This is a genomic window from Pseudomonas sp. NPDC086112 (assembly GCF_044746425.1).
Lineage (GTDB): Bacteria > Pseudomonadota > Gammaproteobacteria > Pseudomonadales > Pseudomonadaceae > Aquipseudomonas.
Window position 1 is genome coordinate 1 of the sequence record NZ_JBIVCD010000028.1, and the last position, 54,701, is coordinate 54,701.

A 54,701-nucleotide genomic window follows, 5' to 3' on the forward strand; every position below is an offset into this window, starting at 1 on the left:
CCCTAGGTGCCGGAGCCCGTGAAGTGTTCCTGATCGAAGAGCCGATGGCCGCTGCGATCGGTGCCGGCCTGCCGGTTGAAGAAGCTCGCGGTTCGATGGTTGTCGATATCGGTGGCGGTACCACTGAAATCGCGCTGATCTCCCTCAACGGTGTGGTCTATGCCGAATCCGTACGGGTTGGCGGCGACCGCTTCGACGAAGCGATCATCACCTACGTGCGTCGCAACTACGGCAGCCTGATCGGCGAATCCACCGCCGAGCGCATCAAACAGGAAATCGGTACGGCTTACCCGGGCGGCGAAGTTCGCGAAGTCGACGTTCGTGGCCGTAACCTGGCCGAAGGCGTTCCACGCGCATTCACCCTGAACTCCAATGAAGTGCTGGAAGCTCTGCAAGAGTCCCTGGCCACCATCGTTCAGGCCGTGAAAAGTGCACTGGAGCAATCGCCTCCGGAGCTGGCGTCCGATATCGCCGAACGTGGTCTGGTACTGACCGGTGGTGGCGCCTTGCTGCGCGACCTCGACAAGTTGCTGGCCCAGGAAACCGGTCTGCCGGTGATCGTCGCCGAAGACCCGTTGACCTGCGTTGCACGCGGCGGTGGCCGCGCATTGGAAATGATGGATAAACACACCATGGATCTGCTTTCCAGCGAATAAGTCGCCGGATCGCCTCTATGCTGTTGAGCGCGCAGGCAGCACTTTGCAGTGCTGCCTGTTGCGTTTATCTTCTGTCAGTCTGCATCCAGGCCGGTTTGATGCCGTATGAATAAAGAGAACATTTGCCTGGGAGGAGCGGCTTATTAAACCGCTTTTCACCAAAGGCCCCTCACTGGGCGTGCGCTTGTTGGTGCTGGCCGTGCTATCGGTCGCGCTGATGGTGGTCGATGCCCGCTTCACACTGCTCAAGCCAGTGCGTAGCCAAATGTCGCTGGTGCTGATGCAGTCTTACTGGATCACCGACCTGCCGCAGCGGCTATGGCAAGGTGTGGCCAGCCAATTTGGCAGCCGGACCGAACTGGTCGCCGAAAACGAAAAACTCAAAACCGAAAACCTGCTGTTGCAGGGGCGCATGCAAAAGCTGGCCGCCCTGACCGAGCAGAACGTTCGGCTGCGCGAGTTGCTCAACTCTTCCGCGCTGGTCAACGAAAAGGTCGAAGTGGCCGAGTTGATCGGCATGGACCCCAACCCCTTTACCCATCGCATCATCATCAATAAAGGTGAGCGCGACGGTGTGATCCTCGGTCAGCCGGTGCTCGATGCCCGCGGTCTGATGGGGCAAGTGGTCGAGTTGATGCCGTATACCTCCCGCGTACTGTTGCTGACTGACACCACTCACAGCATTCCGGTGCAGGTGAACCGTAACGGTCTGCGGGCGATTGCCAGCGGCACCGGTAACCCGGAACGTCTGGAGTTGCGTCATGTGGCCGATACCGCCGACATCAAAGAAGGCGATTTGCTGGTCAGCTCCGGCCTCGGTCAGCGTTTCCCGGCGGGTTACCCGGTGGCGACGGTCAAGGAAGTGATTCACGATTCCGGTCAACCATTCGCCATCGTCCGTGCGGTGCCGACCGCTGCGTTGAACCGCAGTCGTTATCTGTTGTTGGTGTTCAGTGATGGACGCACCCCAGAGGAACGCGCCAACGACGCCGCCCAGGCTCAGGAAGCGCTGGACCAGCATGGCGGTGGGCCGATCATTCCCGCAACCGTGCCCAAACCGGCCGTGTCGGTGATACCGGCTGCCGTTGCTGCTCCGGCTGCTCCGGCGGTTGCACCTGCTGCCGCAACCCCGGCAACCGCTGCTCATGCCGCCAGCAAGCCACCCGCGTCGGCACCGGCCGCCGTCAAACCACCGGCGGCCCAACCTGCTGCCGTGAAGCCAGCTGCCAGACCGCCTGTCTCCGCGCCGGCTACCACTGGGGGAAGAGAATAATGGGCGGTACTACTTCCTCCCGAAACGGCTGGATGGTCTGGCTGACCTTTGCCATTGGCATGCTGCTCAGCGTTTCGCCGCTGCCGCAGTTCATGGAAATCCTGCGTCCTCTATGGCTGGCCTTGCTGTTGGCCTTCTGGGCGCTGGCCCTGCCGCAGAAAGTCGGCATGGTGACCGCCTGGTGCCTGGGGCTGGCCGAAGATGTGCTGTATGGCACGTTGCTGGGCCAGAATGCATTGATCCTCACACTCATCACCTTCCTGGTGCTATCGCTGCAACAGCGCCTGCGCATGTTCCCGATGTGGCAACAGAGCCTGGTGATCCTGGTGATCTTCGGCCTCGCCCAACTGGTTCAGTTGTGGCTGAGCGCCCTGACCGGCAATCGCCAGCCGACCCTGGCCCTGGTGTTACCGGCACTGGTCAGCGCGTTGCTCTGGCCCTGGATCAGCTACGGTTTGCGCGGTTTGCGTCGACGCTACAAAATCAATTAATTCGGTCAGGCATTTGCCCATAACCTCGACAGGGAGATGTCTTGATGAAACAGCTGTACCTCGCCTCAGGCTCGCCGCGTCGGCGTGAATTGCTCACGCAGATCGGCGTGCCGTTTTCCGTCATCAGCGCGGACATCGATGAAACCCCTTTACCTGAAGAATGCCCATCGGCCTATGTCGAGCGTCTGGCGCGCAGCAAGGCCGAGGCCGGGCATGGCACGGTCGTGTCCGACGCCGATTTCTGCGTGCTGGGTGCCGACACCGCCGTGGTGCTGGACGGGAAAATTCTCGGCAAGCCGGTGGACGAAGCCGACGCATGCGCCATGCTTATGCTGTTGTCCGGGCGCGAACATGAAGTGCTGACTGCGATTGCGGTGCGCAATGGCGAGCGTTGCGAGTCTTCGGTGGTGCGCAGCCTGGTGCGTTTTCGCACCATCGACCGTGCCGAAGCCGCGGCCTATTGGGCCAGCGGCGAACCCCGGGACAAGGCGGGCGGTTACGGGATTCAAGGACTGGGCGCGGTGTTCGTCGCCGAGCTTAATGGCAGCTACTCGGCGGTGGTCGGATTGCCGTTGTGCGAAACCTGCGAGCTGCTCGGCCATTTCGGCATACCCTGTTGGCAAACCTTTAACGCGCGTTGAGCGTCGTACTGACAAGATGCGGCCATTATCGTGAACATGCCTGAACGAGACCCTGCCATGAGTGAAGAGATCCTGATCAACATCACGCCGATGGAATCGCGCGTGGCGGTGGTTGAAAACGGTGTCCTGCAAGAGGTCCATGTCGAGCGCACGCAAAAGCGCGGGATCGTCGGCAACATCTATAAAGGCAAAGTCGTGCGGGTATTGCCAGGCATGCAGGCCGCCTTCGTCGATATCGGTCTGGATCGCGCCGCGTTCATTCATGCCTCGGAGATTTCTCTTCGCGAAGGCCCGACGGTGGAAAGCATCAGCGCGCTGGTTCATGAAGGTCAAAGCCTGGTGGTGCAAGTCACCAAGGACCCGATCGGCTCCAAAGGCGCACGCCTGACCACGCAATTGTCGATTCCGTCGCGCTATCTGGTGTACATGCCGCGCACCGCCCACGTCGGCATTTCCCTGAAGATCGAGGACGAAGCCGAGCGCGAACGTCTCAAGCAGGTGGTTACCGACTGCGTGGCCAAAGAAGGCATCAAGGAGGCCGGCGGTTTCATTTTGCGTACCGCTGCCGAAGGGGCCGGGGCCGATGAAATTCTCATGGACATCCGCTATCTGCGCAGGCTCTGGGACCAGATCAACGAACAGATCAAGACCATCAGCGCGCCGAGTGTGATTTACGAAGACCTCGGCCTTGCGCTACGCACCTTGCGTGACCTGGTGAGCCCGAAGATCGAGAAGATCCGCATCGATTCCCGGGAAACCTTCCAGAAAACCACGCAATTCGTCGCCGAATTGATGCCGGAGATTGCCGACCGTCTGGAGCATTACCCTGGCGAACGGCCGATCTTCGACCTGTACGGTGTCGAAGACGAGATCCAGAAAGCCCTGGAGCGCAAGGTACCGCTCAAATCCGGCGGCTATCTGGTGGTCGATCCAGCGGAAGCCATGAGCACCATCGACGTCAATACCGGGGCCTTTGTCGGTCATCGCAACCTCGAAGAAACCATCTTCAAGACCAACCTCGAAGCCGCCACCGCCATTGCCCGTCAGCTGCGCCTGCGTAATCTGGGCGGGATTATCATCATCGACTTCATCGACATGGAAGATGAAGAGCATCAGCGTCAGGTGTTGCGAACCCTCGAGAAGCAACTGGAACGCGATCACGCCAAGACCAACATCATCGGCATTACCGAGTTGGGCCTGGTGCAGATGACCCGCAAGCGCACCCGTGAAAGTCTTGAGCAAGTGCTGTGCGAACCGTGCAGCAGCTGCCAGGGTCGCGGCAAACTCAAGACCCCGGAAACCGTGTGCTACGAGATCTTCCGCGAAATCCTGCGTGAGGCCCGGGCCTATCAGGCTGAAGGCTATCGGGTGCTGGCGAATCAGAAAGTGGTCGACCGTTTGCTCGACGAAGAGTCGGGCAATGTCGCCGAGCTCGAAGGCTTTATCGGGCGCACCATTCGGTTCCAGGTGGAAACCATGTACTCCCAGGAACAATACGACGTGGTGTTGCTCTGAATCGTTGTGTTTTTACCTCCACTAGAACGGCTGGCCTCAGCTTTTTGCAGTATTTTTGCCACGGGAGCCAACTGACATGGACCGTCTGACACGCATTTTGGCCGCACTGACCCGCTGGGGTCTGGGCCTGTGTGCGTTGGTTTTAGTGCTGATGGCGTTGTTCGTCAGCCTCGGCCGAGAGCTGACGCCGCTGGTGGCCGAGTACCGTGCCGACGTCGAAGACAAAGCCAGCGATGCCTTGGGCATGCCCCTGCAGATCGGCAAGCTGGAAGGCAACTGGAGCGGTTTCGCCCCAGTTCTTTTGGCCCATGACGTGATGGTTGGCGCGGGTTCCAATGCCTTGCGCCTGGATCAGGTGCGCGCGGTGCCGGATCTCTGGGCCAGCCTGCTGGCGCGCGAAGTGCGCATCGCACACCTGGAACTCAACGGCCTGAAGATCAGCCTCAAGGAAGGTGAGGACGGTCATTGGGCGCTGGAAGGTTTGCCGGTGCAGCAGGACCAGCCGCTGAACCCGGAGCAACTGCTCAATCGCATGCAGAGGGTCCAGCAGCTGTCGGTACTCGACAGCCAGATCACCTTGCAGCCGTTGGGGGAGTCGCCGCTGACCCTGACGTATGTCGGCCTGAATCTGAAAACCGGTCCATCTCGTCAGCGGCTTGATGCCCGTTTGACCCTGCCCGACGGCCAGCCGGTGGCGATGAGCCTGCGCACCCGTTTGCGCGCTGACCAATGGAAGGACGGCGAAGCGGACGCTTACCTGAGCCTGCCGCAAAGCGATTGGTCGAAATGGTTGCCCGAGCGCCTGACCCAGCAATGGAATTTTTCCGAGATCAAGGCCGGTGGCGAGTTCTGGATGAACTGGAGCAAGGGCACCGTGCAACGCGCCGCGATTCGCTTGAACGCGCCGCAACTCAAGGGCGCCTATGCCGAGCGCAAGCCGATCCAGATCAATAATCTGGCGCTGAACGGGTATTTCCAGCGCAGTTCCACAGGCGTTCTGGTGACCCTGGATTCTCTGGCCATGAGCCTGGGTGACAGCCGCTGGGAATCGAAACTGCAATTTCAACAAACGGCGGCGACAGACAAGGCGCCAGAGCTCTTGCATCTGCAAGCCGACCGTCTCGATCTCACACCGCTCACTCCGCTGCTGAACGCATTGGGCCCGCTGCCCGAAGGGATCGCCACGGCGGTCGAGCGGCTCAAGGTCACCGGAGTCTTGCGCAATGTGCTGATCGACTTCCGCCCAGCCGCTACCGATGACACTAAATTCAGCTTTGCCGCCAACCTGGACAAAGTCGGGTTCGACGCTTATCGCGGTGCGCCAGCGGTGCGAAATGTCAGTGGCAGCATCAGCGGCGACCTCGGGCAGGGCGAACTGCGCATGGACAGCAAGGATTTCTCCCTGCATCTGGACCCGATTTTCGCCAAGCCATGGCAATACATTCAGGCCAACGCCCGGTTGACCTGGAAACTCGACAAAGAAGCTTTCACCCTGATCGCACCGTACCTGAAGGTGCTGGGTGAAGAGGGCAAGATTGCCGGCGATTTCCTGATCCGCCTGCATTTCGATCGCGCCCAGGAAGACTACATGGACCTGCGGGTCGGCCTGGTCGACGGCGACGGTCGCTACACTGCCAAGTACCTGCCGACGGTTCTCAGCCCGGGGCTCGACGAATGGCTGCGCACCGCGATTCTCAAAGGCGCCGTGGATGAAGGCTTCTTCCAGTACCAGGGTTCGCTGAACCACGGCGCCGCCGAAACGGCTCGCAGCATCAGCCTGTTTTTCAAGGTCCACGATGCCGAGCTGGCGTTTCAGCCGGGCTGGCCGCATGTCAGCAAGGTCAGCGGCGATGTGTTCATCGAAGACAGCGGCGTGCGGATCCTCGCGAGCGAGGGCCAATTGCTCGACACCCAGGTCAGCGACGTCTACGTCAATATTCCCCGTGTGCCTGCCGGGCAGAGCACTCATCTGTTCCTCGATGGCGCGTTCGCTGGCGGGTTGGGCGATGGCCTGAAGATTCTGCAAGAAGCGCCAATCGGCACCGCCGACACGTTCGCTGGCTGGGAAGGCGAGGGCGATCTGCAAGGCAAGCTCAAACTCGATATCCCGCTGGTCAAAGGCGAGCAGCCGAAAATCCTCGTCGACTTCAAAACCGCCAAGGCCCGTTTGAAGCTCAGTGAGCCCACCCTCGAACTGACGCAACTCAAGGGTGATTTCCGTTTCGACAGCACCAAGGGGCTGAGCGGGCAAAAGATCACGGCGCGAGCCTTCGACAAGCCGGTGACCGCACAGATATTTGCTGAAGGCAGCCCGGGAAAGCTCAACACTCGGGTCGCGGCGACGAGTGAGGTCGAGGTCAAAAAACTGACTGAATGGCTGAATGTCACTCAGCCATTGCCGGTGACGGGGACGATCCCTTATCAGCTGCAACTGAACCTTGATGGCGCCGACAGCCAATTGATGGTCAGCTCCAACCTCAAAGGCGTGGCGGTGGATTTGCCGGCGCCGTTCGGCATGGCGGCCGATGTCGGGCGCGATACCGTGTTCCGCATGACCCTGCAGGGGCCGGAGCGACGTTACTGGGCCACCTATGGTGAACTGGCGAATTTCACGTTTGCGGCACCGACCGGCAATTTCGCCGACGGTCGCGGCGAGTTGTTTCTCGGTGGCGGCAGTGCCGTGTTGCCCGGCGCCAAAGGCTTGCGCGTGCGTGGGGTACTGTCCGAGCTGGATGTCGCCCCCTGGCAGGATCTGGTGACCAAATATGCTGGTCAGGATCCTGGCGGCAGTGCCAAACAGTTGCTTAGTGGCGCGGATTTGAAGGTTGGAAAACTCACGGGTTTCGGCACCACCCTCGATCAGGCGTCGGTGCAGTTGGCGCGCAAACCGGCCGCGTGGGCCCTGCAACTCGACAGTCAGCAGGCCAAGGGCAGCGTGGGAATTCCCGATGCGAAAGCCGCACCGATTGCGGTCAATCTGCAGTACGTACGTTTGCCGGCACGAGACCCTACCGCGCTGGCTGACGAGAATTCGCCGGATCCGCTGGCCACGGTGGACCCGACGAAGATCCCGGCGCTGGATGTCACTATTAATCAGCTGTTCCAGGGGCCGGATCTGGTGGGCGGGTGGCACCTGAAGGTTCGGCCGACCGACAAGGGCGTCGCCTTCAATGCCCTTGATCTGGGCCTCAAGGGCATTCTCTTGCGGGGCAGCGGTGGCTGGGAAGGCGTGCCGGGTAACTCCAGCAGTTGGTACAAGGGCCGAGTCAGTGGCAAGAACCTTGCCGACGTGCTCAAGGGCTGGGGTTTTGCACCGAGCGTCACCAGCGAAGAGTTTCATATGGACGTCGATGGTCGCTGGCCTGGGTCACCCGCGTGGCTGGCCACCAAACGCTTCTCCGGCAGCCTTGATGCGTCGCTGAATAAAGGTCAGTTCATTGAAGTCGAGGGCGGGGCTCAGGCGCTGCGGGTATTTGGCCTGCTCAACTTCAACTCCATTGGCCGCCGCTTGCGCCTGGACTTTTCCGACCTGTTCGGCAAAGGCTTGAGCTATGACCGGGTCAAAGGCTTGCTGGTTGCCAGTAACGGCGTTTACGTGACCCGTGAACCCATTCTGCTGACCGGGCCGTCGAGCAATGTGGAGCTCAACGGCACGCTGGACCTGGTGGGTGATCAGATCGATGCCAAGTTGTTGGTGACTTTACCGGTGACCAACAATCTGCCGATTGCCGCGCTGATCGTCGGTGCGCCGGCCGTCGGCGGGGCGCTGTTCCTGATCGACAAGCTGATCGGTGACCGCGTGGCGCGCTATGCCAGCGTCAAATACACCGTCAAAGGCCCATGGAAAGATCCGAAAATCACCTTCGACAAGCCTTTTTGAATTCTTTTGAAAAAGCACTCTTTGGGCCTATGGAGTAGCATGTCCGTACGTTCGAATGCGCCGACGCTAATCCCTGTAGGAGCGAGCGGTCATGTGTTGTTTTGAGTAAGGAAATGGCCATGTCTGTAGCGGTGATTCAAATGGTCAGCCAGAGCGACGTGCTGGTCAATCTGGCCCAGGCCCGTCGTCTGCTTGAGCAGGCGGCGAGCGGTGGCGCGCGGCTTGCCGTGCTGCCGGAAAACTTCGCTGCCATGGGCCGTCGCGACATTGCCGACATCGGCCGCGCCGAAGCCTTGGGCGAAGGCCCGATCCTGCCGTGGTTGAAACAGACCGCCCGCGACCTCAAGTTATGGATAGTGGCCGGCACATTGCCGTTGCCGCCGGAGGACCAACCGACGGCCAAAGTGCACGCATGCTCGTTGCTGGTGGATGACCGCGGCGAAACCGTTGCACGGTATGACAAGCTGCACCTGTTCGACGTAGACGTGGCGGATAATCGCGGGCGTTATCGCGAATCCGATGACTATGCTTATGGCAGTGGTGTGGTTATTGCCGACACTCCGGTCGGTCGAGTCGGCCTGACGGTGTGTTATGACCTGCGTTTCCCGGAGCTGTACAGCGAATTGCGTGCGGCCGGCGCGGAATTGATTACCGCACCGTCGGCCTTTACCGCGGTGACCGGCGCGGCCCATTGGGAGGTGCTGATTCGCGCGCGGGCCATCGAGACCCAGTGTTACATGCTCGCGGCCGCCCAGGGTGGAACGCATCCGGGGCCACGAGAAACCTTTGGTCACGCCGCCATCGTCGACCCATGGGGGCGTGTGCTGGCGCAACAGGATCAAGGCGAGGCCGTGCTGCTGGCCCAACGCGACAGCAGCGAACAGGCGTCTATCAGGGCGCGGATGCCGGTGTCCACTCACCGGCGCTTTTTCTCGCAGGGCGCCCAGCGACCTGCATCAGAACGACGAATTTAAGGCGTAAAGCATATGAGCGAGTTGTTGTCCTCCGTCAGTGAACACCTCCTGGCGCCCGGCGGCGTAACGATCGAGAGCCTGCAAGGTGTGCTCGGCGATCTGGCCGGCCCGGGCATCGATGCCGCCGACCTGTATTTCCAGGGGCAGATTTCCGAGTCCTGGGCGCTGGAAGACGGGATCGTCAAGGAAGGCAGCTTCAATCTTGACCAGGGTGTCGGTGTGCGTGCGCAATCGGGTGAAAAAACCGGTTTCGCCTACAGCAATGCGATCACCCTCGAAGCACTGGGCGCGGCTGCCCGTGCGGCCCGTTCGATCTCCCGGGCCGGGCAGAACGGCACTGTGCAGGCATTCACCACCCAGGATGTCGCCCAATTGTACGGGCAGGATAATCCGCTGGAAGTGATGACCCGTGCCGAGAAAGTCGAGCTGCTCAAGCGTATCGACGTGGCAACCCGTGCCCTCGACCCGCGTATCCAGCAAGTGACTGTGAGCATGGCCGGGGTCTGGGAGCGGATTTTGATTGCTTCCACCGATGGCGGCCTGGCGGCAGATGTGCGACCGCTGGTGCGTTTCAATGTCAGCGTGATCGTCGAGCAGAATGGCCGTCGTGAACGCGGCGGTCATGGCGGTGGTGGTCGTACCGATTACCGCTATTTCCTCAGCGACGACCGCGCCATGGGCTATGCCCGCGAAGCGTTGCGTCAGGCGCTGGTGAATCTGGAAGCGATCCCGGCCCCGGCCGGTACATTGCCGGTGGTATTGGGTTCGGGTTGGTCCGGCGTGTTGTTGCACGAAGCCGTCGGCCATGGTCTGGAAGGCGATTTCAACCGCAAGGGCAGTTCGGCCTACAGCGGGCGCATGGGCGAGATGGTTGCCTCGAAGCTCTGCACCATCGTCGATGACGGCACCCTCGCCGGGCGCCGTGGTTCGCTGAGCGTCGACGACGAAGGCACCCCGACCGAGTGCACCACGCTGATCGAAAACGGCGTGCTCAAAGGTTATATGCAGGACAAGCTTAATGCGCGCCTGATGGGCGTGGCCCGCACCGGCAACGGTCGTCGGGAATCCTATGCGCACCTGCCGATGCCGCGCATGACCAACACTTACATGCTGGCAGGCGAAAGCGACCCGGCAGAAATCATCGCCTCGGTAAAGAAAGGCATCTACTGCGCCAACCTCGGCGGTGGTCAGGTGGACATCACCAGCGGCAAGTTCGTGTTCTCCACCAGCGAGGCGTACCTGATCGAAGACGGCAAGATTACTGCCCCGGTCAAAGGCGCGACGTTGATCGGCAACGGGCCGGAAGCCATGAGCAAGGTGTCGATGGTCGGTAACGATCTGGCGCTGGACAGCGGTGTGGGCACGTGTGGCAAGGATGGGCAGTCGGTGCCGGTGGGTGTCGGCCAACCAACGCTGAAGATTGATGCGATTACTGTGGGTGGCACAGGATCGTAAGAAGGGATGGAGCTTCGGGTGAGCCGCTTGGCAACTCACCCGATTCGGGACTTAACGCAGACCGCGTTGAGTCTCGTCCAGCTCACGGATGTACTTGAAGATTTTACGGCTCGAAGCCGGTGGCTTGTTGGTCGCCAGTTCGTGCTGGGCCTGACGGATCAGGGAGCGCAATTGCTGACGATCAGCTTCCGGGTAGTCGAGCACGAACTTCTCCAGGACTGCATCGTCGCCCGCGATCAAGCGATCGCGCCAGCGTTCCAGGCCATGGAAGCGTTCGTTGTACTGCCGAGTGGAGGCATCCAGTTGATCGAGCAGAGTCAGAATGGCGTCAGTGTCCTGATCGCGCATCAGTTTGCCGATGAACATAAGGTGCCGTTTACGCGCGATATTCGCGGTGTGCTTGGGCGCATCGGCCAAGGCCCGGCGCATAGCGTCGGTCAACGGCAGTTTTGCCAGCAAGTCAGGCTTGAGTGTTGTAAGGCGCTCGCCAAGGTCAACCAGAGCATGAAGCTCGCGTTTAACCTGGGATTTGCTTTTTTCTCCCGTATCGAGGGAGTCGTCGTAAGAATCAACCATGGTGGCCGTCCGCAAAGAAACGCCGCCATGATAACCAGTCGGGGGCCGCTTGTCCGGCCCGGTCGCTCGAAGGCCCCAGCCGAAAGCAGAATTTGAGTGGAGAACAGCATGAGTGCAGTTGAAAGCGTCGGCCCACAAGCGTTGCCGGCACTGCAAGAACAAGTCGAGCAGATCATCGCTGAAGCCAAGCGCCAGGGCGCCAGTGCCTGTGAAGTGGCCGTGTCGCTGGAGCAGGGCTTGTCGACCACGGTGCGTCAGCGGGAAGTCGAAACCGTTGAGTTCAATCGCGATCAGGGCTTCGGCATCACCTTGTACGTAGGCCAGCGCAAAGGCTCGGCCAGCACCTCGGCCAGCGGTTCGGAAGCGATTCGCGAAACCGTCGCCGCGGCACTCGCTATTGCCAAGCACACGTCTGAAGACGAAGCCTCGGGCCTGGCGGATGCCGCGCTGATGGCCAAGGATTTGCAGGATTTTGACCTGTTCCATCAATGGGACATTACCCCGGAGCAAGCCATCGAGCAGGCCCTGGCCTGTGAAGCGGCGGCGTTTGCCGCCGACAGCCGGATCAAGAATGCCGATGGCACCACCCTCAGCACTCACCAGGGCTGCCGGGTTTACGGTAACAGCCACGGTTTTATCGGTGCTTACGCGTCCACTCGTCACAGCCTCAGTTGCGTAATGATCGCCGAAGCCGATGGCCAGATGCAGCGCGATTACTGGTATGACGTGAACCGTCAGGGCAATTTGCTGGCCTCTCCAGAGAGCATCGGCCAGCGTGCCGCGCAACGGGCGGCGAGCCGTCTGGGCGCGCGTCCCGTGCCGACCTGTGAAGTGCCGGTGCTGTTTTCCGCGGAACTGGCCGGTGGCTTGTTCGGCAGTTTCCTGTCGGCGATCTCCGGTGGCAGTCTGTACCGCAAATCGTCGTTCCTCGAAGGCACGCTGGGGCAGAAGCTGTTCCCGGAATGGCTGACCATCGATGAGCGTCCGCACCTGATGCGCGCTCTGGGCAGTTCGGCGTTCGATGGCGATGGCCTGGCGACCTACGCCAAGCCGTTCGTGGAGAAGGGCGAGTTGGTGTCCTACGTACTCGGCACCTACTCCGGCCGCAAGCTAGGCATGCCGAGCACTGCCAACGCCGGCGGCGTGCACAACCTGTTCGTCACCCATGGTGACGAAGATCAGGCCGCCTTGCTGCGCCGCATGGGGCGAGGCTTGCTGGTCACCGAGCTGATGGGGCAGGGCCTGAACATGGTCACTGGCGATTACTCCCGTGGAGCGGCGGGTTTCTGGGTCGAGAACGGGGAAATCCAGTTCGCGGTGCAGGAGGTGACTATCGCCGGCAACATGCGTGACATGTTCAAGCAGATCATTGCGGTCGGTAATGACCTGGAATTGCGCAGCAATATTCGCACCGGGTCGGTGTTGATCGAGCGGATGACAGTGGCGGGTAGCTAAGCCTCCGATCTCTGCACAAAAAGGCGCGCCACCCCATTGGGTGGCGCGCCTTTTTTTATGCGTTGGAAAAGATCCCTGTGGGAGCGGGCTTGCTCGCGAAGAGGCCATCACATTCGACATCAGCGTCGGCTGGTACACCGCTTTCGCGAGCAAGCCCGCTCCCACAAAGTACTCAGTGCTTTGCCGTGCTTGTTTTGGTTCTCATTATCATCTAATAATAAATCTCATTACCGAATGAGCCCGGATCATGAGTTCTGCCTTGCACGAGCAGCCTTACCTCGAAAGCTGGCGCTGGATGAGTCGCCAGATCCGTTGCGCCATGGACCCTGACGAACCGCGCCTGATCGAACATTACCTGGCCGAAGGCCGGTATCTGGCGTGTTGCACGGCCACCTCTCCCTGGACCATCGCCGAAACCTCTTTCCGTTTGCTGCTCGACACCGCCGTCGATGTCGCGCTGCCCTGGCACTGGCGCAGCCTGTGTCTCGACCAGGCCTGGCGGCCGTTGCGCGATCTCGAACGGCAATCACTCTGCAAATGCCGCCTCAAGCGCTGGCAAAGCTATGCCTGGCAACTGGCGACCTGCGAGTTGCAACCCTCCATCCCTCTCATAGAACTGGTGCAAGGATCTCCTGATGAGTAACACACGTATCGAACGCGACAGCATGGGCGAACTTCAGGTCCCGGTGGACGCTCTCTATGGCGCGCAAACCCAGCGCGCGGTGGATAACTTCCCGATCAGCGGCCAACCGATGCCCGTGCAGTTCATCCGGGCGCTGATTCTGGCCAAGGCCGCTGCCGCCCGAGCCAACGTCGAGCTCAAACAGATCAGCGAATCCCAGGGCAAGGCGATCGTCGACGCCGCTCAAGGCTTGCTCGAAGGCGATTTCATGCAGCACTTCCCGGTGGATATCTTCCAGACCGGTTCCGGCACCAGTTCCAACATGAACGCCAACGAAGTGATCGCCACCCTGGCCAGCCGCTTGTTGGGCGAGCCGGTGAATCCCAACGATCACGTCAATTGCGGCCAAAGCAGCAACGACATCATCCCGACCACCATCCATGTCAGCGCCGCATTGAGCTTGCATGAGCAGTTGCTGCCGGCGTTGGTGCATCTGGTGCAGGTGATCGAGCACAAGGCCGAGCAGGTTCATCCATTTGTCAAAACCGGGCGTACCCATTTGATGGACGCCATGCCGGTGCGCATGAGTCAGGTGCTCAATGGTTGGGCGCAACAGCTCAAGGCCAATATCGGTCATTTGCAGGATTTGCTGCCGAGTCTGCAATCGCTGGCCCAGGGCGGCACGGCGGTGGGTACCGGGATCAATGCTCATCCGCAATTTGCGGCGCATTTCAGCCAGCAACTCAGCCAACTGACGCAGGTTCAGTTCACGCCGGGCAAGGACTTGTTTGCGCTGATCGGCTCGCAGGACACGGCGGTCAGCGTTTCAGGGCAGCTCAAGGCTACAGCGGTTTCTTTGATGAAAATCGCCAACGACCTGCGCTGGATGAATTCCGGGCCGTTGGCCGGGCTCGGTGAAATCGAACTCGAAGCCTTGCAGCCCGGCTCGTCGATCATGCCCGGTAAAGTCAATCCGGTGATCCCGGAAGCTACCGCGATGGTCGCCGCTCAGGTGATTGGCAACGACACGGTGATCACCGTCGCCGGTCAGTCGGGCAATTTCGAGCTGAACGTCATGCTGCCGATCATCGCCCATAACCTGCTGAGCAGTATCCAATTGCTGGCCAACGCCAGCCGTCTGCTGGGTGACAAGGCTATCGCCAGCTTCAAGGTCAACGAGGCCCGGCTCAAGGAAGCGCTGTCGCGCAATCCGATTCTGGTCACTGCACTCAACCCGATCATTGGTTACCAAAAAGCCGCTGAGATTGCCAAGAAGGCTTATCAGCAGGGCCGGCCGGTGATCGATGTCGCCCTGGAACACACCGACCTGACGCGCAGCCAACTGGAAGAATTGCTCAACCCAGAGAAGCTCACCGCAGGCGGCGTGTAATCACCGCTACCGCTTTGGAGGCTCACCATGGAGCACTGGAAACGCACGATCGAAAGAGCAAATCGCTGTTTCATGCTGGGCGAGCTGGTCGATGCTCGCGAGGCTTATTTGCAGGCATTGGCCTTGGCCCAGGTGTTGTTCGAGCGCTGGGCCGATGCCGACGAAGCGGTGGCGGCTTGCGTGATTTCCCACCATAACCTGGCGGACCTGCACCTGCGTCTGAACCAGCCGGAGGAGAGCGCCGAGTACCTGTGTGCGATCCATCAACGACTGTTGCAGACCATGCAGGACCCGCGACTGGCGCCAGCCTTGCGTGAAGCCGCGCTACGCCAGAGCAGCAAAACCTATGTCGAGCTGCTGAATTTCATCAGCGAACACGGCGAGTATCCGCGCACCCAGCGTTTGCTACACCGCGAGACGCCGCCCGCGCATCAGCCTGCGCCCTTACAACATGGAGTTCATTGAAATGGCTTTTACCTTGCCTGCCTTGCCGTACGCCTATGACGCCCTGGAACCGCATATCGATGCGCAGACCATGGAAATCCACTACACCAAACACCACCAGACCTACATCAACAACCTCAACGCTGCAGTCGAAGGCACTGAATTTGCTGAATGGCCGGTGGAAAAACTGGTGGCGGCGGTCCAGCAATTGCCGGAAAGGCTCCGTGCGGCGGTGATCAATCAGGGCGGGGGGCATGCCAACCATTCGTTGTTCTGGGAAGTGATGGCACCCAACGGCGGAGGCCAACCTGAAGGCGCGCTGGCCAAGGCGATCGACGAACAGCTGGGTGGTCTCGACAACTTCAAGGAAGCCTTCACCAAAGCTGCGCTGACCCGTTTCGGCAGCGGTTGGGCCTGGTTGAGCGTGACGCCGCAAAAGACCTTGATTGTTGAAAGCAGCGGCAACCAGGACAGCCCGTTGATGAATGGCAATACGCCGATCCTCGGCCTGGATGTCTGGGAGCACGCTTACTACCTGCGGTATCAGAACCGCCGCCCGGAATACATCAATGCGTTCTACAACGTGATCAATTGGCCCGAAGTCGCTGCGCGTTATCAGGCTGCGCTGGTTTAGGGGGAACTAGTTGAGAACGCCCCCTAAGTCTCTATAAAACAATCCAGGGCTGACTATGGGCACTGAAACACTGGCGGTCGGAAGTGGACGAATGTTTCGTTACGCACTGGGATCGCTGTTACTGCTGGCGGGCATGACATTATTGGCTGCCCAAGGGCTGAGCTGGCTGGACCTCGAACCGAGACTGCAGCGTGCCCTGCAAGGCGGGGCGATTTGCGCCTTGGGTACGGCTTTGGGCGCGGTGCCGGTGCTGGTGATTCGGCAGATGCCTCAGGCAGTCAGCGACATATTGCTCGGTTTCGGAGCCGGGGTGATGCTCGCCGCGACGGCGTTTTCGCTGATCGTGCCGGGCATTGCCGCGGCAGAAAACCTCGGGCTGACGCCTTGGGCGGCCAGCGGCCTGATTAGCTTCGGCATCCTTCTGGGCGCATTCGGGTTGTTTCTGGTGGATCGCAGGGTGTCTGGCGCTACGCCCGAAATGCTCGTGGGGACACTGAAGCGATCGGTGATTCCACCGCGGATCTGGTTGTTTGTGTTTGCCATCATCGCCCACAACATCCCCGAAGGCATGGCTGTCGGCGTCTCGGCCGGTGGTGGCATGCCTGACGCCGACAGCCTGGCCATGGGCATCGCATTGCAGGATGTGCCGGAAGGACTGGTCATTGCGTTGGTGTTGGCCGGGGCAGGGATGTCGCGGGTCAAGGCGTTCCTGATCGGTGCTGCATCAGGGTTGGTCGAGCCGGTCTTTGCATTGTTATGCGCCTGGCTGGTGAGCCTTGCCGAACTGCTGTTGCCGTTGGGGCTGGCACTGGCGGCCGGTGCGATGTTGCTGGTGGTGACTCACGAAGTCATCCCCGAATCGCGCCGCCATGGTCACGACAAACTGGCCAGCCTTGGGCTGCTGATCGGGTTTTGTCTGATGATGGTGATGGATACAGCGTTGGCTTGAAAAACAGGATCAGAAGATCGCAGCCTCGTTTCACTCGACAGCTCCTACTGTATGCAGATCCTTGTAGGAGCTGTCGAGTGAAACGAGGCTGCGATCTTTTGATGTTTATTCGCCTTCGTCGAAGTAGTTGTTGATCAGCTTCACTAATGCATCCAGCGCTTCCTGCTCCTGTTCGCCTTCGGTAATCAGGTGGATTTTGGTGCCCTTGCCAGCGGCCAGCATCATCATGGCCATGATGCTTTTGCCATCGACCACGGATTCTGGCGTGCGTCCTACCCTGATCGTGCAATCCTTGAACTGACCGGCGACTCCGACAAATTTTGCAGACGCGCGGGCATGCAGACCCAGCTTGTTGATAATTTCGATTTCCAGAGCAGGCATCGCGATGTGAATCCTTTAGCTGAGGTCGCGGTGGCGGACCTGGACGTTCTTCAGGGTTTTTTGCAGGACCTGACCCAGACGTTCGGTCAGGTAGACAGAGCGGTGATGCCCGCCAGTGCAGCCAATGGCAATGGTGACATAGGCGCGATTGCTGGCGGCAAAGCGGGGTAGCCACTTGAGCAAGTATGAGGAAATGTCCTGGAACATCTCTTCGACGTCCGGCTGTGCCGCCAGGTACTCGGCCACCGGTTGATCAAGCCCGGACTGTGCCCGTAGCTCCGGCTTCCAGTAGGGGTTAGGCAGGCAGCGCACGTCGAACACCAGATCGGCGTCCACCGGCATGCCCCGCTTGAACCCGAAAGATTCCACCAGGAACGCAGTGCCGGGCTCCGGCTGATTCAGCAGGCGCAGTTTGATGGTATCGCGTAGCTGATACAGGTTCAGATTGGTGGTATTGACTTTTAGGTCAGCCAGATCGGCGATAGGCCCCAGCAGATTGGTTTCATCCTGGATCGCCTCCGCCAGCGAACGATTGGCGCTGCTCAGCGGGTGACGACGGCGAGTTTCCGAAAAGCGTTTGAGCAAGGTTTCTTCGTCGGCGTCCAGATACAGCACATCGCACTGGATATGCCGGCTGCGGACCTCTTCCAGCAATTCGGGAAACCGTGACAGGTGGCTCGGCAGGTTGCGCGCATCGATGGACACGGCCACCAGCGGTTGTGCCAGTTCGGTGTGAATCAGCGCGCGTTCGGCCAGTTCCGGCAGCAAGCCGGCCGGCAGGTTGTCGATGCAGTAGTAGCCGTTGTCCTCGAGCACATCGAGGGCGGTACTTTTACCTGAGCCGGAGCGGCCACTGACGATGATCAGGCGCATGATTAGTGACCGTTCTGCTCGTCCAGGACAACCTGATACAAGGCTTCGTTGCTCGGGGCGCTGCGCAATTTTTCACGCACTTCCTTGCGATCCAGCATGCTGGCAATCTGGCGCAGCAATTCCAGGTGTGCATCGGTGGCGGCTTCCGGGACCAGCAGCACAAACAGCAGGTCAACCGGGGCACCGTCGATGGCATCGAAATCGATAGGGGCTTCCAGGTGCAGCAGCGCACTGATTGGCGAGGTGCAGCCTTTGAGCCGGCAGTGGGGGATGGCGATGCCGTTGCCGAAACCGGTAGAACCGAGTTTCTCACGGGCAATCAGGGCCTCGAAGACGTCCTGCATTTCCAGATCCGGTACTTCGCGGTGGATAAGGTTGGCAATTTGCTCGAGGGCTTTCTTTTTACTGCCACCCGGCGCGTTCACTTGGGAACGGCCGGGGGTCAGGATGGTTTCTAGTCGGATCATGGATTGGGGGTGTTAACGACCGGTCGCGCCCTGGAGGAGGCTCTGGGTCTTTTCCTTATGCTTTTTAAGTTGGCGATCCAGCTTGTCGGTCAGCAGGTCGATGGCGGCATACATGTCCGTATGCTCGGCATTGGCGACCACTTCTCCGCCGGGAATATGCAGCGTGGCTTCGATCTTCTGCAGCAGTTTTTCGACGTTCATCGTGACTTGCACATTGGTGATCTTGTCGAAATGCCTCTCTAATCGGTCGAGTTTTTCGCCGATGTAGGTGCGCAGGGGTTCGGTCACTTCCAGTTGGTGTCCACTGATGTTGACTTGCATACAGCTTCTCCTTCGTTGCCAGTGCATAAAGCGGCAGGCAGAAATGCCTGCCACTGGAACGCTGTGGCCAGCCCGGCGGCTACATCAACCGCTTCCGTTCGCTGGAAGGCGCGATCCCCAGGGATTCGCGGTACTTGGCGACGGTGCGACGGGCTACCTGAATGCCTTGTGCCTCCAGTAAACCAGCGATCTTGCTGTCACTCAACGGCTTTTTCTGATTTTCCGCGGCAACCAGTTTTTTGATGATCGCGCGGATCGCCGTGGACGAGCATTCACCGCCTTCAGAGGTACTGACGTGGCTGGAAAAAAAGTATTTCAGTTCATAGATGCCCCGTGGGGTATGCATGAATTTTTGCGTGGTCACCCGTGAAATGGTCGATTCATGCATGCCGACTGCTTCGGCAATGTCATGCAGCACCAACGGCTTCATGGCTTCGTCACCGTACTCAAGAAAGCCGCGTTGATGCTCGACGATCTGGGTGGCGACTTTCATCAGGGTTTCATTGCGGCTTTGCAGGCTCTTGATGAACCAGCGAGCCTCCTGCAGCTGATTACGCATGAAGGTGTTGTCAGCGCTGGTATCGGCGCGGCGCACGAAACCGGCATATTGGGCGTTGACCCGCAGGCGTGGCACCGATTCCTGGTTCAGCTCCACCAGCCAGCGCTCGTTGTCCTTGCGCACGATCACGTCGGGAACGACGTATTCGGCTTCGGTGGACTCGATCTGTGAGCCCGGGCGCGGGTTGAGGCTCTGGACCAATTCGATGACCTGGCGCAGCTCATCTTCCTTGAGCTTCATGCGGCGCATCAGCTGGCTGTAGTCGCGGCTGCCGAGCAGGTCGATGTAATCGGTGACCAGGCGCTTGGCTTCGGCCAGCCAAGGGGTCTTGGCGGACAACTGGCGCAGTTGCAGCAGCAGGCATTCACCCAGGTTGCGGGCGCCGATGCCAGCGGGTTCGAATTGCTGGATGCGGTGCAGGACGGCTTCGATTTCGTCGAGTTCGATGTCCAGTTCCGGGTCGAACGCTTCGAGGATTTCCTCGAGGGTTTCGTCCAGGTAGCCCTGATTGTTGATGCAGTCGATCAGGGTCACGGCGATCAGGCGATCAGTGTCGGACATCGGTGCCAGGTTCAGTTGCCAGAGCAAATGGCTTTGCAGGCTTTCACCGACCGATGTGCGGGTGGTGAAGTCCCACTCGTCGTCATCGTTGCTCGGCAGGCTGCTGGCGCTGGTCTGGTAGACATCCTCCCAGGCTGTGTCGACGGGCAATTCGTTGGGGATGCGCTCGTTCCAGTCGCCTTCCTCAAGGTTGTCCACCGTCGGGGCGGTTTCCTGGTAGGAGGGTTCCTGAATGTCGGCGTTGGGTTTCTGTTCGGCGCTATCGGCCAAGGGGTCGGCGTTATCGAAGTCGTCGCCTTCTTCCTGGCGTTCGAGCATCGGATTGGACTCCAGAGCCTCCTGGATTTCCTGTTGCAGGTCCAGGGTCGACAATTGGAGCAGGCGGATGGCCTGTTGCAGCTGCGGGGCCACCGTCAGCTGCTGCCCCATTCTCAAGACTAGCGATGGTTTCATGGCAGGGGCTTAACACCTTATTCGCCGGCGCACATGCGCCATCCACTACAGGGCGCCGAAGCGCCAAACATAAGCAAATTATATGCCCGAAACTGAAGTGTTTGCCTAGAGCGCTGTAACAATAAAAAGTTATTGATTTTTTATTGAAGTAAGCGCTCCCTCGGCGACCCGGGCACCTCAGGTGCTTACAGGCGGAACTCGTGGCCCAGATACACTTCCTTGACCAGTTCATTGGCGAGGATGGTGGCGGAGTCACCTTCAGCAATCAGTTGGCCGTCGTTGACGATGTAGGCGGTTTCGCAGATATCCAGGGTCTCACGAACGTTGTGGTCCGTGATCAGCACGCCAATGCCTTTAGCCTTGAGGTGATGGATGATCTGCTTGATGTCGCCCACCGAAATCGGGTCCACGCCGGCGAAGGGTTCGTCGAGGAGGATGAATTTCGGGTTGGTAGCCAGTGCCCGGGCGATTTCCACACGGCGGCGTTCACCACCGGACAGGCTCATGCCGAGATTGTCACGGATGTGATGGATGTGAAATTCCTGCAGCAGGCTTTCCAGCTCTTGGCGACGACCGGCCTTATCGAGCTCCTTGCGGGTCTCGAGGATGGCCATGATGTTGTCGGCCACCGACAGTTTGCGAAAGATCGACGCTTCTTGCGGAAGATAGCCGATGCCGGCCTTCGCACGACCGTGCATCGGCTGGTGGCTGACGTCCAGGTCGTCGATCAGTACGCGGCCTTGATCGGCCTGTACCAGGCCGACAATCATATAGAAACAGGTGGTTTTACCGGCGCCGTTAGGGCCAAGCAGGCCGACGATCTGACCGCTGTCGATGGACAGGCTGACGTCGCGCACGACCTGACGGCTCTTGTAGCTCTTGGCCAGATGCTGAGCTTTCAGAGTTGCCATTACTGGGCCTTTTGCTCGTCGGTTTTCTTCTTCGGCTGGATCACCATGTCGATGCGAGGGCGTGCCTCGGTGACCTTGTTACCCGTGGCGCGACCGGCGCTCGCAAGCTTTTTGACCGTGTCGTAGACGATTTTCTCGCCTTGGGTGACGTTGTTGTCCTTATCGATGACTTTGGCGCGATCGATCAGCACGACGCGGTTTTGCGAGGCGTGGTACTGGATAGTTACGCCATAGCCCTGGACCGGCTTGGTATCGCCCGCCGTTTGCAGTTGCTCGAAGTAGGCAAGGTTGCCCACCGAAGTCACCACGTCGATGTCGCCGGTCGGGGTGCGGGTGATGGTCACGGTATTGCCGGTGACCTTCATCGAGCCCTGGGTGATGATCACATCGCCCTTATAGGTGGCAACGCCGTTCTTGTCGTCCAGTTGGGCATCGTCGGCCTGAATGCGGATAGGCTGCTCTTGATCGTTCGGCAGAGCCCAGGCGCTCACGCTTCCCAGTGCTGCGCCCAGACTGAGCAAAATAGGGAGAGTTTTAACGAGCCTCATACTGTCCTCTTACGTTCGATAGCAGGTGTATCCTGCTTTCTTTCAAGTACGCTTTCATTCCGTTGCCTGTCGATACACCGCCGGCGCCGTCGATTCTAACGGGTTGATCGGTCTGCGCATATTGCTGCTGCGGGAACACGGTCATACGGGTGGTGGTAATCAGGGTTTTACGGTTTTTTTCGTCGAAACGCGTGATACGTACCGAGTCAATCAGCTCGACCTGAGTGCCGTCCGGGTTGACTTCGCCGCGCTCGCTCTGGACGTGCCAGGGGAATTCGGTGCCACGGAACATGTTCAGGTCCGGATTGCTCAGCAACGTCACCTCGCTCGCTTTCACGTGTTCGACCTTGTCCGACGTCATCTCGTATTGCAGTTTGCCGTCGGGCAGGTACTGCACGCTGTGGGCGTTGATGGCGTAATAGTCGATCGCGGTTTCATCGACCTTCACCACCGGCTTGTCGAGGAAACGCTCCGGGCTGATGTTCCAGTAGCCGACCGCTGCAAAAATCGCGGCGATGCAACCGAACACCAGGATGTTACGAATTTTCTTGCTCAGCATGATGGGCTCACAGGTACGCGGCGTTGGCCGCATCGAGGCGGCCCTGGGCGCGCAGGATCAATTCGCAGAATTCGCGAGCGGCCCCCTCGCCACCGCGGGCCTGGGTGATGCCGTGGGCGTGTTCGCGCACGAAACTGGCAGCGCTGGCCACCGCCATGCCAAGGCCTACGCGGCGAATCACCGGCAGGTCCGGCAGGTCGTCGCCCAGATAGGCCACTTGTTCATAGCTCAGGTTGAGCTGGCCAAGAAGTTCGTCGAGCACCACCAGTTTGTCTTCGCGACCCTGATAAAGGTGCGGAATACCGAGGTTCTTCGCGCGCCGTTCAACCACCGGGGTCTTGCGGCCACTGATAATAGCGGTCTGCACGCCCGCGGCCATCAACATCTTGATGCCCTGGCCGTCGAGGGTGTTGAACGTCTTGAATTCGCTACCGTCTTCGAGGAAGTACAGGCGCCCGTCGGTCAGCACGCCATCGACGTCGAACACCGCCAGTTTGATCTGTTTGCCGCGTTGCAGCAGGTCCGTGCTCATTACATTACTCCCGCACGCAGCAAATCGTGCATGTTCAAGGCGCCGACCGGACGGTCTTCGCTGTCGACCACTACCAGTGCGTTGATCTTGTGGTCTTCCATGATTTTCAGGGCCTCGGCGGCGAGCATCTCGGCGCGGGCGGTCTTGCCGTGGGCGGTCATCACTTCATCAATGGTCGTGCTGTGGATATCGATGGTACGGTCCAGCGTGCGACGCAGGTCGCCGTCGGTGAAGATCCCGGCGAGTTTGCCATCCGTGCTCAGTACAACGGTCATGCCCAATCCCTTACGGGTCATTTCCATCAAGGCATCCTTGAGCAGCGTACCGCACATCACTTGCGGCAATTCGGTGCCGGCATGCATGACGTTTTCCACTTTCAGCAACAAGCGGCGGCCAAGGGCGCCGCCCGGGTGGGAAAAGGCGAAATCTTCGGCGGTAAAGCCGCGAGCTTCAAGCAAGGCAACGGCGAGAGCATCACCCATGACCAGTGCCGCGGTGGTCGACGAGGTAGGTGCCAGATTCAGCGGGCAGGCTTCGTGTTCGACGCTTACATTGAGGTTGACTTCCGCTGCCTTGGCCAGCGGCGACTCGGGGTTGCCGGTCAGGCTGATCATTTGAATGCCCTGGCGTTTGATCAGCGGCAGCAAGGTGACGATCTCGTTGGTGGAGCCGGAATTCGACAGCGCCAGAATGATGTCATCGCGGGTGATCATGCCCATGTCGCCATGGCTGGCTTCGGCCGGATGCACGAAGAAGGCTGTGGTGCCGGTGCTGGCCAGGGTGGCGGCAATCTTGTTGCCGATGTGCCCCGATTTGCCCATGCCGACCACGACCACGCGGCCTTTGCTGGCCAGAATCATCTCGCACGCACGTACGAAATCCGCATTGATATTGGGTAGCAAGCCTTGTACGGCTTCCAGTTCGAGGCGGATGGTACGTTGTGCGGATTGAATCAGGTCGCTGGATTGGTTCATGTCGGAAATCGAATAGCCTGATGAAAAGGCGGCGATTATAGCGGTAATGATCAAAACCCTCACGCTAGTTCGTCGCGGTTTGTCATTCCTTGTTACCTAATCCTCTCTAAATAGATGATTTCGGGTGGTCATGTTGCTGAACATGCCCGGCTTGGGCCTTGGGCGCTTGAGCTTTGCAGTGATATAGTTCGCCGCCAGTTCGGCCTGCCCGGGGAGGTATGTGCTTTCGCCAGAAAGCCAGGCGTCCGAGTGAGAGGCTGCATCGCAAGGAGTTTAGATGAGTGCCGATAACGCCTACGCGGTCGAGCTGAAGGGACTGACCTTCAAGCGCGGTACGCGCAGCATTTTCAATAACATCGATATCCGCATCCCGCGCGGCAAGGTTACCGGCATCATGGGACCTTCCGGGTGTGGCAAGACCACGCTGTTGCGGCTGATCGGCGCACAATTGCGCCCCACCAGCGGCGAAGTCTGGGTCAATGGCCAGAACCTGCCAACACTGTCGCGCAACGATCTGTTCGATGCGCGCAAGCACATGGGTGTGCTGTTTCAGAGCGGTGCATTGTTTACCGACCTTGATGTGTTCGAGAACGTCGCCTTTCCGCTGCGTGTTCATACAGCGCTGCCGGAAGAAATGATCCGCGACATTGTCCTGCTCAAATTGCAGGCTGTTGGCTTGCGTGGCGCCATCGACCTGATGCCTGACGAATTGTCCGGCGGCATGAAACGTCGCGTCGCGCTGGCTCGGGCAATTGCTCTCGATCCGCGAATCCTGATGTACGACGAGCCTTTCGTCGGCCAGGACCCGATCGCCATGGGCGTGCTGGTGCGCCTGATCCGCCTGCTCAACGATGCGCTGGGCATCACCAGCATTGTGGTTTCCCACGACCTGGCCGAGACCGCGAGCATCGCCGACCACCTCATCGTGGTGGGCGATGGGCAAGTGTTGGGGCAAGGCACGCCCAAGGATCTGATGAAATCGGATGAGCCACGTATTCGTCAATTCCTGACTGGCGAACCCGACGGCCCGGTCGCATACCACTTTCCAGCGCCGGATTACCGCGCAGATCTTCTGGGGAAGCGTTGATGCGCAAGATCACACTAATAGAAAGGGTGCGCCGTTTCGGTCATGCCGGCATCGATGTGATGGCGGTGTTCGGGCGTTCGGCGTTGTTCCTGTTTCATGCCTTGCTCGGTCGTGGCGGCATCGGCGGCGGTTTTGGCTTGCTGGTCAAGCAACTGCATTCGGTGGGCGTGATGTCCCTGGTGATCATCGTGGTTTCCGGGGTGTTCATCGGCATGGTGCTGGCCCTGCAGGGGTTCAATATTCTGTCCAGCTACGGTTCGGAACAGGCCGTCGGGCAGATGGTTGCGTTGACGTTGCTGCGTGAGCTGGGGCCGGTGGTCACGGCCTTGCTGTTCGCCGGCCGCGCAGGGTCGGCGCTGACCGCTGAAATCGGCAACATGAAGTCCACCGAGCAATTGTCCAGCCTGGAAATGATCGGGGTCGACCCGCTCAAGTACATCATTGCCCCGCGCCTGTGGGCCGGCTTCATTTCCTTGCCGGTGCTGACGACGATTTTCAGCGTGGTGGGTATCTGGGGCGGTTCATGGGTGGCCGTCGACTGGCTGGGTGTCTATGAAGGCTCCTACTGGTCGAACATGCAAAACAGCGTGACGTTTGTCGACGATGTGCTCAACGGCATTATCAAAAGCATGGTTTTTGCCTTCGTCGTGACCTGGATCGCCGTATTCCAAGGCTATGACTGCGAGCCCACTTCCGAGGGGATCAGTCGTGCCACTACCAAGACCGTGGTGTATGCCTCTTTGGCTGTACTTGGCCTGGACTTTATCTTGACCGCCTTGATGTTTGGAGATTTCTGATGCAAAACCGCACCCTGGAAATCGGTGTCGGCCTTTTCTTGCTGGCTGGCATCCTGGCTTTGCTGTTGCTTGCGCTGCGGGTCAGTGGCCTGGCTCCGACGGCGAGCACCGATACTTATAAACTTTATGCGTATTTCGACAATATCGCCGGTTTGACGGTCAGAGCTAAAGTGACCATGGCCGGTGTCACCATCGGCAAAGTCACCGCAATCGATCTGGATCGCGACAGCTTCACCGGTCGGGTGACCATGCAACTGGAAAAGCGCGTAGATAATCTGCCGACCGACTCCACTGCATCTATCCTGACCGCTGGCCTGTTGGGTGAGAAATACATCGGTATCAGCGTGGGTGGGGAAGAAACCCTGCTCAAGGAGGGGGGAACCATCCACGACACGCAGTCGTCGCTGGTGCTCGAGGACCTGATCGGTAAATTCCTGCTCAATACCGTTAGCAAAGACGCCAAATGAGGAGCTTTTGAATGATCTCTATCTTGCGACGTGGCCTGTTGGTGATACTCGCGGCCTTGCCGTTGATGGCTAACGCCGTGGCGGCGCCGTCGGCGCACGAACTGGTGCAGGACACCACCAACCGGTTGTTGGCGGATCTTTCTGCCAACAAAGAGAAATACAAGCAGGATCCGCAGGACTTCTATGCGGCGCTGAACAGCATTGTCGGGCCTGTCGTGGATGCCGAGGGTATTTCCAAGAGCATCATGACAGTCAAATACTCGCGCAAAGCCACGCCTGAGCAGATGAAGACGTTTCAGGAAAACTTCAAAAAGGGTCTGTTCCAGTTCTATGGCAATGCCCTGCTGGAGTATGACAACCAGGGTATCGTCGTCGATCCTGCCAAGGATGAGTCGGGAGACCGTACCAGCGTTGGCATGACGGTCAAAGGCAGCAGTGGCGCGATTTATCCTGTGTCTTACACACTGGAAAAGATCAATGGCGAGTGGAAACTGCGCAACGTGATCATCAACGGCATCAACATTGGCAAGCTGTTCCGCGATCAGTTCGCTGATGCGATGCAGCGCAATGGCAACGATCTGGACAAGACCATCAACGGTTGGGCCGGGGAAGTCGCCAAAGCCAAGGAAGCCACCGAAAAATCTACCGAGAACCAAACCCAATGAGTGAGTCGGCCATTCGCATGAGCGAATCCGGCGAGCTGCTGCTCAGTGGCGTGCTGGATTACCGCACAGGCCCGAACCTGCGCAAGCAGGGGCAGGCGCTGATCAAGTCCAGCAACGCGGCTGCGCTGGTGGTTGATTGCTCAGCGGTGGAGAAGTCCAGCAGCGTCGGCTTGTCGCTGTTGCTGTGCTTCATGCGCGATGCCCAGGCGGCCGGCAAGGCCCTGAGCATTCGCGCGATGCCCGACGATATGCGCGAAATCGCTCAGGTCAGCGAATTGACCGAGCTGTTGGCGCACCCCTGAACCGCATCTATAAAGAAGCCCCCCGTCAGAGTCCTGTGAATGCGGGGTTCGCAGGCGCGGGGCTTTTTTGTATGATGTCCGACCCGCGCGCACAGGGCGCCGATTGAGGTTGAGCATGCAGGCCGTAGAAGTGAAGAGCTTCCTTGAAGGAAAGCTGCCAGGAACCCTAGTAGAAGTCGAGGGCGAAGGCTGCAACTTTCAGCTGAACGTGATTAGCGATGAACTGGCGGCGTTGAGCCCGGTGAAGCGTCAGCAGCAGATCTATGCCCATTTGAACCCATGGATCACCGATGGCAGCATCCATGCGGTCACTATGAAATTTTTCAGCAGCGCGGCCTGGGCCGAGCGCACCTGAGCCCAAGGGCGTCGAGATTCTTATGGATAAATTGATTATTACTGGCGGTGCTCGTCTTGACGGCGAAATCCGCATCTCCGGGGCAAAGAACTCTGCCCTGCCGATCCTGGCTGCAACCCTGCTGTGCGATGGCCCGGTGACCGTTGCCAACCTGCCGCACCTGCACGACATCACCACGATGATCGAGCTGTTCGGCCGCATGGGCATCGAGCCGGTGATCGACGAGAAGCTCAGCGTCGAAATCGACCCGCGTACCATCAAGACCCTGATCGCGCCGTACGAACTGGTGAAAACCATGCGTGCCTCGATCCTGGTGCTGGGCCCGATGGTTGCCCGTTTCGGTGAAGCCGAAGTCGCACTGCCTGGCGGTTGCGCCATCGGTTCGCGTCCGGTCGACCTGCACATCCGTGGCCTCGAAGCCATGGGCGCGGTCATCGACGTCGAAGGCGGCTACATCAAGGCCAAGGCCCCTGAAGGCGGCCTGCGCGGTGCGCACTTCTTCTTCGACACCGTCAGCGTGACCGGTACCGAGAACATCATGATGGCGGCCGCTCTGGCCAAGGGCCGTAGCGTGCTGGCGAACGCCGCTCGCGAGCCTGAGGTCATCGACCTGGCGAACTTCCTGAACGCCATGGGCGCCAAGATCACTGGCGCCGGCACCGACACTATCACCATCGATGGCGTCGAGCGTCTGCACCCGACCACTTACAAGGTGATGCCTGACCGTATCGAGACCGGCACCTACCTGGTGGCGGCGGCGGTGACCGGCGGTCGTGTGAAGGTCAAGGACACTGATCCGACCATCCTCGAAGCCGTTCTGGAAAAGCTCCGCGAATCGGGTGCCGAAATCACCTGCGGCGAAGACTGGATCGAGCTGAACATGCATGGCAAGCGGCCAAAAGCCGTCAACGTGCGGACCGCTCCATACCCGGCGTTCCCGACCGACATGCAGGCGCAGTTCATCTCCCTCAACGCCATTGCCGAAGGCACTGGTGCGGTGATCGAGACGATCTTCGAAAACCGCTTCATGCACGTTTACGAGCTGCACCGCATGGGCGCTCACATCCAGGTCGAAGGCAACACGGCCATCGTCACCGGCATCGAGAAGCTCAAGGGCGCGCCAGTAATGGCCACCGACCTGCGTGCTTCGGCCAGCCTGGTGATCTCGGCGCTGATCGCCGAAGGCGATACCCTGATCGACCGCATCTACCACATCGACCGTGGTTACGAGTGCATCGAAGAGAAACTGCAGATGCTCGGCGCGAAGATCCGCCGCGTACCGGGCTAGTTTCTGCTGCATGGGCGCAAGGACGCGCCCGTTGATTTTGTTCAAGTCGGGGCTGGTAACGGCCTCGATGTATGTCCGGCGCCGTTTGCGACCGGGCATGAGTACCTTGATAAGGACTGACGTTTCCCATGTTGACCATCGCACTGTCCAAGGGCCGCATCCTTGACGACACCCTGCCGCTTCTGGCTGAAGCGGGCATCGTGCCGACCGAGAATCCGGACAAGAGCCGCAAGCTGATCATCCCCACAACCCAGGCCGATGTGCGCTTGCTGATCGTGCGCGCCACCGATGTGCCGACTTATGTCGAGCATGGTGCCGCGGACCTCGGCGTCGCCGGTAAAGATGTGCTGATGGAATATGGCGGTCAGGGTCTGTACGAGCCTCTGGACCTGCGAATTGCCCTCTGCAAGCTGATGACCGCCGGCCGTGTCGGCGATGTCGAGCCCAAGGGCCGTCTACGGGTGGCGACCAAATTCGTCAACGTCGCCAAGCGTTACTATGCCGAGCAGGGGCGTCAGGTCGACATCATCAAGCTCTACGGCTCGATGGAGCTGGCGCCGCTGATCGGTCTGGCGGACAAGATCATCGACGTAGTCGACACCGGTAACACCCTGCGTGCCAATGGCCTGGAGCCCCAGGATTTCATTGCCGACATCAGCTCCCGGCTGATCGTCAACAAAGCTTCGATGAAAATGCAGCACGCCCGAATCCAGGCGTTGATCGACACCCTGCGCAAAGCAGTGGAGTCTCGACACCGCGGCTGATTCACTCGCGCGACCTTGAGTCGCGCCCGTCTATCCGCCTCATAGCCAGAATTCTCAGGTGCCCAAGCGGAAACGACTGCTAAGTTAGGGCGCCTGAGTTTTTGCCAATCCTATGAGGCTCTCGCTATGACCGCACCGACTGCAATTCGCCGACTCAACGCTGCTGACCCGGATTTCGCGCATCATCTGGATCATCTGCTGAGCTGGGAAAGTGTGTCTGACGACTCGGTCAATCAGCGAGTGCTGGACATCATCAAGGCTGTGCGCGAACGCGGCGACGCGGCGCTGGTGGAATTCACACAGAAGTTCGACGGCCTGCAAGTCGCCTCCATGGCAGACCTGATTCTGCCGCGCGAACGCCTGGAGCTGGCCCTGACCCGCATCACCGCGCCTCAGCGTGAAGCCTTGGAAAAAGCCGCGACTCGCGTGCGCAGCTACCACGAAAAACAGAAGCAGGATTCCTGGAGCTACACCGAAGCCGACGGCACGGTGCTGGGCCAGAAGGTTACGCCGCTGGATCGCGCCGGTCTGTATGTGCCGGGCGGCAAGGCGTCGTACCCGTCTTCGGTGCTGATGAACGCGATTCCGGCCAAGGTTGCAGGCGTGAGCGAAGTGGTCATGGTCGTGCCGACGCCGCGCGGCGAGATCAACGAGCTGGTGCTGGCCGCGGCCTGCATTGCCGGCGTTGACCGGGTGTTCACCATCGGCGGCGCCCAGGCCGTTGCGGCGCTGGCTTACGGCACTGAAAGCGTGCCGAAGGTCGACAAAGTGGTCGGCCCTGGCAACATCTATGTCGCCACCGCCAAGCGCCACGTGTTCGGTCAGGTCGGGATCGACATGATCGCCGGGCCGTCGGAGATTCTAGTGGTGTGTGACGGCCAGACTGATCCGGACTGGATTGCCATGGACCTGTTCTCCCAGGCCGAGCACGACGAAGATGCCCAGGCGATTCTGGTCAGTCCGGACGCCGAGTTCCTCGACAAGGTCGCAGCGAGTATCGCCAAACTGCTGCCGACTATGGAACGCGCCGAGATCATCGAAACCTCGATCAATGGTCGCGGTGCGCTGATCAAGGTTCGCGATATGGAACAAGCCATTGAAGTGGCCAACCGCATTGCGCCGGAACACCTGGAGTTGTCGGTTGCCGACCCGCAGGCCTGGTTGCCGCAGATCCGCCACGCCGGTGCGATCTTCATGGGCCGCCACACCTCAGAAGCGCTGGGCGACTACTGCGCTGGCCCGAACCACGTGCTGCCAACGTCCGGCACCGCGCGCTTCTCTTCGCCGCTGGGTGTTTATGACTTCCAGAAACGTTCGTCGATCATCTTCTGCTCCGAGCAGGGTGCCTCCGAACTGGGCAAAACCGCTTCCGTGCTGGCCCGTGGCGAGTCGCTGACCGCCCACGCCCGCAGCGCCGAATACCGCATCGTTGACGATAAGAAGGGCAGCTAAGCATGAGTAAATTCTGGAGTCCCTTCGTCAAGAGCCTGGTGCCCTACGTGCCGGGCGAGCAGCCGAAGCTGGCGAAACTGGTGAAGCTCAACACCAACGAGAACCCGTACGGTCCATCGCCCAAAGCGTTGGCCGCGATGCAAACCGAACTGAACGATAACCTGCGTCTGTACCCGGACCCGAACAGCGACCTGCTGAAGAACGCGGTGGCCAGGTATTACGGCGTGCAGAGCAATCAGGTATTTCTCGGCAACGGTTCCGATGAAGTCCTGGCGCACATTTTTCACGGCTTGCTGCAACACGATAATCCAGTGCTGTTCCCGGACATCAGCTACAGCTTCTATCCGGTTTACTGCGGTTTGTATGGCATTGCTTTCGACGCGGTGCCGCTGGATGAGCACTTCCAGATCAACCCGGCGGACTACGCCAAGCCGAACGGCGGGATCATTTTCCCCAACCCGAACGCGCCGACCGGTTGCCTGTTGGCACTGGACGCGGTTGAGCAAATCCTCAAGGCCAGCCCGGATTCGGTGGTCGTGGTGGATGAGGCTTACATCGATTTCGGCGGTGAGACGGCGATCACGCTGGTGGACCGTTATCCAAACCTGTTGGTGACTCAGACCCTGTCCAAGTCCCGTTCGCTGGCGGGCCTGCGGGTGGGGCTGGCGGTGGGGCATCCGGACCTGATCGAGGCGCTGGAGCGGATCAAGAACAGCTTCAACTCCTATCCGCTGGATCGTCTGGCGATTGTCGGGGCCGCGGCAGCGTTCGAGGATCGTGAGTATTTCGACAAGACCTGCCGGTTGGTCATCGAGAGTCGCGAGAAGGTGGTCGCGCAGCTGGAGGCGAAGGGGTTTGAGGTGTTGCCTTCGGCGGCAAACTTCATTTTCGCCCGTCACCCGAAGCACGATGCGGCAGGGCTGGCGGCGAAGTTGCGCGAACAGGGCGTGATCGTTCGGCACTTCAAGCAGGAGCGGATTGCCCAGTTCCTGCGGATTTCCATCGGCGCGCCGGAGCAGAATCAGGCGCTGATCGACGGCCTCGGCGATCTCTAATCCATCGCTGATCCCGTAGGAGCGAGGCTTGCCCGCGAAGAACGATGACACGGTTTACCTGTTACACCGAGTTATCGTTCTTCGCGGGCAAGCCTCGCTCCTACAGGGGGGGGTGGGGTTTACTCGTGATGCGCTTCGCCCAGGAAGGTCAGCGATGTGAACAACCCACGTGTCGCCACGTCCGGGTTGTCCTTCAGCGCAATCTCCATCTGCGCCGCAATCACATTCAACCCTTCATTACGCACCAATACTTGCGCCCGACCCTCTGCATCGGTCTCGGTGCTTAACGTATCCGGCGCGCTGCGATAGTCGCCCACTAGCTTCACGCCCGCCGCCGGCTTACCGTCCAGCAGCACTCGAACCGGCAACGACTTGCCCGGCCCCACGGTAAGCGGATCAACCTCCGGCAGAATCAACAGTTTCATCTGATCGAGCTTCGGCAGCTTCGCCCCCGGCTGGTAGATCGCCAGGCTGTATTTGAAAGTCTGGGTCGACTCAATGGCCCCCGGCACTTTGCTGCGTCCTTCGTTGATCCATTTCTTATCCGCCGTCTGCGACCACATGCCATTGTTCAACGCCACGGCCATCACTGCTGGTGGTTTCAACGGTTGCAGGCGGGCGTGGTCGGCCAGCCGTTGCACGTTCACCGGGATCATTTTTCCGGCTACGTCATAGGCCCACGCGCCGCTGATTTTCTGTGCCTTGAAGGCGTTGTCTTCGGCACCGTGGCCGTAGATGACTTCGATGTTGCCGCGACGTTCTTCGGTCCAGAGACCGTGGGCCGAGACTTGGCCGGCACACAAAAGACTGAGTAGCGCCAGGGATTTTAGGTGTTGCATGGTGGACGTCCTTTTACAGGTTGAGTGTCAGGCTGACGGTGAAATTGCGCGGTTCTCCGGGGTTGACCCAGTAGTTGCTGTAGGAGCGCTCGAAGTATTTCTCGTCGAAAAGATTGTTCAGGTTCAGGCCCACGGTGACGTTTTCGCTGGCCTTGTAATGGGCCAGCAGGTCGACGGTGTGGTAGGCCGGCAGTTCGAAATCGCTGCCGGCTTCACCCGAGCGATCGCCGACATAGGTGAACGCTGCGCCAAGGTCCGAACCGCGCAAATGACCGTCCTGAAATTCATAAACACCCAACAGACTGCCACTGCGTTTGGCCGCGCCGAGAATTCGGCTGCCGGTGGGAATGACCTTGTCGCCCTGGGTGACTTCGGCGTCGATGTAAGCGAAGGCGCCGATCACTCGCACTGCATCGGTCACTTGTCCGGTGACTTGCAGGTCCACTCCCTGGCTGCGGGCCTTGCCCATGGCGCGGCTGGAGTCGGTGCTCGGGTCGAGGGCCAGGACGTTTTCCTTTTCGATATGGAAGGCGGCGAGGGTGGTGCTCAAGCGGTCGTCGAACAGCTCGCTCTTGATCCCGACTTCATAACCGACGCCTTCTTCCGGGTCGAAGGATTTGCCGGCGGCGTCCAGCCCATTGTTCGGTTTGAACGAAGTGGAGGCGTTGGCGAACAACCCCACTTCGGGCGTCAGTTGGTAGAGCAGGCCGGCTCGCTGGGTCAGTGCGTCGTGGCGCTGGCGGCTGGTGGCGTTGCGGCTGTGATCGTCGATGCTTTGTTCGAAATGCTCGAAGCGCGCACCGAGCATGCCGCGCAGTTTGTCGGTGAAGACGATCTGGTCCTGAAGGTTCAGCGCCTGGCTTTCGACGTGCTCGAAGAAGTCGGTCCCGGAGCGCGCGCCATCAGGTTTCGGCTGGCCGTAAATCGGCCGATAGATATCGATAGCGTAAGGGCCGCCGGCAATGGTCGTGACCCGTTCGTTCTTGCGGAAGTTCTCGTATTCGCTGCCGATCAGCAGTTCGTGTTGCCAACTGCCGATGTCGAACAAACCGCGCAGTTCGAGTTGGGTGATGCTGTCGTGCCAATTGGTGTCGCGCTCGCGATAGCGGCGGTTGACGGTGTGGCCGTCGGCGTTCAAGGGACGAGTTTCGGAGGCGAAGCCCCAGAGCTTGCCTTCCTTGTAATGGCTGGCGAGGCGTAGTTTCCAGCGGTCGTTGAGCTGATGTTCGAGGGCGGCTTGCAGCAGATTGTTGTGGTTGTCGATGTTGCCGTCGTTGGGTTCACCAAGGAAGGTCGAACGGGAGATACCGCTCCATTTATTGTTCGGCGCGACGACACCGCGATCGAAGGTCGAGCTGTGGCGCACGAACTCGCTCTCCACCAACAGGCTGGTGTCCGGGTTCAGTTGCCAGCTGAACGAAGGCGCAACGAACACACGCTGACTGTCGACGTAATCGCGGAAGCTGTGGTTGTCCTCGACGGCCAGGTTCACCCGGGACAGAACGTTGCCATCATCACCCAGCGGTGTGTTGACGTCCACGGCGGTGCGATAGCGATCCCAACTGCCGGCGCTGGTTTGCAGTGTGGTGAAGGCTTCAGGCTGGGGTTTCTTGGTGACGATGTTCACCGTCCCGCCCGGATCGCCGCGACCATAGAGGCTGGCGGCCGGGCCTTTGAGCACTTCGATGCGTTCTATGTTGGCCACGTCCGGCGTGCTTGGATAGCCGCGGTTGGCGCTGAAACCGTCCTTGTAGAACTCCGACGTGGTGAAGCCGCGAACGCTGTATTCGTATAGCGTCAGGCCGCCGAAGTTGTTCTGTTTCGACACGCCGCCGGCAAATTCCAGTGCGCGTTCGACGCTGGTGCTGCCCAGGTCCTTGAGCACACTGACGGGAATCACACTGATCGATTGCGGAATATCACGAAGGGCGGTGTCGGTTTTGGTTGCGCTGGAGGAGCGCGTGGCGCGGTAACCCTTGACCGGGCCGGTGGGGGATTCGTAGTCGGAGGTGACGCTGATGGCGTCCAGTTCAACGGTTTGCGATTCTTCGGCGAAGACCGGATCCCCCAGCAAACCGAGGGCCAGGCCTGCGAGGGAAACCATTGTTCGAGACGACATGTTATGTTGTTCCAATAGTGACATTGAAACAATATAACATGCCTAATGAGAATGTATTCGTTTAAGGCTGGCTGTCTCTGTGCTTTCAAAGACCTCGGAAAGATCGCAGCCTGCGGCAGCTACTCTTCTTTTTCCTTGATCGGCGCGGGTGGCGGACGCAAACCGATTTCTGCCGTGAGCTTGAGCTCTTTACCGTTGCGCATTACCTGAATGGTGACCTTGTCGGTCGGCTTGATTCGCGCCACCTGGTTCATCGAGCGGCGACCGTCGCCGGCCGGTTCACCGTCGATGCTAAGGATCACGTCGCCCAGTTGCAGGCCGGCCTTTTGCGCCGGGCCGTCACGGAAAATCCCCGCGACCACAATCCCCGGACGTCCCGACAGACCAAACGATTCCGCCAGTTCCTGACTCAAGGGTTGCACTTCGATGCCGAGCCAACCGCGAATCACCTGGCCGTGTTCGATGATCGACTTCATCACTTCCATCGCCAGTTTGACCGGGATCGCGAAGCCGATGCCCTGAGAACCGCCAGACTTGGAGAAGATCGCCGTGTTGATGCCGGTCAGGTTGCCATTGGCGTCCACCAGTGCACCGCCGGAGTTGCCGGGGTTGATCGCGGCATCGGTCTGGATGAAGTCTTCGTAGTTGTTCAGCCCCAGCTGATTGCGCCCGGTGGCGCTGATGATGCCCATGGTCACGGTCTGGCCGACGCCGAAGGGGTTGCCGATGGCCAGGGCCACGTCGCCGATGCGGATATTGTCGGAACGGCCGACGGTGATCGACGGCAGGTTTTTCAGGTCAATCTTCAATACCGCGAGGTCGGTTTCCGGGTCGCTGCCGATGACCCGGGCCAGGGTTTCACGGCCATCCTTGAGCGCCACCACGATCTGGTCGGCACCGCTGGTCACGTGGTTGTTGGTCAGCAGATAACCTTCCGGGCTCATGATCACGCCCGAACCGAGGCTCGACTCCATGCGCTTCTGCTTGGGCGAGTTGTCGCCGAAGAAGCGGCGGAACTGAGGGTCTTCGAACAGCGGATGGCTGGGCTTGTTGACCACTTTGGTGGTGTACAGATTGACCACCGACGGCGCGGCCGTGGTCACCGCGTCGGCATAGGACACCGGGCCCTGCTGCAGACCGATGGTTTGCGGGGCTTGCTGCAGATTGACGTCCAGGCTCGGTAACCCGACCCACTCCGGGTAACGCTGCATAATCAATAGAGCGATAAGCACGCCGGCCAACAGCGGCCAGCCGGAAAAACGCAGCGCCTTGAGCATTAAGCAAGTCCTACAGAGGTTGCAGGCGGTGTGAGACCGCCCATAATGTCGCGCATTATACGAGGCCGAGCGCGCCTCTGAACGGGATATTTAGGAGTCTTTTATGGCCGTTGCCCTGAGCACCCTGGTCGAAGAAGCCGACCGCTACCTGGCAAGTGCGAAGATCGCCGATTACTGCCCCAATGGTTTGCAGGTCGAAGGCCGGCCGCAAGTGATGCGCATCGTCAGCGGTGTTACTGCAAGCCAGGCGTTGCTGGACGCCGCGGTAGAGGCCCAGGCCGATCTGGTGCTGGTGCATCACGGCTATTTCTGGAAAGGTGAAAACCCGTGCATCACCGGCATGAAGCAGCGCCGGTTGAAAACCTTGCTCAAGCACGATATCAGCCTGCTGTCCTATCACTTGCCGCTGGATCTGCACCCGGAAGTCGGTAATAACGTGCAGCTTGCCCGGCAACTGGACATCACCGTCGAAGGCCCGCTGGATCCGGACAATCTGAAAGTCGTTGGCCTGGTCGGCTCGTTGAACGAACCGATGACCCCTCGCGATTTCGCCCGTCGCGTGCAGGAAGTCATGGGGCGCGAGCCATTGCTGATCGAAGGCAGCGCGATGATTCGTCGGGTCGGCTGGTGCACCGGTGGCGGCCAAGGGTACATTGATCAGGCGGTGTTGGCTGGCGTTGATCTGTACCTCAGCGGCGAGGCCTCGGAGCAGACGTTCCACAGCGCCCGGGAAAACGACATCAGCTTCATCGCCGCCGGCCACCACGCCACCGAGCGTTACGGCGTGCAGGCATTGGGGGATTACCTGGCGCGACGCTTCGCCCTTGAGCACATCTTTATTGATTGCCCGAACCCTATCTGATTTCAAAACTGAATGGGGTTGCCCTGTAGGAGCGAGGCTTGCCCGCGAAGAACGATAACGCGGTTCATCAGGAATACCGCGTTATCGTTCTTCGCGGGCAAGCCTCGCTCCTACAGGGTGTGGTGCCAAACGAGGGGGTATATTCATATACCCTTTCGATCTAGCCAGCGTCCTGATTAGAAGAGGGCGCTGTGCTAGGATTCCCCGCTCGAACACGGCCCGCAGGCCGTCCATAAGATCGTTTTCGTGAGTAGCCATGGTCGACAAACTGACGCATCTGAAACAGCTGGAGGCCGAAAGCATCCACATCATCCGCGAGGTCGCCGCCGAGTTCGATAACCCGGTGATGCTGTACTCCGTCGGTAAAGACTCCGCCGTGATGCTGCACCTGGCACGCAAGGCATTCTTCCCGGGAAAACTTCCGTTTCCGGTGATGCACGTCGACACCCAGTGGAAGTTCAAGGAAATGTACGCGTTCCGCGACCGCATGGTCGAAGAACTCGGCCTGGACCTGCTGGTGCACGTGAATCCCGAGGGTGTTGCACAGGGTATCAACCCGCTCACCCACGGCAGTGCCAAGCACACCGATATCATGAAGACCGAAGGCCTCAAGCAGGCCCTCGACAAGTACGGCTTCGATGCGGCATTCGGTGGCGCCCGTCGCGACGAAGAGAAATCCCGTGCCAAAGAGCGCGTGTATTCCTTCCGCGATACCAAGCACCGCTGGGATCCGAAAAACCAGCGCCCGGAGTTGTGGAACGTCTACAACGGCAAGGTCAACAAGGGCGAATCGATCCGCGTATTCCCGTTGTCGAACTGGACCGAGCTGGACATCTGGCAGTACATCTACCTCGAAGGTATCCCGATCGTGCCGCTGTATTTCGCAGCCGAACGCGATGTCATCGAGATGAATGGCACCTGGATCATGATCGACGACGAGCGCCTGCTCAATCACCTGAGCGACGAAGACAAGGCGCGCATCGTCAAGAAAAAGGTCCGTTTCCGTACGCTGGGCGACTACCCGTTGACCGGTGCGGTCGAGTCCGAGGCCACCAGCCTGACCGACATCATTCAGGAAATGCTCCTGACGCGAACTTCCGAACGCCAGGGCCGTGTCATCGATCACGATGGCGCCGGTTCGATGGAAGAAAAGAAACGTCAGGGTTATTTCTAAGGGGTTGTCATGTCGCACGCATCTGATTTGATCAGCGAGGACATCCTCGCCTACCTGGGCCAGCACGAACGCAAGGAAATGCTGCGCTTTCTGACCTGTGGCAACGTCGACGACGGCAAGAGCACCCTGATCGGGCGCCTGCTGCACGACTCCAAGATGATCTACGAAGATCACCTGGAAGCCATTACCCGCGACTCGAAAAAAGTCGGCACCACCGGTGAAGACATCGACCTGGCGTTGCTGGTCGACGGCTTGCAGGCCGAGCGTGAGCAGGGCATCACCATTGATGTCGCCTACCGCTATTTCTCCACCGCCAAGCGCAAATTCATCATCGCCGATACCCCACCATGAGCAGTACACCCGCAACATGGCCACTGGTGCCTCCACCTGTGACCTGGCGATCATCCTGGTCGACGCCCGTTACGGCGTGCAGACCCAGACCCGTCGCCACAGCTTTATCGCCTCGTTGCTGGGCATCAAGCACATTGTTGTCGCCATCAACAAGATGGACCTCAACGGCTTCGACGAAAGCGTGTTCGAGTCGATCAAGGCCGATTACCTGAAGTTCGCCGAAGGCATCGCGTTCAAGCCGACCACCATGGCCTTCGTGCCGATGTCGGCGCTGAAAGGCGACAACGTGGTGAACAAGTCCGAGCGCTCGCCGTGGTACACCGGCCAGTCGCTGATGGAAATCCTCGAAACCGTCGAAATCGCCAGCGACCGCAACTACACCGACCTGCGTTTCCCGGTGCAGTACGTCAACCGCCCGAACCTGAACTTCCGTGGTTTCGCCGGCACCCTGGCCAGCGGCATCGTGCACAAGGGCGATGAAGTCGTTGTGTTGCCGTCGGGCAAGAGCAGCCGGGTGAAATCCATTGTCACCTTCGAAGGTGAACTGGAGCATGCAGGTCCGGGTCAAGCCGTGACGCTGACCATGGAAGACGAAATCGACATCTCCCGCGGCGACTTGCTGGTGCATGCCGACAACCAGCCGCAAGTGACTGACGCCTTCGACGCCATGCTGGTGTGGATGGCCGAAGAGCCGATGCTGCCGGGCAAGAAATACGACATCAAGCGCGCCACGACTTACGTGCCGGGTTCGATCACCAGCATCGTCAATCGCGTGGACGTGAACACCCTGGCCGAAGGTCCCGCCAACTCGCTGCAGTTGAACGAGATCGGTCGGGTCAAGATCAGCCTCGACGCGGCCATCGCGCTGGACGGTTACGACAGCAACCGCACCACCGGTTCGTTCATCGTCATTGATCGACTGACCAACGGTACGGTCGCGGCCGGCATGATCATCGCTCAGCCGTTGAGCCATGGCAGCAGCACCCACCACGGCAAACTGGCGCATGTGGCTACCGAAGAACGCGCCCAGCGCTTCGGCCAGCAACCGGCCACCGTGTTGTTCAGCGGCCTGTCGGGCGCTGGCAAAAGCACTCTGGCTTACGCGGTTGAACGCAAGCTGTTCGACATGGGCCGCGCAGTGTTTGTGCTCGATGGCCAGAACCTGCGTCATGACCTGAATAAAGGCCTGCCACATGATCGTGCCGGGCGTACCGAAAACTGGCGTCGTGCAGCGCACGTTGCGCGGCAGTTCAACGAAGCGGGTCTGTTGACCTTGGCAGCCTTCGTTGCGCCGAGTGCTGAAGGTCGTGAGCAGGCCAGGGAACTGATCGGCAAGGAGCGTCTGCTGACGGTCTACGTCCAGGCCTCTCCGACGGTCTGTGCCGAGCGTGATCCGCAAGGTCTGTACGCGGCGGGTGGCGATAACATCCCGGGCGAATCCTTCCCGTACGACGTGCCGCTGAATGCCGATCTGGTGATCGACACCCAGTCGCTGTCGCTGGAAGAAAGCGTCAAGCAAGTGCTGGATCTGCTGCGTAAACGTGGCGCGATCTAAGCGTTAGCTGCCAATAAAAAACCCGCAGATGAGTGATCGTCTGCGGGTTTTTTTGTGTCTGGGAGGACGCCTTCGCGGGCAAGCCTCGCTCCTACAGGTTAATTGCGATCACCCCGACCTGTAGGAGCGAGGCTTGCCCGCGAAGAGGCCGGTACAAACACCTCAAACTTTGGCGGGATACTCCCGGTGCATCTGCCCCAGCAGCGCATCCTTGTCATTCCACAGTTGATTGATCCAACCCTGAAACTCAAGCCGATACACCCCATCCTGGTCGTAGTTCTTGCCGACGAACTGCGGTGGAATCTTCAGCTCCTGAAAATGCACCACCACATCCTTCACGTTCCCACAGAGCAAATCCCAATAACCCGGCCGCCCGGCCGGATAGTGAATGGTCACGTTGACGATGGCTTCCAGCTGGTCGCCCATGGCATCCAGCACGAAGGCAATGCCACCCGCTTTCGGTTTGAGCAGGTAGCGGAACGGCGAGCTCTGCTGTACGTGCTTGCCCTCGGTGAAGCGCGTGCCTTCGACGAAGTTGAAAATCCCCACCGGGTTATTGCGGAACTTGTCGCAGGTCTTGCGGGTGGTTTCCAGGTCTTTGCCTTTCTTCTCCGGGTGCTTCTCCAGGTAGGCCTTGGAGTAGCGCTTCATGAACGGAAAGCCGAGCGCCCACCACGCCAGACCGATCACTGGAACCCAGATCAGTTGCTGTTTGAGAAAGAACTTCAGCGGGCGGATGCGCCGGTTGAGCACGTACTGCAACACCATGATGTCGACCCAGCTCTGGTGGTTGCTGGTGATCAGGTACGAGTGCTGATAGTCCAGACCTTCCAGCCCGCTGAGCTGCCAGCGCGTGTGCCCGAGCAGATCCATCCAGGCCTTGTTGTTGCTGATCCAGGCTTCGTGGATATGGCTCATCAGCCAATCGGTAAAACGTTGGGCGGCGGGGAAGGGCAGCAGCAGTTTGAAGATCGCCACCACGAACAGCGGCGTGCAGCAGACAATCGTGTTCAGCGCCAACAACAGCGAGGCGATCACGCCGCGCACGGGTGCAGGTAGAAAATCCAGCATTTAAACATCCAAAGGTCGGTTGGCAGCTTGAATCGCGGTCAACGCGATGGTGTAGACGATGTCGTCGACCTGCGCGCCGCGCGGCAGGTCATTCACTGGTTTGCGCAGGCCTTGCAGCATCGGCCCGAGGCTGACGCAGTCTGCGCTGCGCTGCACGGCTTTGTGGGTGGTGTTGCCGGTGTTCAAGTCGGGGAACACGAACACCGTGGCACGCCCGGCGACCTGGCTGTTCGGCGCCAGTTGCCGGGCAACGGTTTCGTTGGCGGCGGCGTCGTATTGCAATGGGCCGTCGATCAGTAGCGAGTTCTGTTGTTCATGGGCGAGCAACGTCGCTTCGCGCACCTTCTCGACTTCTTCGCCGCTAGCCGATTCACCGCTGGAGTAGCTGATCATCGCCACGCGCGGGGTGATGCCGAAGGCGGCTGCCGAGTCGGCGCTTTGCAGCGCGATCTCGGCCAGTTCGCTGGCGCTGGGGTGCGGGTTCATCACGCAGTCGCCGTAGACCAGCACTTCCTCGGGGAAAAGCATGAAGAACACTGACGACACCAGCGTGCAGCCCGGCGCGGTCTTGATCAGTTGCAGGGCCGGGCGGATGGTATTGGCGGTGGAGTGAATGACCCCTGACACCAGCCCGTCGACTTCATCCAGCGCCAGCATCATGGTGCCGATCACCACGGTGTCTTCCAGTTGTTGCTCGGCCATCGGCGCGTTGAGGCTTTTAGTCTTGCGCAGTGCAACCATTGGCTCGACGTAGCGTTCGCGAATCAGGTCCGGATCGAGGATTTCCAGCCCCGGCGGCAACTCGATGCCTTGGGCGCGGGCGACGGCTTCGACGTCCGCCGGTTTGGCCAGCAACACGCAACGGGCAATGCCGCGGGCCTGGCAGATCGCGGCGGCCTGCACGGTCAACGGCTCGCTGCCTTCGGGCAACACGATGCGCTTGTTGGCGGCCTGGGCGCGCTGGATCAGCTGGTAGCGGAACACCGCTGGCGACAGGCGCATTTCCCGCGGCGTGCCGCAGCGCTGGTGCAGCCAGTTGGCGTCGAGGTGGCTGGCGACGAAATCGGTGATGATCTCCGCACGTTCGCGGTCGTCGATCGGGATTTCCTTGTTCAAACTGTTTAACTGGTTGGCGGTGTCGTAGGAACCGGTGCTGACCGACAACACCGGCAAGCCGGCCTGCAAGGCGCCACGGCACAGATCCATGATGCGCGGGTCGGGCAGGGTGTCGCTGGTCAGCAACAGGCCGGCCAGGGGCACGCCGTTCATCGCCGCGAGGCTGACGGCGAGGATGATGTCGTCGCGATCGCCGGGGGTTACCACCAGCACACCGGGTTTGAGCAGCTCCACAGTGTTGCGCACGGTGCGGGCGCAGATGATGATGTTGGTCATGCGCCGGGTTTCATAGTCGCCGGCGTTGAGCACCTGAGCGCCCATCAGGTCGGCCACGTCGCGGGTGCGCGGTGCGTTCAGTTCCGGTTGATACGGGATGCAGCCGAGCAGGCGGAAGTCGCCACTGCGCAGCAATGGCGAGTGCTCCTTCAGGCGCGAGGCGAAGGCCTCCATGCTTTCGTCGGTCTTGACCTTGTTGAGGATCACGCCCAGGACTTTCGGGTCTTTCGGCCCGCCGAACAATTGCGCCTGCAATTCCACCCGGCCGGACAATTCAGTCAGCACTTCGTTTTCCGGTGCCGAGACCAGAATCACATCGGCGTCCAGGCTCTTGGCCAAATGCAGGTTGACCCGCGCCGCGTAACTGGCGCTGCGGGTCGGGACCATGCCTTCGACAATCAGCACGTCCTTGCCGACAGCGGCTTGCTGATAAAGGGTGATGATTTCTTCGAGCAGTTCGTCCAGCTGACCGTCGCCGAGCATTCGCTCAACGTGGGCCAGGCCCAGTGGCTGAGGCGGTTTCAAACCGTGGGTGCGGGCCACCAGTTCGGTGGAGCGTTCAGGGCCCGTGTCACCCGGGTGCGGCTGGGCAATCGGTTTGAAAAAGCCGACTTTGAGACCGGCCCGCTCAAGCGTACGCACCAGCCCGAGGCTGATGGAGGTCAGACCCACACCAAAATCGGTGGGCGCGATAAAAAAAGTTTGCATGCGGATTCTCTAAGGGTGCATGGCAATGGTGAGCGCCTATGGCTGGCGTTCTACCGAAATTCAGTCGTCAAGGTTATCGCTAACCGAGCCTTGTGCGCACCATCCGCAATCAAAGGGCTGGCCTATTTTTTCATTACGCAACGAAGGGTCCAGCACCCAGGCCCGGGATTGCCACGGCGGCTGGTGCCGCAGGTGTTGGGTATGGCCGCAGGAAAGCTCGGCTACCCAGTGTCCGTCTTCATCCTGATGGAAGCCTGTGACCGTCGAGCCCTTTGCCGCACCCCGTCTGTCCGGGTTGTGTTCGCTTTCAGACGATTGCTTCGCTAAACTTGGTCTTTCTATATTCTTATGCAAAAGGTCTCGCCCCATGCTGATCGCCGCCAATAAGGCTGTCTCCATCGACTATACCCTGACCAACGACGCTGGTGAGGTCATCGACAGCTCCGCCGGCGGCGCGCCGCTGGTCTACCTGCAAGGCGCAGGTAACATCATCCCGGGCCTGGAAAAGGCACTGGAAGGCAAAGCAGTCGGTGACGAACTGACTGTCGCCGTAGAACCTGAAGATGCCTATGGCGAATACGCTGCCGAACTGGTCAGCACTTTGAGCCGCAGCATGTTCGAAGGCGTCGACGAGCTGGAAGTGGGCATGCAGTTCCACGCATCCGCTCCGGACGGCCAGATGCAGATCGTCACCATTCGTGATCTGGACGGCGACGATGTCACTGTCGACGGCAACCATCCGTTGGCCGGTCAGCGCCTGAATTTCCAGGTCAAGATCATCGACATCCGTGACGCCAGCCAGGAAGAAATCGCTCATGGTCACGTCCATGGCGAAGGTGGCCATCACCACTGATTTTCTGCGCTAAGCTTTCGAGAGCTGGAGAGGCGCCCGAGGGCGCCTTTTTAGTCCGCGGCTGTCCTTGATGGCACCGCCAAGTGGCTGTTTTGAGAAGAACACTGGAATTTGGAGTTCGTCATGAGTGCTTTTCACGACCTTAAACTGACAGCCCTGGATGGTCAGGAGCTACCTTTGGCGCCCTTCAAGGGGTGTGTCGTGCTGGTGGTCAACGTTGCCTCCAAATGTGGTTTGACCCCACAGTACGCGGCGCTGGAAAACCTCTACCAGCAATACAAGGACAAGGGCTTCAGAGTGCTGGGCTTACCGTGCAACCAGTTTGCCGGGCAGGAACCGGGCACCGAGCAGGAGATCCAGGCGTTCTGCAGCCTCAACTATGGCGTGACCTTTCCGTTGTCCAGCAAGCTGGAAGTCAACGGCCATGAGCGTCATCAGTTGTATCGTCTGCTGGCGGGCGAAGGCGCGGAATTTCCGGGCGACATCACCTGGAACTTCGAGAAATTCCTGCTGGGCAAGGATGGTCGCGTGCTGGCGCGATTCTCGCCGCGTACGGCGCCAGATGATCATGCTGTCATCCAGGCGATCGAAAAAGCGCTGAGCTGACATCCCCTCTGTAGGAGCGAGGCTTGCCCGCGAAAGCGTCATCTCATTCAACATTGATATCGACTGACATGACGCCTTCGCGGGCAAGCCTCGCTCCTACAATGCTTCCTATCTTTTAGACCTTAATCACCGCAATCAATAGTGCTGTGCATCGCTTGCCGCCCCGCATATTATCGCCGTCATAAAGTCTATGTCCCGTGGAGCGTCCCATGCCTGTCAAAGCCCTGTTCAAGCCTTTTCACCTAGGCGCTCTCGAGTTGCCGACCCGCGTCGTCATGGCGCCGATGACCCGCTCGTTTTCGCCGGGCGGCGTGCCCAATTCCAAAGTGATCGAGTACTACCGTCGTCGCGCCGCTGCCGGTGTTGGGCTGATCATCACCGAAGGCACCACCGTCGGTCACAAGGCCTCCAACGGCTATCCGAACGTGCCGCATTTCTATGGTGAAGCGGCATTGGCCGGCTGGAAGAAAGTCGTCGATGCGGTGCATGCCGAGGGCGGGAAAATCGTTCCGCAACTGTGGCATGTGGGCAGCGTGCGCCGCATCGGCACCGAGCCGGACGCCAGCGTGCCGGGTTACGGTCCGTCGGAAAAATTGAAGGACGGTCAGGTCGTGGTTCACGGCATGACCAAGGAAGATATCCAGGACGTGATTGCCGCATTCGCCCAAGCCGCCAAGGATGCTCAGAGCATCGGCATGGACGGCGTGGAAATCCACGGTGCCCACGGTTATCTGGTGGACCAGTTTTTCTGGGAAGGCAGCAATCAGCGTACCGATGAATACGGTGGCAGCCTGGCGAACCGTTCGCGCTTCGCCATCGAACTGATTCAGGCGGTGCGTACAGCGGTCGGTGAAGGTTTCCCGATTATCTTCCGTTTCTCCCAGTGGAAGCAGCAGGATTACACCGCGCGCTTGGTACAAACCCCGCAAGCCCTGGGCGAATTCCTCCAGCCATTGTCCGACGCTGGCGTGGACATTTTCCACTGCTCGACGCGGCGTTTCTGGGAGCCGGAGTTCGACGGTTCCGAGCTGAACCTGGCCGGCTGGACTCGCAAACTAACTGGCAAGCCAACCATCACCGTTGGCAGCGTCGGCCTGGATGGCGAGTTCCTGCAATTCATGGTCAACACCGACAAGATCGCCCAACCGGCCAGCCTGGAAAAACTGCTGGAGCGGCTGAATAACGATGAGTTCGATCTGGTGGCCGTGGGGCGTGCGTTGCTGGTGGATCCGGACTGGGCGCAGAAAGTGCGGGACGGTCGTGAGCAAGACATTCTGCCGTTCAGCCGTGAGGCGTTGATGACGCTGGTTTAAGCGGCATCCGGGCGGGCCTCTTCGCGGGCAAGCCTCGCTCCTACAGAATTTGTGTCGATCACACTATTTTGACCCGACACAAGCCCTAATGTAGGAGCGAGGCTTGCCCGCGAAGCTTTTCAAGGCAACAACGCTGCATCAGGCAAGGATTGCCCCTGCAAACAAGCCCCGCGCAACTGCCCCTCGAACTGCTCGATAATCGCCGCCCAACCCTGACGACTCGCATGCTGGCGCGCATTAAGACGCACGCAGCGCAAGGTTTCACGCTCCTCCAGCAGCCAGCGTGCTGCATCGCAGAACGCCTCTTCATCCCCGGGCATGGCCAGTACGCCGTTGTAACCATGGCGAATATGCTGGGCCGCCGCAGCCTGATCGTACGCCACCACCCCCAGCCCCGAGGCCAATGCCTCAAGCACCACATTGCCGAAAGTTTCGGTCAAGCTCGGAAACAGAAACACATCCCCCGACGCATAGTGACTGGCCAAGGCTTCGCCGCGTTGTGAGCCGCAGAAAATCGCTTCGGGCAATTCCTTCTCCAGCATCGATCGTTGCGGCCCATCACCAACCACAATCAATTTCATTTTTCGCTGTGGATAAGTCATTTTCAGCGTGTCGAAACACCGCTTGAGCAAGCCAAGATTTTTCTCTGGCGCCAGGCGTCCTACGTGGATCAAGGCAATATCTTCCTCGGCCAGTCCCCATTGCTCGCGCAGCGATTTCAGCCGTTTGGCCGGATGAAACAACTGGCTGTCGACGCCTCGAGAGAGCAGCGCCAGGCGCTCGAAACGGCGGCGTTCCAGCTCCAGTCGCTGGCTGGCGCTGGGCACCAGGGTCAGGGTCGAGCGATTGTGAAACCAGCGCAGGTAGTGAGTCAGCAAGCGGGTCAGCAGCCCGAAGCCGTATTGGCTGGAGTACTGTTGAAAATTGGTATGAAAGCCACTGACCACCGAAATCCCCAAACGCCGTGCCGCGCGCAATGCGGATAACCCCAGCGGTCCTTCAGTGGCGATGTACAACACGTCCGGACGATGGCGTTTCCAGCGCCGCAGCAACTTGTGCATCGACGACTGACCCCATTGCAGGCCGGGATAACCCGGCAACGGCCAGCCTCGACACAACAGCAACTCATCGTTGCTGCCCATGAGCGGGTCGCCACCCTGACGTGGCCGAACCAACTCCACCTGATGCCCGCGTGCGCGCAAACCGTCGAACAAGCGGCCAAGGGTATTGGCAACGCCGTTGATTTCCGGAGGGAAGGTTTCGGTGATCAGGGTGATATGCAGAGTTGTCGTCATGACCTCAGTGTCGGCTGAGGCCATGTCGTCATTGTGACGGTTGAGTGATGGATTTGTGACGCGATCAGCGGTGTTCTGCCACCAGATTTTCCGCGCCACGCTCACGTACCCAGAACAGCGTTGCGCCGGCTACTGCCGCCGGCATCATCAGAATGTTGACCACCGGAATCAGCAACACCAGATACACGCTCCCGCCGAAACCGAGGCTCTGCCAGCGTTTCTGCCGCAGCCAGGCGAGCATTTCGTTCCAGCCCAGTTTGTGGTTATCCGCCGGGTAATCGATGTACTGGATCGCCATCATCCACACCCCGAACAGCAGCCACAGCGGCGCGGCGATGATGTTGACCACCGGGATCAACGACAGGATGAACAGCCCGATGGCCCTGGGCAGGAAGTAGCCGAGTTTGCGCATTTCCCGGGACAGGGTGCGCGGGATCATGGCGATCAGTTCGCCCCAGCTGAAGGCCGGGAAGTCGTCGGTGCCGCGCACCACCACTTCGACTTTCTCCGCGAGGAAGCCATTGAACGGCGCGGCGATGATGTTGGCGAGCATGGTGAAGGTGAAAAACACCATCAACACCACCAACACGACAAAAATCGGCCAGAGGACGTAGCTCAGAAAGCTCAGCCAATCGGGCAGGGACGGCATCAGCGTATCGACCCACATACTGAACTGATGGCCAGCCAGATAGATCAATCCGACGAACAGCACCAGGTTGATTGCCAGCGGCAACAACACGAACAAGCGCAGGCTGGGACTCAGGACCAGCTTGAGGCCCTCGCGCAGGTATTGCGGGCCAGACAGAACGGGGGCGGGCATAACGTGCTCCGAGCAAAGGGTAAACGCGCCGACCTTACCGGCTTTGCCTGACAGGCGAAAGCGCGGTAGCGGCATCGACATTAACTGTAACAAAGGCGTCTATATATTCACCTCGATGGGATAGAGACCGCCTATGAGCTGGATTGTTAAACCGTATTTCCTTAATCTTCGCCCCCTCGATACGCTGCACCCATTCTTTTTACAGGACTGTCGAGCCCAAGCCTTCCCCAAGTGCTTTCAACGGTCCTTTTTTATTCCCGCCGGCAATCCGGCGTTCCGCGCCCAGTGTTTCGGGCCCGGTCAACAGGAGCAGGTCATGTCTGAAGTTCGTCATTCGCGAGTGATTATTCTCGGTTCCGGCCCTGCCGGTTACAGCGCTGCGGTCTACGCAGCCCGTGCCAACCTCAAGCCACTGCTGATCACTGGCATGCAGGCTGGCGGTCAACTGACCACCACCACCGAAGTCGACAACTGGCCGGGCGACGTCCACGGCCTGACCGGCCCGGCGCTGATGGAGCGGATGAAAGAGCACGCCGAGCGCTTTGAAACCGAGATCGTGTTCGATCACATCAATGCCGTGGACTTCGCCGCCAAGCCGTACACCCTGATTGGCGACAGCGCGACCTACACCTGCGACGCACTCATCATCGCCACCGGCGCCAGCGCCCGCTACCTGGGCCTACCGTCGGAAGAAACGTTCATGGGCAAAGGCGTTTCGGCCTGTGCGACCTGCGACGGTTTCTTCTATCGCAACAAGCCCGTGGCTGTGGTCGGTGGCGGTAATACGGCTGTGGAAGAAGCCCTGTACCTGGCCAACATCGCCAGCACCGTAACCTTGATCCACCGTCGCGAAACGTTCCGCGCCGAGAAGATCCTGATCGACAAGCTCAATGCCCGGGTTGCCGAAGGCAAGATTGTCCTGAAACTGAACTCCACCCTGGACGAAGTGCTGGGCGACAACATGGGCGTGACCGGTGCTCGCCTGAAGAACAACGACGGCAGCTTCGACGAGCTGAAAGTCGACGGCGTGTTCATCGCCATCGGCCACACCCCGAACACTTCATTGTTCGAAGGTCAGCTGACGTTGAAAGACGGCTACCTGGTTGTGCAGGGCGGCCGTGACGGCAACGCCACTGCGACCAACCTCGAAGGCATCTTCGCTGCCGGTGACGTGGCTGACCACGTCTACCGTCAGGCCATCACCTCGGCCGGCGCCGGTTGCATGGCGGCACTGGATGCCGAGCGCTACCTCGACGATCTGCAGAACGCTTGATTCTGATTCTGTAGAAAGCAAAAAACCGGCTTCGGCCGGTTTTTTTGTGTACACGATTTAATGTCTGATCACATTTCCGGTGTGGGAGCGGGCTTGCTCGCGAATGCGATGTGTCAGGCAATATGAATGTCGACTGACATGCCGCATTCGCGAGCAAGCCCGCTCCCACATGGACTGCGTGGACTTTGGGATCAGGACAATTTCGCGAGGCACGCCTCAAGAATATCCAGCCCTTCCTCCAGCACTGCCGCCTCTGTAGTTAAAGGCGCGAGCAGCCGAATGATGTGCCGCGATTTGCCGCTGGGCATCAGCAGCAAGCCCGCGTCTCGGGCAAGGGCCAGCAGCTGCGTCAACTGCGCCGAGGCCGGTGTGCCATCGGCATTGATCAGCTCGATGCCGCGCATGGCACCGACGCCGGTCAAGCGGCCCAGATACGGTGACAGTTCGCGGGCTCGCCAGGATTCGTAGCGGCTGACAATCGCTTCTTCCTGTTGCGCACCCCAGGCGTGCAGATGCGCGTCAGTCATTTCGTCCAGGGTCGCCAACGCGGCGGCACAGGCGATGGGATTACCCGAATAGGTGCCGCCCAATCCGCCCTTGGGCAAGTTATCGAGTAGCGACTTGCGCCCGACGACCGCACCCAGCGGCACGCCGCCGGCAATGCTTTTGCCCAGCAGGATCAGGTCCGGTTCAATACCCAATCGCGAGAACGCAAACCGCTGGCCGGTACGGCCGAAGCCGGACTGGATTTCATCGGCGATCAGCAGGATGCCTTTGTCATCACAGAAACGTCGCAGCGCTTGGGCAAATTCCACATCCATCGCCAGGAAACCCGCTTCACCCTGTACCGGTTCGACGATAAAACAGGCCACGTCATCAACGTCGATTTCGACGCTGAACAGCCGCTCCATCGCCTTCAGGGCCTCGGCGCAGGTCACGTCATTGTCTTTGCTGGGGAAGGGCAGGTGAAACACCGGCCCCGGTAGCACACCGACTTTCTGCTTGTAGGGCGCGACTTTGCCGTTGAGGTTGAGGGTGGCGAGTGTGCGACCGTGGAAGGCGCCGTCGAAGGCGATGACTGCCGTGCGGCCGGTGGCGCCACGGACGATCTTCAGGGCGTTTTCCGCCGCTTCTGCACCGCTGTTGGTGAGCATGCCGCTGACCGGGTAATCCACCGGGATAAACGCCGTCAGGCGATCCATCAGTTCGAGGTAAGGCGCATGCGGGGCGGCGTTGAACGCGTAGTGGGTCAGCCGGGTGGCTTGCTCGCGAATGGCCTCGACGATGCGTGGATGGCAATGGCCGAGGTTCAGCACGCCGATACCACCGACGAAATCGATGTAGCGTTTGCCATCGGTGCCCCAGACCTCGGCGTTTTTGCCGTGGCTGAGCGTGACGGGATGAACGATGTTGATTGACTGACTGATGTTTTCGCTGCTCATGGATACCGGACTCAGAAGAAGGGATGCTTCTTTTTATCTAAGCCGCGAGCAGCGGTGCCCGGCAAACGAAATAAAGTCGCCGGGTCAATATTAAAAGTCGGGATGTGCCGCTAATACCTGTAGGAGCACGGCTTGCCGGCGATGGCGTTCTTGGGATCGCCTTCGCGGGCAAGCCTCGCTCCTACAAAAAGCGTTCAGCGGCGAGTCAGTGGCTGCTGCGAGAACTTCACACCGGCCAAGCCATGGGCGATCAACGCGCGGATATTGCCGTGGTCGCTGCCTTCAGGCGTGGCCACCACCGAACGGTAATGCTCGCCAAACGCTAACAGCGCTTCTTCATCACTCAAGCCTTCCAGTAATGCCAGGCCCAGGGTCTTGCACGAACCTTCGTTTTGCCCGGCGGCGTTTTCCACACCGCCGTTATTGAACGCCTGGGGCTGATAGTCGTAACCGGCTGCGATGAATGCCAAGGTATCGGCGAAAGCGTGTTCGCCGCTCTTGAGGCTGGCGCGCAGGGTGTTCAAATCACTCATTGGGTTTTCCTTTGGCGAACGCCGCTTGCTGGTCGGCGCTGGCTTCTTTCTGGTATTGGGCTTTCCACTCGGCGTACGGCATGCCGTAAACCACTTCGCGGGCTTCGTCGAGGCTGACGTCGATCTGGCGTTCATCGGCAGCGGCCTTGTACCACTTGGACAGGCAGTTGCGGCAGAAACCCGAGAGGTTCATCAGGTCGATGTTCTGCACGTCCTTGCGGCTGTCCAGGTGCGCGACCAGCCGGCGAAAGGCGGCGGCTTCAAGTTCCAGGCGTTGTTGATCGTTCATGATGGGCTCTGTGCAATCAAATCGTGGCGCGGATGATAAAAGCCTGGCGACCGATGCGCCAGACGCGGTCAGCGGCTCGCGGCCAGGGTAATCGATACCGACTCGGCAAAGCGCAGGGCATGGGGCTTGTCGACTTCGACTTCGGCGTACAGGACTGACTCGTTGACCATGATCAGGTCCAGCAATTCCTGGGTCAGGCGTTCGAGCAGGGCAAAGCGATTGCCCTCCACGTGGGCGATGATCGCCTTGGTGATGGTGCGGTAATTCAACGCGTGATCGATATCGTTGTCACGCACTGCATCCTGAGCGGCGTACAGGATGGTCAGGTTGATCAGCACATCCTGCTTGTTGAGGATTTCGTCCTCGTTGATCCCGATGAAAGTTCGCAAACACAGGTCCTTGACCCGGATGCGTGCCATTCCTGGTTGAAGTTGTGGCATTGCTACTTGCTCCGTCCAATCAATTGCAGGAACTCCTGGCGGGTATTACTCGACTCGCGGAAGGCGCCGAGCATCACCGAGGTGTTCATGGTCGAATTCTGTTTTTCGACGCCGCGCATCATCATGCACATGTGCTGGGCTTCGATGACCACCGCGACACCGGCGGCGTCGGTCACTTGCTGCACGGCGTCGGCGATTTGCCGGGTGAGGTTTTCCTGGATTTGCAGTCGGCGGGCGAACATATCCACAAGCCGCGCAATCTTTGACAGGCCCAGCACCTTGCCCGTTGGAATATAAGCCACATGAGCCTTGCCGATGAAGGGCAGCATGTGATGTTCGCAGAGCGAGTACAGCTCGATGTTGTCGACGATGATCATTTCATCGTTGTCTGAGGCAAACAGCGCGCCGTTGACGATCTCGTCGACACTTTGCTCGTAACCATGACACAGGTATTGCATCGCCTTGGCGGCGCGCACCGGGGTGTCTTGCAGCCCTTCGCGGTCGGGGTTTTCACCGAGGCCGATCAGGATCTCGCGATAGCTCTGGGACAAGGAGTTGTGTGGCGGGAATAACGTCATGGGACATCCTCGCGGGAGCGGCTTATTTGACGTGCCGTCCGCCGTTGACGGTCAGGGTCGTGCCGGTGACATAAGGGTTGTCGAGCAAATAACGCAGGCTCTGGTAGATCACTTCGCTGCCGGGCTCGATGCCCAGCGCCGATTTGGCCAGAACCCTGGCGCGGTACGCCGCGTCGTCGTCGGGATTGAACAGTAGCAGGGCTGGCGCGATACCGTTGACCTTGATGCGGGGCGCGTATTTCGCGGCAAAGGACAGGGTCAGGCTGTCGAGCCCGGCTTTGCTGGCGCAGTAGCCGATATGCTTGCTGCTGCCCCTGCGGGTCACATCATCGCTGATGTGCACGATGTCGGCGGGACTTGAACGCCGTAGCAGGTCGGCACAGTGCAGGTTGATCAGGTAGGGCGCCAGCATGTGCACGCTGAACATGCGGGTGAAAGCCGCGGCTTCGGTGCCCGGGGTTTCGGCCAGCCATTCGGAAGCGTTATGGACAACCGCCCGCAAACTGTCGGTGTGGTTTTTCAGTTCGCCGATGAACGCAAGGATGCCGGCCTCGCTGGAAAAGTCCGCAAACACCGAGGTTGCCCCCAGATCACGCAGGGTTTGCACACCAGGGCGTTCGCTGCGATAGCTGAAAATGACCGGATGGCCGTCTTCGAGCAAACGCTGCGCACAGTGCAGGCCAACACGCTGGCCGGCACCGGTGATGAGGATTGGGGCTGCGGTAGAGGTCATGAACGGCTCGCGTCGCGGTAAGAGCAAAACTATACCAGCGACGGGAGTTGTTCACCTACGTCCTGCGATGGCCTTGCTTTTGTAGGAGCAAGGCTTGCCCGCGAAGGAGACGACTCGGTCTATCTGTCAAACCGTGTCATCGTTCTTCGCGGGCAAGCCTCGCTCCTACAAAGGGGTTATTGATTTTGGGGGGTGGGTTCGGTGGGCAACGGACGTGCCGATGGGGTTTGCAGCCACCCGGCCAGCAGACGCGTCGACAGCGGAATGAAGAAATACACCATCAATGGCGTCAGGCACAGGGTGCTGACAAACACGCGGGTCAGCAAACCCGTTTCAGCCAGCAGCGGCCCCAATACAAAGTTGAACAACAGGGACACCGGAAAGAACGCCAGCCAGATGGCCACGGCCTGTTTCCAGCGTGGCGGACGTTGGCCGACCGCACCGAACCAGCCATCGATGCCACTGACCCGATGTTCCGAAGGATTGGCAAACAGATCACTGCCGCGCCCCAGCCAGGCAGTGCGCGATGCGGAATGCTCCCAGGCGTGCATGGTCTGCTCGTCGGCGAAGCGGAAGATAATCTGGAACTCGTCATCATTGGGCGGCGGAGCCAGTACGCCAGAGCCCAGGTAACCGGGGAAATCGGTGGCCAGTTGTTCGCCTTCGCGCAACCAGGCCATCAGGTCCTGGTAACGCCCATCGGCGACGCGGCGCGCAACCATCAGGGTGACGGGTGAGGTAGACATTTTGTATCTCCGTAGGGCAAACGCGTCGCTCCGGATAAGAGCTTCGCCAGACACAGCGCCGGGGTGGTGGGCTGCGTCTCAAGACAAGCAAGGATTATTCCTGATT

55 protein-coding genes and 2 pseudogenes are annotated in these 54,701 nt (G+C 59.8%); 31 read left to right on the top strand and 26 right to left on the bottom strand.

Annotation, left to right across the window (positions count from 1 at the left end):
• The 8 genes and pseudogenes from mreB to tldD all read left to right on the top strand — a co-directional run.
• Window positions 1-656 (top strand): annotated as a pseudogene (gene mreB / locus ACIPLA_RS18790) (rod shape-determining protein MreB); the annotation flags it as partial.
• Between the two features lie 142 nt (window positions 657-798).
• A complete protein-coding gene (gene mreC / locus ACIPLA_RS18795) occupies window positions 799-1,929 on the top strand; it encodes a rod shape-determining protein MreC (protein ID WP_401175058.1) in 1,131 nt (376 codons plus the stop codon).
• Complete coding sequence (gene mreD, locus ACIPLA_RS18800; RefSeq protein WP_007901481.1) at window positions 1,929-2,420, top strand: rod shape-determining protein MreD; 492 nt, start codon at window positions 1,929-1,931, stop codon at window positions 2,418-2,420. The genes mreC and mreD overlap by 1 nt, the downstream gene beginning before the upstream one ends.
• A gap of 44 nt (window positions 2,421-2,464) precedes the next feature.
• A complete protein-coding gene (locus tag ACIPLA_RS18805; RefSeq protein ID WP_401174970.1) occupies window positions 2,465-3,061 on the top strand; it encodes a Maf family protein in 597 nt (198 codons plus the stop codon).
• 57 nt (window positions 3,062-3,118) lie between these two features.
• Window positions 3,119-4,576: a ribonuclease G gene (gene rng, locus ACIPLA_RS18810; protein ID WP_008067330.1), complete on the top strand. Its 1,458-nt coding sequence runs from the start codon at window positions 3,119-3,121 to the stop codon at window positions 4,574-4,576.
• 76 nt (window positions 4,577-4,652) lie between these two features.
• Window positions 4,653-8,456 carry a YhdP family protein gene (locus tag ACIPLA_RS18815; protein WP_401174973.1) on the top strand — a complete coding sequence of 1,268 codons (3,804 nt, stop codon included), beginning with the start codon at window positions 4,653-4,655 and terminating at the stop codon, window positions 8,454-8,456.
• Between the two features lie 119 nt (window positions 8,457-8,575).
• On the top strand, window positions 8,576-9,430 hold the full coding sequence (locus ACIPLA_RS18820) for a carbon-nitrogen hydrolase family protein (RefSeq protein WP_218398682.1): 855 nt from the start codon (window positions 8,576-8,578) through the stop codon (window positions 9,428-9,430).
• A 12-nt stretch (window positions 9,431-9,442) separates the two neighbouring features.
• Window positions 9,443-10,885 (top strand): metalloprotease TldD, encoded by a 1,443-nt coding sequence (tldD, locus tag ACIPLA_RS18825; protein ID WP_401174977.1) that lies wholly within the window; start codon window positions 9,443-9,445, stop codon window positions 10,883-10,885.
• Between the two features lie 51 nt (window positions 10,886-10,936).
• Here the strand turns inward: tldD and yjgA are convergent, their stop codons facing one another.
• On the bottom strand, window positions 10,937-11,461 hold the full coding sequence (gene yjgA, locus ACIPLA_RS18830; protein ID WP_007901505.1) for a ribosome biogenesis factor YjgA: 525 nt from the start codon (window positions 11,459-11,461) through the stop codon (window positions 10,937-10,939).
• Window positions 11,462-11,569: 108 nt separating this feature from the next.
• Here yjgA and pmbA point away from each other — a divergent pair, with 108 nt between their 5' ends.
• The 6 genes from pmbA (at window position 11,570) to ACIPLA_RS18860 (ending at window position 16,955) form a co-directional block, all read left to right on the top strand.
• Window positions 11,570-12,916 (top strand): metalloprotease PmbA, encoded by a 1,347-nt coding sequence (pmbA, locus tag ACIPLA_RS18835; RefSeq protein WP_401174980.1) that lies wholly within the window; start codon window positions 11,570-11,572, stop codon window positions 12,914-12,916.
• A 247-nt stretch (window positions 12,917-13,163) separates the two neighbouring features.
• Window positions 13,164-13,559, top strand: a complete 396-nt coding sequence (locus ACIPLA_RS18840; protein ID WP_123498981.1) for a FagA protein — start codon at window positions 13,164-13,166, stop codon at window positions 13,557-13,559.
• Window positions 13,552-14,928 carry an aspartate ammonia-lyase gene (locus ACIPLA_RS18845; RefSeq protein WP_218398684.1) on the top strand — a complete coding sequence of 459 codons (1,377 nt, stop codon included), beginning with the start codon at window positions 13,552-13,554 and terminating at the stop codon, window positions 14,926-14,928. Before ACIPLA_RS18840 ends, ACIPLA_RS18845 begins: the two co-directional genes overlap by 8 nt.
• 27 nt (window positions 14,929-14,955) lie before the next feature.
• Window positions 14,956-15,393: a hypothetical protein gene (locus ACIPLA_RS18850; protein WP_123498985.1), complete on the top strand. Its 438-nt coding sequence runs from the start codon at window positions 14,956-14,958 to the stop codon at window positions 15,391-15,393.
• 1 nt (window position 15,394) lies between these two features.
• Window positions 15,395-16,006: a superoxide dismutase gene (locus ACIPLA_RS18855; protein ID WP_401174984.1), complete on the top strand. Its 612-nt coding sequence runs from the start codon at window positions 15,395-15,397 to the stop codon at window positions 16,004-16,006.
• Window positions 16,007-16,061: 55 nt separating this feature from the next.
• Window positions 16,062-16,955 carry a ZIP family metal transporter gene (locus ACIPLA_RS18860; protein ID WP_218398687.1) on the top strand — a complete coding sequence of 298 codons (894 nt, stop codon included), beginning with the start codon at window positions 16,062-16,064 and terminating at the stop codon, window positions 16,953-16,955.
• Between the two features lie 105 nt (window positions 16,956-17,060).
• On the opposite strand, the gene ACIPLA_RS18865 is transcribed toward ACIPLA_RS18860, so the two are convergent.
• The 10 genes from ACIPLA_RS18865 to ACIPLA_RS18910 all read right to left on the bottom strand — a co-directional run bounded on the left by ACIPLA_RS18865 (window position 17,061) and on the right by ACIPLA_RS18910 (window position 24,094).
• Window positions 17,061-17,336: an HPr family phosphocarrier protein gene (locus ACIPLA_RS18865; RefSeq protein ID WP_123498991.1), complete on the bottom strand. Its 276-nt coding sequence runs from the start codon at window positions 17,334-17,336 to the stop codon at window positions 17,061-17,063.
• Window positions 17,337-17,351: 15 nt separating this feature from the next.
• Entirely contained in the window at window positions 17,352-18,209 is an 858-nt protein-coding gene (gene rapZ / locus ACIPLA_RS18870) for an RNase adapter RapZ (protein ID WP_123498993.1), read from the bottom strand.
• Window positions 18,210-18,211: 2 nt separating this feature from the next.
• Window positions 18,212-18,676: a PTS IIA-like nitrogen regulatory protein PtsN gene (gene ptsN, locus ACIPLA_RS18875; RefSeq protein WP_007901530.1), complete on the bottom strand. Its 465-nt coding sequence runs from the start codon at window positions 18,674-18,676 to the stop codon at window positions 18,212-18,214.
• A 12-nt stretch (window positions 18,677-18,688) separates the two neighbouring features.
• Window positions 18,689-18,997 carry a ribosome hibernation-promoting factor, HPF/YfiA family gene (hpf, locus tag ACIPLA_RS18880; RefSeq protein ID WP_003178005.1) on the bottom strand — a complete coding sequence of 103 codons (309 nt, stop codon included), beginning with the start codon at window positions 18,995-18,997 and terminating at the stop codon, window positions 18,689-18,691.
• Between the two features lie 79 nt (window positions 18,998-19,076).
• The gene (locus ACIPLA_RS18885) at window positions 19,077-20,570 is read right to left on the bottom strand and encodes an RNA polymerase factor sigma-54 (RefSeq protein ID WP_401174989.1); all 1,494 of its coding nucleotides are present in this window, start codon (window positions 20,568-20,570) and stop codon (window positions 19,077-19,079) included.
• A 185-nt stretch (window positions 20,571-20,755) separates the two neighbouring features.
• Entirely contained in the window at window positions 20,756-21,481 is a 726-nt protein-coding gene (gene lptB / locus ACIPLA_RS18890) for an LPS export ABC transporter ATP-binding protein (protein ID WP_030128011.1), read from the bottom strand.
• Window positions 21,481-22,029, bottom strand: coding sequence for a lipopolysaccharide transport periplasmic protein LptA (gene lptA, locus ACIPLA_RS18895; protein ID WP_007901540.1), 549 nt, complete (start codon window positions 22,027-22,029; stop codon window positions 21,481-21,483). The genes lptB and lptA overlap by 1 nt, the downstream gene beginning before the upstream one ends.
• Complete coding sequence (gene lptC / locus ACIPLA_RS18900; protein WP_218398688.1) at window positions 22,016-22,588, bottom strand: LPS export ABC transporter periplasmic protein LptC; 573 nt, start codon at window positions 22,586-22,588, stop codon at window positions 22,016-22,018. Before lptC ends, lptA begins: the two co-directional genes overlap by 14 nt.
• A 7-nt stretch (window positions 22,589-22,595) precedes the next feature.
• Entirely contained in the window at window positions 22,596-23,120 is a 525-nt protein-coding gene (locus tag ACIPLA_RS18905; protein WP_192346224.1) for an HAD family hydrolase, read from the bottom strand.
• Complete coding sequence (locus tag ACIPLA_RS18910; protein ID WP_123498997.1) at window positions 23,120-24,094, bottom strand: KpsF/GutQ family sugar-phosphate isomerase; 975 nt, start codon at window positions 24,092-24,094, stop codon at window positions 23,120-23,122. The genes ACIPLA_RS18905 and ACIPLA_RS18910 overlap by 1 nt, the downstream gene beginning before the upstream one ends.
• A gap of 277 nt (window positions 24,095-24,371) precedes the next feature.
• Between ACIPLA_RS18910 and ACIPLA_RS18915 the strand changes: the two genes are divergently transcribed.
• The 10 genes from ACIPLA_RS18915 to hisC all read left to right on the top strand — a co-directional run bounded on the left by ACIPLA_RS18915 (window position 24,372) and on the right by hisC (window position 32,326).
• Window positions 24,372-25,181 (top strand): ATP-binding cassette domain-containing protein, encoded by an 810-nt coding sequence (locus tag ACIPLA_RS18915; protein ID WP_218398689.1) that lies wholly within the window; start codon window positions 24,372-24,374, stop codon window positions 25,179-25,181.
• Window positions 25,181-25,978: a lipid asymmetry maintenance ABC transporter permease subunit MlaE gene (gene mlaE, locus ACIPLA_RS18920; RefSeq protein ID WP_123499001.1), complete on the top strand. Its 798-nt coding sequence runs from the start codon at window positions 25,181-25,183 to the stop codon at window positions 25,976-25,978. The genes ACIPLA_RS18915 and mlaE overlap by 1 nt, the downstream gene beginning before the upstream one ends.
• Window positions 25,978-26,445, top strand: a complete 468-nt coding sequence (gene mlaD, locus ACIPLA_RS18925; protein WP_008070583.1) for an outer membrane lipid asymmetry maintenance protein MlaD — start codon at window positions 25,978-25,980, stop codon at window positions 26,443-26,445. Before mlaE ends, mlaD begins: the two co-directional genes overlap by 1 nt.
• An 11-nt stretch (window positions 26,446-26,456) precedes the next feature.
• Window positions 26,457-27,110: a phospholipid-binding protein MlaC gene (locus ACIPLA_RS18930; RefSeq protein WP_218398690.1), complete on the top strand. Its 654-nt coding sequence runs from the start codon at window positions 26,457-26,459 to the stop codon at window positions 27,108-27,110.
• A complete protein-coding gene (locus ACIPLA_RS18935; protein WP_008070580.1) occupies window positions 27,107-27,412 on the top strand; it encodes a lipid asymmetry maintenance protein MlaB in 306 nt (101 codons plus the stop codon). The genes ACIPLA_RS18930 and ACIPLA_RS18935 overlap by 4 nt, the downstream gene beginning before the upstream one ends.
• Before the next feature lie 115 nt (window positions 27,413-27,527).
• A complete protein-coding gene (locus tag ACIPLA_RS18940; protein WP_007912386.1) occupies window positions 27,528-27,767 on the top strand; it encodes a BolA family protein in 240 nt (79 codons plus the stop codon).
• A 22-nt stretch (window positions 27,768-27,789) separates the two neighbouring features.
• Complete coding sequence (gene murA / locus ACIPLA_RS18945) at window positions 27,790-29,055, top strand: UDP-N-acetylglucosamine 1-carboxyvinyltransferase (protein ID WP_123499005.1); 1,266 nt, start codon at window positions 27,790-27,792, stop codon at window positions 29,053-29,055.
• A gap of 128 nt (window positions 29,056-29,183) precedes the next feature.
• On the top strand, window positions 29,184-29,819 hold the full coding sequence (hisG, locus tag ACIPLA_RS18950; RefSeq protein ID WP_007901570.1) for an ATP phosphoribosyltransferase: 636 nt from the start codon (window positions 29,184-29,186) through the stop codon (window positions 29,817-29,819).
• A gap of 126 nt (window positions 29,820-29,945) precedes the next feature.
• Window positions 29,946-31,271 (top strand): histidinol dehydrogenase, encoded by a 1,326-nt coding sequence (hisD, locus tag ACIPLA_RS18955; protein WP_123499007.1) that lies wholly within the window; start codon window positions 29,946-29,948, stop codon window positions 31,269-31,271.
• Between the two features lie 2 nt (window positions 31,272-31,273).
• Complete coding sequence (gene hisC, locus ACIPLA_RS18960) at window positions 31,274-32,326, top strand: histidinol-phosphate transaminase (protein WP_218398691.1); 1,053 nt, start codon at window positions 31,274-31,276, stop codon at window positions 32,324-32,326.
• Window positions 32,327-32,445: 119 nt separating this feature from the next.
• On the opposite strand, the gene ACIPLA_RS18965 is transcribed toward hisC, so the two are convergent.
• The 3 genes from ACIPLA_RS18965 to algW all read right to left on the bottom strand — a co-directional run bounded on the left by ACIPLA_RS18965 (window position 32,446) and on the right by algW (window position 36,561).
• On the bottom strand, window positions 32,446-33,165 hold the full coding sequence (locus ACIPLA_RS18965; protein WP_401175000.1) for a DUF4198 domain-containing protein: 720 nt from the start codon (window positions 33,163-33,165) through the stop codon (window positions 32,446-32,448).
• A 13-nt stretch (window positions 33,166-33,178) separates the two neighbouring features.
• Entirely contained in the window at window positions 33,179-35,284 is a 2,106-nt protein-coding gene (locus ACIPLA_RS18970; RefSeq protein ID WP_401175003.1) for a TonB-dependent siderophore receptor, read from the bottom strand.
• A gap of 119 nt (window positions 35,285-35,403) precedes the next feature.
• Window positions 35,404-36,561, bottom strand: coding sequence for a Do family serine endopeptidase AlgW (gene algW, locus ACIPLA_RS18975; RefSeq protein WP_123499015.1), 1,158 nt, complete (start codon window positions 36,559-36,561; stop codon window positions 35,404-35,406).
• Between the two features lie 103 nt (window positions 36,562-36,664).
• On the opposite strand from algW, the gene ACIPLA_RS18980 reads away from it, so the two are divergent.
• The 3 genes and pseudogenes from ACIPLA_RS18980 (at window position 36,665) to cysN (ending at window position 40,503) form a co-directional block, all read left to right on the top strand.
• On the top strand, window positions 36,665-37,423 hold the full coding sequence (locus ACIPLA_RS18980; RefSeq protein WP_401175006.1) for a Nif3-like dinuclear metal center hexameric protein: 759 nt from the start codon (window positions 36,665-36,667) through the stop codon (window positions 37,421-37,423).
• Between the two features lie 256 nt (window positions 37,424-37,679).
• Window positions 37,680-38,597: a sulfate adenylyltransferase subunit CysD gene (gene cysD / locus ACIPLA_RS18985; RefSeq protein ID WP_008008639.1), complete on the top strand. Its 918-nt coding sequence runs from the start codon at window positions 37,680-37,682 to the stop codon at window positions 38,595-38,597.
• Between the two features lie 9 nt (window positions 38,598-38,606).
• Window positions 38,607-40,503: pseudogene (gene cysN, locus ACIPLA_RS18990) on the top strand (sulfate adenylyltransferase subunit CysN).
• Window positions 40,504-40,665: 162 nt separating this feature from the next.
• On the opposite strand, the gene ACIPLA_RS18995 reads toward cysN, so the two are convergent.
• The 3 genes from ACIPLA_RS18995 to ACIPLA_RS19005 are packed head-to-tail and all read right to left on the bottom strand — an operon-like array spanning window position 40,666 to window position 44,073.
• Window positions 40,666-41,574 carry an acyltransferase gene (locus tag ACIPLA_RS18995; protein ID WP_218398696.1) on the bottom strand — a complete coding sequence of 303 codons (909 nt, stop codon included), beginning with the start codon at window positions 41,572-41,574 and terminating at the stop codon, window positions 40,666-40,668.
• Window positions 41,575-43,674 (bottom strand): phosphate acetyltransferase, encoded by a 2,100-nt coding sequence (pta, locus tag ACIPLA_RS19000; RefSeq protein WP_123499023.1) that lies wholly within the window; start codon window positions 43,672-43,674, stop codon window positions 41,575-41,577.
• Between the two features lie 60 nt (window positions 43,675-43,734).
• Window positions 43,735-44,073, bottom strand: a complete 339-nt coding sequence (locus ACIPLA_RS19005; protein ID WP_123499035.1) for a DUF3565 domain-containing protein — start codon at window positions 44,071-44,073, stop codon at window positions 43,735-43,737.
• Between ACIPLA_RS19005 and ACIPLA_RS19010 the strand changes: the two genes are divergently transcribed.
• From ACIPLA_RS19010 to ACIPLA_RS19020, 3 genes are all read left to right on the top strand, one after another.
• Window positions 44,042-44,527 carry a peptidylprolyl isomerase gene (locus ACIPLA_RS19010; RefSeq protein WP_007901600.1) on the top strand — a complete coding sequence of 162 codons (486 nt, stop codon included), beginning with the start codon at window positions 44,042-44,044 and terminating at the stop codon, window positions 44,525-44,527. The two genes, ACIPLA_RS19005 and ACIPLA_RS19010, sit on opposite strands and share 32 nt — an antisense overlap.
• A 123-nt stretch (window positions 44,528-44,650) precedes the next feature.
• On the top strand, window positions 44,651-45,133 hold the full coding sequence (locus ACIPLA_RS19015) for a glutathione peroxidase (RefSeq protein ID WP_218398697.1): 483 nt from the start codon (window positions 44,651-44,653) through the stop codon (window positions 45,131-45,133).
• A 209-nt stretch (window positions 45,134-45,342) separates the two neighbouring features.
• Window positions 45,343-46,446 carry an NADH:flavin oxidoreductase gene (locus tag ACIPLA_RS19020; protein WP_218398698.1) on the top strand — a complete coding sequence of 368 codons (1,104 nt, stop codon included), beginning with the start codon at window positions 45,343-45,345 and terminating at the stop codon, window positions 46,444-46,446.
• Window positions 46,447-46,565: 119 nt separating this feature from the next.
• Here the strand turns inward: ACIPLA_RS19020 and ACIPLA_RS19025 are convergent, their stop codons facing one another.
• Together ACIPLA_RS19025 and cysZ are read right to left on the bottom strand one after the other, a co-directional pair.
• Window positions 46,566-47,765, bottom strand: a complete 1,200-nt coding sequence (locus ACIPLA_RS19025) for a glycosyltransferase family 1 protein (RefSeq protein WP_218398699.1) — start codon at window positions 47,763-47,765, stop codon at window positions 46,566-46,568.
• 40 nt (window positions 47,766-47,805) lie between these two features.
• Window positions 47,806-48,561, bottom strand: coding sequence for a sulfate transporter CysZ (cysZ, locus tag ACIPLA_RS19030; protein WP_401175012.1), 756 nt, complete (start codon window positions 48,559-48,561; stop codon window positions 47,806-47,808).
• A 316-nt stretch (window positions 48,562-48,877) separates the two neighbouring features.
• Between cysZ and trxB the strand changes: the two genes are divergently transcribed.
• Entirely contained in the window at window positions 48,878-49,834 is a 957-nt protein-coding gene (gene trxB, locus ACIPLA_RS19035; protein ID WP_008070552.1) for a thioredoxin-disulfide reductase, read from the top strand.
• Window positions 49,835-50,025: 191 nt separating this feature from the next.
• Here trxB and ACIPLA_RS19040 read toward each other — a convergent pair whose 3' ends face one another.
• From ACIPLA_RS19040 to ACIPLA_RS19070, 7 genes are all read right to left on the bottom strand, one after another.
• Window positions 50,026-51,276, bottom strand: a complete 1,251-nt coding sequence (locus ACIPLA_RS19040) for an aspartate aminotransferase family protein (protein WP_192346196.1) — start codon at window positions 51,274-51,276, stop codon at window positions 50,026-50,028.
• A gap of 194 nt (window positions 51,277-51,470) precedes the next feature.
• Complete coding sequence (locus ACIPLA_RS19045) at window positions 51,471-51,809, bottom strand: HopJ type III effector protein (RefSeq protein WP_192346194.1); 339 nt, start codon at window positions 51,807-51,809, stop codon at window positions 51,471-51,473.
• Complete coding sequence (locus tag ACIPLA_RS19050; protein ID WP_018927179.1) at window positions 51,802-52,098, bottom strand: DUF1244 domain-containing protein; 297 nt, start codon at window positions 52,096-52,098, stop codon at window positions 51,802-51,804. The genes ACIPLA_RS19045 and ACIPLA_RS19050 overlap by 8 nt, the downstream gene beginning before the upstream one ends.
• A gap of 68 nt (window positions 52,099-52,166) precedes the next feature.
• Window positions 52,167-52,538, bottom strand: coding sequence for a dihydroneopterin triphosphate 2'-epimerase (gene folX, locus ACIPLA_RS19055; protein WP_007901645.1), 372 nt, complete (start codon window positions 52,536-52,538; stop codon window positions 52,167-52,169).
• A gap of 2 nt (window positions 52,539-52,540) precedes the next feature.
• Window positions 52,541-53,116: a GTP cyclohydrolase I FolE gene (folE, locus tag ACIPLA_RS19060; RefSeq protein WP_123501388.1), complete on the bottom strand. Its 576-nt coding sequence runs from the start codon at window positions 53,114-53,116 to the stop codon at window positions 52,541-52,543.
• A 22-nt stretch (window positions 53,117-53,138) separates the two neighbouring features.
• Window positions 53,139-53,849 carry a dihydromonapterin reductase gene (gene folM, locus ACIPLA_RS19065; RefSeq protein ID WP_218398703.1) on the bottom strand — a complete coding sequence of 237 codons (711 nt, stop codon included), beginning with the start codon at window positions 53,847-53,849 and terminating at the stop codon, window positions 53,139-53,141.
• A 176-nt stretch (window positions 53,850-54,025) separates the two neighbouring features.
• Complete coding sequence (locus ACIPLA_RS19070; RefSeq protein WP_401175020.1) at window positions 54,026-54,595, bottom strand: antibiotic biosynthesis monooxygenase; 570 nt, start codon at window positions 54,593-54,595, stop codon at window positions 54,026-54,028.
• Window positions 54,596-54,701 lie beyond the last annotated feature (106 nt).

What these genes read in the sequence shown, in the direction of transcription:
- mlaE (WP_123499001.1), top strand. Translation starts at nt 25,181, where the DNA reads ATGCGCAAGATCACACTAATAGAAAGGGTGCGCCGTTTCGGTCATGCC.
- yjgA (WP_007901505.1), bottom strand. Translation starts at nt 11,461, where the DNA reads ATGGTTGATTCTTACGACGACTCCCTCGATACGGGAGAAAAAAGCAAA.
- ACIPLA_RS18805 (WP_401174970.1), top strand. Translation starts at nt 2,465, where the DNA reads ATGAAACAGCTGTACCTCGCCTCAGGCTCGCCGCGTCGGCGTGAATTG.
- ACIPLA_RS19045 (WP_192346194.1), bottom strand. Translation starts at nt 51,809, where the DNA reads ATGAGTGATTTGAACACCCTGCGCGCCAGCCTCAAGAGCGGCGAACAC.
- ACIPLA_RS18995 (WP_218398696.1), bottom strand. Translation starts at nt 41,574, where the DNA reads ATGCTGGATTTTCTACCTGCACCCGTGCGCGGCGTGATCGCCTCGCTG.
- ACIPLA_RS18850 (WP_123498985.1), top strand. Translation starts at nt 14,956, where the DNA reads ATGGAGCACTGGAAACGCACGATCGAAAGAGCAAATCGCTGTTTCATG.
- ACIPLA_RS19040 (WP_192346196.1), bottom strand. Translation starts at nt 51,276, where the DNA reads ATGAGCAGCGAAAACATCAGTCAGTCAATCAACATCGTTCATCCCGTC.
- ACIPLA_RS18980 (WP_401175006.1), top strand. Translation starts at nt 36,665, where the DNA reads ATGGCCGTTGCCCTGAGCACCCTGGTCGAAGAAGCCGACCGCTACCTG.
- ACIPLA_RS18820 (WP_218398682.1), top strand. Translation starts at nt 8,576, where the DNA reads ATGTCTGTAGCGGTGATTCAAATGGTCAGCCAGAGCGACGTGCTGGTC.
- lptB (WP_030128011.1), bottom strand. Translation starts at nt 21,481, where the DNA reads ATGGCAACTCTGAAAGCTCAGCATCTGGCCAAGAGCTACAAGAGCCGT.
- rng (WP_008067330.1), top strand. Translation starts at nt 3,119, where the DNA reads ATGAGTGAAGAGATCCTGATCAACATCACGCCGATGGAATCGCGCGTG.
- ACIPLA_RS18885 (WP_401174989.1), bottom strand. Translation starts at nt 20,570, where the DNA reads ATGAAACCATCGCTAGTCTTGAGAATGGGGCAGCAGCTGACGGTGGCC.
- ACIPLA_RS18840 (WP_123498981.1), top strand. Translation starts at nt 13,164, where the DNA reads ATGAGTTCTGCCTTGCACGAGCAGCCTTACCTCGAAAGCTGGCGCTGG.
- hisD (WP_123499007.1), top strand. Translation starts at nt 29,946, where the DNA reads ATGACCGCACCGACTGCAATTCGCCGACTCAACGCTGCTGACCCGGAT.
- ACIPLA_RS19050 (WP_018927179.1), bottom strand. Translation starts at nt 52,098, where the DNA reads ATGAACGATCAACAACGCCTGGAACTTGAAGCCGCCGCCTTTCGCCGG.
- ACIPLA_RS18905 (WP_192346224.1), bottom strand. Translation starts at nt 23,120, where the DNA reads ATGAGCACGGACCTGCTGCAACGCGGCAAACAGATCAAACTGGCGGTG.
- pta (WP_123499023.1), bottom strand. Translation starts at nt 43,674, where the DNA reads ATGCAAACTTTTTTTATCGCGCCCACCGATTTTGGTGTGGGTCTGACC.
- mlaD (WP_008070583.1), top strand. Translation starts at nt 25,978, where the DNA reads ATGCAAAACCGCACCCTGGAAATCGGTGTCGGCCTTTTCTTGCTGGCT.
- ptsN (WP_007901530.1), bottom strand. Translation starts at nt 18,676, where the DNA reads ATGATCCGACTAGAAACCATCCTGACCCCCGGCCGTTCCCAAGTGAAC.
- ACIPLA_RS18865 (WP_123498991.1), bottom strand. Translation starts at nt 17,336, where the DNA reads ATGCCTGCTCTGGAAATCGAAATTATCAACAAGCTGGGTCTGCATGCC.
- ACIPLA_RS18910 (WP_123498997.1), bottom strand. Translation starts at nt 24,094, where the DNA reads ATGAACCAATCCAGCGACCTGATTCAATCCGCACAACGTACCATCCGC.
- ACIPLA_RS18935 (WP_008070580.1), top strand. Translation starts at nt 27,107, where the DNA reads ATGAGTGAGTCGGCCATTCGCATGAGCGAATCCGGCGAGCTGCTGCTC.
- ACIPLA_RS18845 (WP_218398684.1), top strand. Translation starts at nt 13,552, where the DNA reads ATGAGTAACACACGTATCGAACGCGACAGCATGGGCGAACTTCAGGTC.
- folE (WP_123501388.1), bottom strand. Translation starts at nt 53,116, where the DNA reads ATGACGTTATTCCCGCCACACAACTCCTTGTCCCAGAGCTATCGCGAG.
- ACIPLA_RS19005 (WP_123499035.1), bottom strand. Translation starts at nt 44,073, where the DNA reads ATGGAGACAGCCTTATTGGCGGCGATCAGCATGGGGCGAGACCTTTTG.
- ACIPLA_RS18855 (WP_401174984.1), top strand. Translation starts at nt 15,395, where the DNA reads ATGGCTTTTACCTTGCCTGCCTTGCCGTACGCCTATGACGCCCTGGAA.
- mreD (WP_007901481.1), top strand. Translation starts at nt 1,929, where the DNA reads ATGGGCGGTACTACTTCCTCCCGAAACGGCTGGATGGTCTGGCTGACC.
- hpf (WP_003178005.1), bottom strand. Translation starts at nt 18,997, where the DNA reads ATGCAAGTCAACATCAGTGGACACCAACTGGAAGTGACCGAACCCCTG.
- ACIPLA_RS19020 (WP_218398698.1), top strand. Translation starts at nt 45,343, where the DNA reads ATGCCTGTCAAAGCCCTGTTCAAGCCTTTTCACCTAGGCGCTCTCGAG.
- murA (WP_123499005.1), top strand. Translation starts at nt 27,790, where the DNA reads ATGGATAAATTGATTATTACTGGCGGTGCTCGTCTTGACGGCGAAATC.
- ACIPLA_RS19015 (WP_218398697.1), top strand. Translation starts at nt 44,651, where the DNA reads ATGAGTGCTTTTCACGACCTTAAACTGACAGCCCTGGATGGTCAGGAG.
- rapZ (WP_123498993.1), bottom strand. Translation starts at nt 18,209, where the DNA reads ATGCGCCTGATCATCGTCAGTGGCCGCTCCGGCTCAGGTAAAAGTACC.
- ACIPLA_RS19070 (WP_401175020.1), bottom strand. Translation starts at nt 54,595, where the DNA reads ATGTCTACCTCACCCGTCACCCTGATGGTTGCGCGCCGCGTCGCCGAT.
- cysZ (WP_401175012.1), bottom strand. Translation starts at nt 48,561, where the DNA reads ATGCCCGCCCCCGTTCTGTCTGGCCCGCAATACCTGCGCGAGGGCCTC.
- ACIPLA_RS18915 (WP_218398689.1), top strand. Translation starts at nt 24,372, where the DNA reads ATGAGTGCCGATAACGCCTACGCGGTCGAGCTGAAGGGACTGACCTTC.
- hisG (WP_007901570.1), top strand. Translation starts at nt 29,184, where the DNA reads ATGTTGACCATCGCACTGTCCAAGGGCCGCATCCTTGACGACACCCTG.
- hisC (WP_218398691.1), top strand. Translation starts at nt 31,274, where the DNA reads ATGAGTAAATTCTGGAGTCCCTTCGTCAAGAGCCTGGTGCCCTACGTG.
- trxB (WP_008070552.1), top strand. Translation starts at nt 48,878, where the DNA reads ATGTCTGAAGTTCGTCATTCGCGAGTGATTATTCTCGGTTCCGGCCCT.
- lptA (WP_007901540.1), bottom strand. Translation starts at nt 22,029, where the DNA reads ATGAGGCTCGTTAAAACTCTCCCTATTTTGCTCAGTCTGGGCGCAGCA.
- tldD (WP_401174977.1), top strand. Translation starts at nt 9,443, where the DNA reads ATGAGCGAGTTGTTGTCCTCCGTCAGTGAACACCTCCTGGCGCCCGGC.
- pmbA (WP_401174980.1), top strand. Translation starts at nt 11,570, where the DNA reads ATGAGTGCAGTTGAAAGCGTCGGCCCACAAGCGTTGCCGGCACTGCAA.
- ACIPLA_RS18860 (WP_218398687.1), top strand. Translation starts at nt 16,062, where the DNA reads ATGGGCACTGAAACACTGGCGGTCGGAAGTGGACGAATGTTTCGTTAC.
- folX (WP_007901645.1), bottom strand. Translation starts at nt 52,538, where the DNA reads ATGCCACAACTTCAACCAGGAATGGCACGCATCCGGGTCAAGGACCTG.
- ACIPLA_RS18930 (WP_218398690.1), top strand. Translation starts at nt 26,457, where the DNA reads ATGATCTCTATCTTGCGACGTGGCCTGTTGGTGATACTCGCGGCCTTG.
- lptC (WP_218398688.1), bottom strand. Translation starts at nt 22,588, where the DNA reads ATGCTGAGCAAGAAAATTCGTAACATCCTGGTGTTCGGTTGCATCGCC.
- ACIPLA_RS19025 (WP_218398699.1), bottom strand. Translation starts at nt 47,765, where the DNA reads ATGGCCTCAGCCGACACTGAGGTCATGACGACAACTCTGCATATCACC.
- ACIPLA_RS18965 (WP_401175000.1), bottom strand. Translation starts at nt 33,165, where the DNA reads ATGCAACACCTAAAATCCCTGGCGCTACTCAGTCTTTTGTGTGCCGGC.
- ACIPLA_RS18970 (WP_401175003.1), bottom strand. Translation starts at nt 35,284, where the DNA reads ATGTCGTCTCGAACAATGGTTTCCCTCGCAGGCCTGGCCCTCGGTTTG.
- ACIPLA_RS18940 (WP_007912386.1), top strand. Translation starts at nt 27,528, where the DNA reads ATGCAGGCCGTAGAAGTGAAGAGCTTCCTTGAAGGAAAGCTGCCAGGA.
- cysD (WP_008008639.1), top strand. Translation starts at nt 37,680, where the DNA reads ATGGTCGACAAACTGACGCATCTGAAACAGCTGGAGGCCGAAAGCATC.
- ACIPLA_RS18815 (WP_401174973.1), top strand. Translation starts at nt 4,653, where the DNA reads ATGGACCGTCTGACACGCATTTTGGCCGCACTGACCCGCTGGGGTCTG.
- ACIPLA_RS19010 (WP_007901600.1), top strand. Translation starts at nt 44,042, where the DNA reads ATGCTGATCGCCGCCAATAAGGCTGTCTCCATCGACTATACCCTGACC.
- folM (WP_218398703.1), bottom strand. Translation starts at nt 53,849, where the DNA reads ATGACCTCTACCGCAGCCCCAATCCTCATCACCGGTGCCGGCCAGCGT.
- algW (WP_123499015.1), bottom strand. Translation starts at nt 36,561, where the DNA reads ATGCTCAAGGCGCTGCGTTTTTCCGGCTGGCCGCTGTTGGCCGGCGTG.